Source organism: Halobellus salinus, assembly GCF_014646875.1.
GTDB classification, from domain to species: Archaea; Halobacteriota; Halobacteria; order Halobacteriales; family Haloferacaceae; genus Haloquadratum; species Haloquadratum salinum.
Map to the genome: position 1 here is coordinate 1 of NZ_BMOC01000019.1, position 45,019 is coordinate 45,019.

At 56.7% G+C, this 45,019-nt stretch carries 39 protein-coding genes and 3 pseudogenes; 21 read left to right on the plus strand and 21 right to left on the minus strand.

Going from position 1 to position 45,019, the window contains the following annotated elements; genetic code table 11:
* Positions 1 to 124 precede the first annotated feature (124 nt).
* Complete coding sequence (locus tag IEX72_RS12775) at positions 125 to 559, plus strand: TRAM domain-containing protein (protein WP_188787958.1); 435 nt, start codon at positions 125 to 127, stop codon at positions 557 to 559.
* Between the two features lie 156 nt (positions 560 to 715).
* On the plus strand, positions 716 to 988 hold the full coding sequence (locus IEX72_RS12780; RefSeq protein WP_188787960.1) for a hypothetical protein: 273 nt from the start codon (positions 716 to 718) through the stop codon (positions 986 to 988).
* Between the two features lie 84 nt (positions 989 to 1,072).
* Here IEX72_RS12780 and IEX72_RS12785 read toward each other — a convergent pair whose 3' ends face one another.
* Both IEX72_RS12785 and IEX72_RS12790 read right to left on the minus strand, forming a co-directional pair.
* Positions 1,073 to 1,768, minus strand: coding sequence for a nucleotidyltransferase family protein (locus tag IEX72_RS12785; RefSeq protein ID WP_188787962.1), 696 nt, complete (start codon positions 1,766 to 1,768; stop codon positions 1,073 to 1,075).
* Positions 1,765 to 2,439 carry a helix-turn-helix domain-containing protein gene (locus tag IEX72_RS12790; RefSeq protein WP_188787964.1) on the minus strand — a complete coding sequence of 225 codons (675 nt, stop codon included), beginning with the start codon at positions 2,437 to 2,439 and terminating at the stop codon, positions 1,765 to 1,767. Before IEX72_RS12790 ends, IEX72_RS12785 begins: the two co-directional genes overlap by 4 nt.
* Before the next feature lie 404 nt (positions 2,440 to 2,843).
* Between IEX72_RS12790 and IEX72_RS12795 the strand changes: the two genes are divergently transcribed.
* The 3 genes from IEX72_RS12795 (at position 2,844) to IEX72_RS12805 (ending at position 5,572) form a co-directional block, all read left to right on the plus strand.
* Positions 2,844 to 3,662: a ParA family protein gene (locus IEX72_RS12795; RefSeq protein ID WP_188787966.1), complete on the plus strand. Its 819-nt coding sequence runs from the start codon at positions 2,844 to 2,846 to the stop codon at positions 3,660 to 3,662.
* The gene (locus IEX72_RS12800; RefSeq protein WP_188787969.1) at positions 3,659 to 4,066 is read left to right on the plus strand and encodes a hypothetical protein; all 408 of its coding nucleotides are present in this window, start codon (positions 3,659 to 3,661) and stop codon (positions 4,064 to 4,066) included. The genes IEX72_RS12795 and IEX72_RS12800 overlap by 4 nt, the downstream gene beginning before the upstream one ends.
* Positions 4,067 to 4,339: 273 nt before the next feature.
* Complete coding sequence (locus tag IEX72_RS12805) at positions 4,340 to 5,572, plus strand: tyrosine-type recombinase/integrase (RefSeq protein WP_188787971.1); 1,233 nt, start codon at positions 4,340 to 4,342, stop codon at positions 5,570 to 5,572.
* A gap of 62 nt (positions 5,573 to 5,634) precedes the next feature.
* Here IEX72_RS12805 and IEX72_RS12810 read toward each other — a convergent pair whose 3' ends face one another.
* The 3 genes from IEX72_RS12810 to IEX72_RS12820 all read right to left on the minus strand — a co-directional run bounded on the left by IEX72_RS12810 (position 5,635) and on the right by IEX72_RS12820 (position 9,423).
* Positions 5,635 to 6,870: a hypothetical protein gene (locus IEX72_RS12810; protein WP_188787973.1), complete on the minus strand. Its 1,236-nt coding sequence runs from the start codon at positions 6,868 to 6,870 to the stop codon at positions 5,635 to 5,637.
* 178 nt (positions 6,871 to 7,048) lie between these two features.
* Entirely contained in the window at positions 7,049 to 8,272 is a 1,224-nt protein-coding gene (locus IEX72_RS12815) for a competence protein CoiA family protein (RefSeq protein ID WP_188787975.1), read from the minus strand.
* A 65-nt stretch (positions 8,273 to 8,337) separates the two neighbouring features.
* On the minus strand, positions 8,338 to 9,423 hold the full coding sequence (locus IEX72_RS12820) for a competence protein CoiA family protein (protein ID WP_188787976.1): 1,086 nt from the start codon (positions 9,421 to 9,423) through the stop codon (positions 8,338 to 8,340).
* A gap of 149 nt (positions 9,424 to 9,572) precedes the next feature.
* Between IEX72_RS12820 and IEX72_RS12825 the strand changes: the two genes are divergently transcribed.
* A complete protein-coding gene (locus IEX72_RS12825) occupies positions 9,573 to 10,085 on the plus strand; it encodes a zinc ribbon domain-containing protein (protein ID WP_229663835.1) in 513 nt (170 codons plus the stop codon).
* 393 nt (positions 10,086 to 10,478) lie between these two features.
* Here IEX72_RS12825 and IEX72_RS12830 read toward each other — a convergent pair whose 3' ends face one another.
* From IEX72_RS12830 to IEX72_RS12850, 5 genes are all read right to left on the minus strand, one after another.
* A complete protein-coding gene (locus tag IEX72_RS12830) occupies positions 10,479 to 10,934 on the minus strand; it encodes a MarR family transcriptional regulator (protein WP_188787978.1) in 456 nt (151 codons plus the stop codon).
* Positions 10,935 to 11,077: 143 nt separating this feature from the next.
* Positions 11,078 to 12,124, minus strand: coding sequence for a hypothetical protein (locus IEX72_RS12835; RefSeq protein WP_188787980.1), 1,047 nt, complete (start codon positions 12,122 to 12,124; stop codon positions 11,078 to 11,080).
* Positions 12,111 to 12,812, minus strand: coding sequence for a hypothetical protein (locus IEX72_RS12840; RefSeq protein WP_188787983.1), 702 nt, complete (start codon positions 12,810 to 12,812; stop codon positions 12,111 to 12,113). Before IEX72_RS12840 ends, IEX72_RS12835 begins: the two co-directional genes overlap by 14 nt.
* On the minus strand, positions 12,809 to 13,153 hold the full coding sequence (locus IEX72_RS12845) for a DUF7344 domain-containing protein (protein WP_188788026.1): 345 nt from the start codon (positions 13,151 to 13,153) through the stop codon (positions 12,809 to 12,811). The genes IEX72_RS12840 and IEX72_RS12845 overlap by 4 nt, the downstream gene beginning before the upstream one ends.
* Before the next feature lie 943 nt (positions 13,154 to 14,096).
* Positions 14,097 to 14,414 (minus strand): hypothetical protein, encoded by a 318-nt coding sequence (locus tag IEX72_RS12850; RefSeq protein WP_188787985.1) that lies wholly within the window; start codon positions 14,412 to 14,414, stop codon positions 14,097 to 14,099.
* Between the two features lie 383 nt (positions 14,415 to 14,797).
* Here IEX72_RS12850 and IEX72_RS12855 point away from each other — a divergent pair, with 383 nt between their 5' ends.
* Positions 14,798 to 15,160 (plus strand): hypothetical protein, encoded by a 363-nt coding sequence (locus IEX72_RS12855; protein ID WP_229663836.1) that lies wholly within the window; start codon positions 14,798 to 14,800, stop codon positions 15,158 to 15,160.
* Between the two features lie 28 nt (positions 15,161 to 15,188).
* Positions 15,189 to 16,271, plus strand: a complete 1,083-nt coding sequence (locus IEX72_RS12860) for a hypothetical protein (protein ID WP_188787989.1) — start codon at positions 15,189 to 15,191, stop codon at positions 16,269 to 16,271.
* Positions 16,272 to 16,929: 658 nt separating this feature from the next.
* Here IEX72_RS12860 and IEX72_RS12865 read toward each other — a convergent pair.
* Together IEX72_RS12865 and IEX72_RS12870 are read right to left on the minus strand one after the other, a co-directional pair.
* On the minus strand, positions 16,930 to 18,294 hold the full coding sequence (locus IEX72_RS12865; RefSeq protein WP_188787991.1) for a restriction endonuclease: 1,365 nt from the start codon (positions 18,292 to 18,294) through the stop codon (positions 16,930 to 16,932).
* 568 nt (positions 18,295 to 18,862) lie between these two features.
* Positions 18,863 to 19,681, minus strand: a complete 819-nt coding sequence (locus tag IEX72_RS12870) for a hypothetical protein (protein ID WP_188787993.1) — start codon at positions 19,679 to 19,681, stop codon at positions 18,863 to 18,865.
* Positions 19,682 to 19,845: 164 nt separating this feature from the next.
* Here IEX72_RS12870 and IEX72_RS12875 point away from each other — a divergent pair, with 164 nt between their 5' ends.
* The 3 genes and pseudogenes from IEX72_RS12875 to IEX72_RS12885 all read left to right on the plus strand — a co-directional run bounded on the left by IEX72_RS12875 (position 19,846) and on the right by IEX72_RS12885 (position 25,789).
* Positions 19,846 to 20,208, plus strand: a complete 363-nt coding sequence (locus IEX72_RS12875) for a hypothetical protein (RefSeq protein ID WP_188787995.1) — start codon at positions 19,846 to 19,848, stop codon at positions 20,206 to 20,208.
* Between the two features lie 123 nt (positions 20,209 to 20,331).
* Positions 20,332 to 20,640 (plus strand): annotated as a pseudogene (locus IEX72_RS12880) (DUF955 domain-containing protein); the annotation flags it as partial.
* A gap of 142 nt (positions 20,641 to 20,782) precedes the next feature.
* Positions 20,783 to 25,789, plus strand: a complete 5,007-nt coding sequence (locus IEX72_RS12885; RefSeq protein WP_188787997.1) for a sacsin N-terminal ATP-binding-like domain-containing protein — start codon at positions 20,783 to 20,785, stop codon at positions 25,787 to 25,789.
* Positions 25,790 to 26,070: 281 nt separating this feature from the next.
* On the opposite strand, the gene IEX72_RS12890 is transcribed toward IEX72_RS12885, so the two are convergent.
* Positions 26,071 to 26,874, minus strand: a complete 804-nt coding sequence (locus IEX72_RS12890; RefSeq protein ID WP_188787998.1) for a DUF6036 family nucleotidyltransferase — start codon at positions 26,872 to 26,874, stop codon at positions 26,071 to 26,073.
* On the minus strand, positions 26,871 to 27,797 hold the full coding sequence (locus tag IEX72_RS12895; protein WP_188788000.1) for a helix-turn-helix transcriptional regulator: 927 nt from the start codon (positions 27,795 to 27,797) through the stop codon (positions 26,871 to 26,873). Before IEX72_RS12895 ends, IEX72_RS12890 begins: the two co-directional genes overlap by 4 nt.
* Positions 27,798 to 27,935: 138 nt before the next feature.
* Here IEX72_RS12895 and IEX72_RS12900 point away from each other — a divergent pair, with 138 nt between their 5' ends.
* Positions 27,936 to 28,259: a hypothetical protein gene (locus IEX72_RS12900; RefSeq protein WP_092893735.1), complete on the plus strand. Its 324-nt coding sequence runs from the start codon at positions 27,936 to 27,938 to the stop codon at positions 28,257 to 28,259.
* A gap of 91 nt (positions 28,260 to 28,350) precedes the next feature.
* Here IEX72_RS12900 and IEX72_RS12905 read toward each other — a convergent pair whose 3' ends face one another.
* Complete coding sequence (locus IEX72_RS12905) at positions 28,351 to 29,628, minus strand: Cdc6/Cdc18 family protein (protein ID WP_008446347.1); 1,278 nt, start codon at positions 29,626 to 29,628, stop codon at positions 28,351 to 28,353.
* 469 nt (positions 29,629 to 30,097) lie between these two features.
* Between IEX72_RS12905 and IEX72_RS12910 the strand changes: the two genes are divergently transcribed.
* Positions 30,098 to 30,271: a hypothetical protein gene (locus IEX72_RS12910; protein WP_188788001.1), complete on the plus strand. Its 174-nt coding sequence runs from the start codon at positions 30,098 to 30,100 to the stop codon at positions 30,269 to 30,271.
* A 568-nt stretch (positions 30,272 to 30,839) separates the two neighbouring features.
* On the opposite strand, the gene IEX72_RS12915 is transcribed toward IEX72_RS12910, so the two are convergent.
* Complete coding sequence (locus tag IEX72_RS12915; protein WP_188788003.1) at positions 30,840 to 33,005, minus strand: type B DNA-directed DNA polymerase; 2,166 nt, start codon at positions 33,003 to 33,005, stop codon at positions 30,840 to 30,842.
* Positions 33,006 to 33,342: 337 nt separating this feature from the next.
* Between IEX72_RS12915 and IEX72_RS12920 the strand changes: the two genes are divergently transcribed.
* From IEX72_RS12920 to IEX72_RS15580, 4 genes and pseudogenes are all read left to right on the plus strand, one after another.
* A complete protein-coding gene (locus IEX72_RS12920) occupies positions 33,343 to 35,571 on the plus strand; it encodes a hypothetical protein (RefSeq protein ID WP_188788005.1) in 2,229 nt (742 codons plus the stop codon).
* Positions 35,572 to 35,914: 343 nt separating this feature from the next.
* Positions 35,915 to 36,504, plus strand: a pseudogene (locus tag IEX72_RS12925) (DUF7342 family protein).
* A 103-nt stretch (positions 36,505 to 36,607) separates the two neighbouring features.
* A complete protein-coding gene (locus IEX72_RS12930) occupies positions 36,608 to 37,126 on the plus strand; it encodes a DUF7342 family protein (RefSeq protein WP_188788007.1) in 519 nt (172 codons plus the stop codon).
* A gap of 89 nt (positions 37,127 to 37,215) precedes the next feature.
* Positions 37,216 to 37,560, plus strand: coding sequence for a hypothetical protein (locus IEX72_RS15580; protein WP_345782310.1), 345 nt, complete (start codon positions 37,216 to 37,218; stop codon positions 37,558 to 37,560).
* Between the two features lie 50 nt (positions 37,561 to 37,610).
* On the opposite strand, the gene IEX72_RS12940 is transcribed toward IEX72_RS15580, so the two are convergent.
* The 3 genes from IEX72_RS12940 to IEX72_RS12950 are packed head-to-tail and all read right to left on the minus strand — an operon-like array spanning position 37,611 to position 39,414.
* Complete coding sequence (locus IEX72_RS12940) at positions 37,611 to 38,255, minus strand: ribonuclease H-like domain-containing protein (protein WP_188788009.1); 645 nt, start codon at positions 38,253 to 38,255, stop codon at positions 37,611 to 37,613.
* Positions 38,252 to 38,572 (minus strand): hypothetical protein, encoded by a 321-nt coding sequence (locus IEX72_RS12945; protein WP_188788011.1) that lies wholly within the window; start codon positions 38,570 to 38,572, stop codon positions 38,252 to 38,254. Before IEX72_RS12945 ends, IEX72_RS12940 begins: the two co-directional genes overlap by 4 nt.
* Positions 38,573 to 38,574: 2 nt before the next feature.
* Positions 38,575 to 39,414 (minus strand): hypothetical protein, encoded by an 840-nt coding sequence (locus IEX72_RS12950; RefSeq protein ID WP_229663838.1) that lies wholly within the window; start codon positions 39,412 to 39,414, stop codon positions 38,575 to 38,577.
* Between the two features lie 377 nt (positions 39,415 to 39,791).
* Here IEX72_RS12950 and IEX72_RS12955 point away from each other — a divergent pair, with 377 nt between their 5' ends.
* The 3 genes from IEX72_RS12955 (at position 39,792) to IEX72_RS12965 (ending at position 42,324) form a co-directional block, all read left to right on the plus strand.
* Positions 39,792 to 40,382 carry a hypothetical protein gene (locus IEX72_RS12955; protein ID WP_188788015.1) on the plus strand — a complete coding sequence of 197 codons (591 nt, stop codon included), beginning with the start codon at positions 39,792 to 39,794 and terminating at the stop codon, positions 40,380 to 40,382.
* A 176-nt stretch (positions 40,383 to 40,558) separates the two neighbouring features.
* The gene (locus tag IEX72_RS12960) at positions 40,559 to 41,491 is read left to right on the plus strand and encodes a S1 family peptidase (RefSeq protein ID WP_188788017.1); all 933 of its coding nucleotides are present in this window, start codon (positions 40,559 to 40,561) and stop codon (positions 41,489 to 41,491) included.
* 146 nt (positions 41,492 to 41,637) lie between these two features.
* On the plus strand, positions 41,638 to 42,324 hold the full coding sequence (locus IEX72_RS12965) for an SOS response-associated peptidase (protein WP_188788019.1): 687 nt from the start codon (positions 41,638 to 41,640) through the stop codon (positions 42,322 to 42,324).
* A gap of 18 nt (positions 42,325 to 42,342) precedes the next feature.
* On the opposite strand, the gene IEX72_RS12970 is transcribed toward IEX72_RS12965, so the two are convergent.
* Positions 42,343 to 43,371 (minus strand): Cdc6/Cdc18 family protein, encoded by a 1,029-nt coding sequence (locus IEX72_RS12970; protein WP_188788021.1) that lies wholly within the window; start codon positions 43,369 to 43,371, stop codon positions 42,343 to 42,345.
* Positions 43,372 to 43,715: 344 nt separating this feature from the next.
* Here IEX72_RS12970 and IEX72_RS12975 point away from each other — a divergent pair, with 344 nt between their 5' ends.
* Positions 43,716 to 43,949 carry a hypothetical protein gene (locus IEX72_RS12975; protein ID WP_188788022.1) on the plus strand — a complete coding sequence of 78 codons (234 nt, stop codon included), beginning with the start codon at positions 43,716 to 43,718 and terminating at the stop codon, positions 43,947 to 43,949.
* Positions 43,950 to 43,996: 47 nt separating this feature from the next.
* Here IEX72_RS12975 and IEX72_RS12980 read toward each other — a convergent pair.
* Positions 43,997 to 45,019 (minus strand): annotated as a pseudogene (locus IEX72_RS12980) (helicase-related protein); the annotation flags it as partial.

Sequence of the window (45,019 nt, forward strand, 5' to 3'; positions counted from 1 at the left end):
GATCGACACGGCTCTTGATCAAATATCTATCCCAAGTGTGAGCAATTACTTCTAACGTCTACTATAGTGGTAACACATAGTGTTTAAATTACTTGTCTCGTGGGTACTGAGCACTAGAAACTCAATGGTCGAAATTCCCAACTCCCTTCGCTCTCTGTTCAGTGCTCCAATTAAAGAGCAGGATGGGAGGTACATAGTGGAGGTCCCATCGAGTGAAATCGACTTTGAAGCGTTGTCAGCTGACGAAACGTATCGCGTAGCGATTCTGGAATCTCCTGTCTCGACGGAGTCGTCAGTACAACAGGAGTCACAGAGAGCACCTTCTCGTGAGACTGCGAGCCATTCTTTCTCAGGACCTCCCGTGGAGGAAGGCGAAGTACGTGATGTGACCATCGAGACAGTCGGCGATCAGGGCGATGGTATCGCAAAGGTCGAACGTGGCTACGTCGTGATCGTTGCCGGCGCTCAACCCGGCGACGAGCCAACCGTCGAAATTGAACAAGTTCAGGAGAATGTCGCGTTTGCGAGCATTGTCGATAGCGATCCACGAGCATTCTAACTGCTGTTCTTTCTGTGGATCAATCTGCTTCTCGGTAAACCATCGGTGTGAGAAGGCTCCGTTCGAGTTTGTCTGATGGAGGTGGTTCTGAAAGTCACGTTACGCCCTCTCCGTTCGTTCACGATGGCACAACCTTCCAAAGCCGAAATTCAATCTATGACAAAGGAACCGATTGAGGTACTCGACGACTTGGCCGACCAGGTCGCCGATGAGTTCGAGGCGTATAGACAGCCGGACGAATTCAAGGATGTCTCGCTCGTGATCGAGAACAGCGACGAGGAACATCCGACGTTGATCGTCCACGTCGATAGGGAGGATGCGGAGTCCCTTGCCGACCGTATTGATGAGTTCCTCCGCGAACACGGTGCCCGTACTGAACGGGAACGACACTCAGCCACGGATGTCCGTGTGTTAGCGACGGTCAACTGACATCACTCCTCCAATTTTTTGACCGACTGTAAGCACCGTTGAAGGGCCCTATCTTCACTTCCGATTAAGGGGGTCCCGACCGCTTTAGCTCAGGTGGTCAATCTGTGCAGACAGATACCCTTGGAGAGCGGTGACCGTTTCTTCTGAGACAGCTGAGGCCCCGAAGTCACTCCGATACCCGTGCTTGAGTTCATCGCTCTCTATGATCTCCAGTCCACGCTCAAGCTGCTCCCGTAGCGCATCGTCGTCCCCTCGCCGAAGGTGAGGCGTGACAGCGTCGAGGTCGATCTCTTCTGCGACTGCCAGGACGTCCCGAAGGTCCGTTTCTCTGCCGCTGTGGAGCTTTGCCGCGACGAGGACTGCTCCATCGATGACTCTAGCCATCGTCGTCACTGTGCCCCCGCTCACCTCCTGTTGGTGGCTATGGTCGTACAGGTAGTCGAACGACCACTGTGCCTCAGTCTGACGACACCCAAGTCCGTTTACCAGGAGATCGAAGCCGATCGGCTGCTGCGGCGTGAGCCGCTTCTCGTACTCGATCACTTCGGTGTCGTAGAACCACTCCTTGGCGTGGCTGTCCGTTTCCTCGAAGCCCTGCCGTTCGAGGAATTCGACGAAGTCAGCCTTGGAGTCCGGCGCGACAACGATATCGAGGTCCGTTGAGAAGCGAGCATTGAACGCTGAGACAGCGTAACCGCCGACAAGGACGTACTCATGGCCCTCTTGGGTGAGCTCCTCGAGCAGTTCGATGAGCGCGTCACTTCGGTTGTTGAAACTCATGGCTGCGCCCGTTCGGTCTCTCGATACGTGACGCCGATGTCGAGGTCCTCGTACATCCGGTCGAGCATTGCCAGCGCCGACTGGAACTGGGCGTAGTTCTCGCGCATATACTCGATTGTCTCTGCTCTCGGGATTACCGGGTACCCTTCGACGTGCTCGATATCGAGTGACGCGCGTGGCTCGAGGACAATCTGCAGCGGTCCGTCCAACTCGTCTCGGGGCTGTCGTTCGAATGCGGTCGGGAGGTCGAACGATTCGAAAAACGCCTCCCAGGCGTCGACGTCCTGCTCACGAACAGCGAGGAATAGTGGATAGTCGTCGGGCTCGCGACCGACCTGGTAGCCGCCCTGAGTCCACACGTAGACGGCGTCGATCCGCGTGAACGCGAACGGCCAGTCACTGAACTGTGGGATGGCGTACGTTTCCTCGATGGAGGGTGGACTGACGCCGGCGCTGGCAGCGACGAGCTCGAGTGCTGCGTCGCGTACGCGCTCGTCGACGACAGTGAGGCCGTCGTCATAGGAAACGTAGCCTGCGTCTTCCAGCCGATTGACGGCCTGTCTCACCGTTTCGTACGGTGTGTGGAGGTGTTGGGCGACACGGCGGATGGAGTCACCACTCTCGATAGCGAGGATGACCTGCGCCGCAGTGTCGTCGAGCACCTCGTACATCTGGTAGTTACCAATAATTCGGTAACAGTTAAAAGTCTTACTCGACTGTCTGTGAAGCACGATCTCTCCATACTTTCGAAGGTAGTCCTGATTCCCGCTGAAAACACGTGGAACGACTATAACGAATTCAACGAACAAAACGAACTGAACGAGAAAAACGAATGTATTGAACACATACTGAGGAACGAACTGGCACCCTCTACTCAATGAACAAAACGAGGGGAACGAACGTAACGAACAGAACGAATGCGTTGATGGCAACGAGTGCGTTTGCATCAACGAGTGAACGAACAGTTGGTTTTAACATCGTAGTAATCCTTTCACCGAGTGAAACACTCTCACCGAACGCACCGAACTAAACGACCAAAACGAATGAAACGAACACAACGAGAGAAACGAAGATAATGACCGATACCAATACCGCACGAATCACGGTGGCGAATCAGAAGGGAGGGGCGGGGAAGACAACCGACGTCATTCATACTGGCGGCGCACTCGCCGCCCGAGGCCACGACGTCCTCCTGGTCGATATCGACTACCACGGGGGGCTCACCTGCTCGCTTGGCTACAACGATCTGTACTACGATACCGACCGTACAACACTGTTCGACGTCCTCGACTTCGATCAGATGGAGTCGGTGAAAGACATCATCGTTGAGCACGAGGAATTCGACATCCTTCCCGCCAGCGAGAAGCTCGCGAACAACAAGAACATCCAGACGCTGCTTGAGGCGCCGAAGAGTCGCGAGCGGTTGGAGATGACTCTCGACGAACTCGAGAAGGACTACGACTACATCATCGTCGACACGCCGCCATCCCTGAACGTCCTCACCGACAACGCCCTGGTCGCGACCGGCAACGTCGTCATCCCCGTGATTCCCGAGAAGCTCAACGCCAACAGTCTCCAGATTTTCGCAAAGCAGCTGAGCTCTCTCGAACAGGCGTACGGAGACATCAATCGGCTCGCGATTGTCTGTAACCGCGTCGAGCAGAACGCCGAACACCGCGACACCATCGAGGAAATCAATTCGGCGTACTCTCTCCCCGTGTTCGAGATCCCGAAGCGGACCGACCTCTCTCAGTCGATTGGCAAGGGGGTGTCCGTCTTCGGCTTCGGCAAGGAGAACCAGAGGGTCGAGGATGCACGCGACCTGTTCAACGAGATCGCCGATCTGTTCGACGAGACGTTTGAGAAGACCGCACCTGAGGAGGTGAAAGCATGAGCGACGGCTGGGGTGATGCTTCCGGTATCGAGGGCAACTACGAAGAGGAGGACGATGAGACAGATTCCGGCGAAACGACTGAGGTGAGTGAAACGGTGGAAACCAGTTCATCGACCGAAACGACCGAATCGACTTCAACGAGTGAAACGAACGAAACGAGCAAAACGAAGACGAACATCAAGGACGAGTGGAACGGGCGAACGATCTACATTCCCGACGATGTCCTCGACGAGATGGAGGATACCTACCTCGAGTCCCAGCTGAAGCTCCGCAAGGCGGGGCAGGACGAGTTCAAGAAGAACCGCCACTTCTACCCGCTACTCGTTCAGTTCGGTGTAGAAGCGCTCTCTGATGCGGATGCTGAGGAAATTCAGGCTCGGCTATCGGAACTCGGAGACGAATGACCTCGCGCAGAGCGAGGTCCGGTATTTTGTATAGCGATATACGATATACATTTTCCTTTTGTGCGGAATTTCGGCGCTAAGAGACTCTAAATGCCCGATTTCTCCCGATGGGCCGAATACAATAAGTGGTCCTGATTATTCTGGTAATCACGACCACTTTGAAGTACCCCGCCGCCGTCGGTGAAGCACGAATGCTGCAACCGCCTCACGACGGCGCTTCCCCCGGGGTAGAGCCACCGAGACTGTGCCCGCAGGACGGTGGAGGGCCGGTGGATGCCTGATCGAGCGCTTTCGACGCCGCTCGACGACAGCTTCGAGCGCTACCTTCAGGACAAGGGGAAAGGCCGCGGTGGGGACGGTGGAAACTATCGACGAAACGCTGCACGCGAGCTGGAGCGGTTCGCCGAGTGGGCCGCCGGCGACCGCGGCGCCGACGACTGGACCGGGGTCGTCCCCGACGGCGTCGATCGGGAGCCGACCTTCGATGAACTCGATGAACGAGTGTTCCGGGAGTACGCCCGGCATCTCGGTGGAGATCGGGGACTCAAGCAGAACACGGTACAAACCTACTACCGCTATATCTCTGCGTGGTGTGGCTGGTGTGTCAACGAGGGCTATTTCGAGGCCCACTACGCGCAGCGGGCGAGTGCGATGGCACCGTTGCCGGAAGACGACGGCCGCAAGCCCGGCGACCAGCAGGCCTGGACGTCCGAACAGCGTCACGCCCTCACTCGCTACGTCGACGAACAGGCCCGCGACGCCGTCGAGACGTACACGACACTCCCAGAGGATACTGACCTCATCGACAAGCAGCGAGGACGCTACGCGGCGCTGAAGGCTGCTCGTGACCGGGCTCTAGTTTTTATCCTCGCGTACACCGCCGTTCGGGTCGGGGAGCTACTACGGGATCCAAACGACCCGCGCCGGCGCGGCGTCCGCTGGGAGGACCTCTCCATTGACGACGGGAGTATGGACGTCTACCGGAAGAAACAGCAGTGGGACGCCGCGAGTCTTCCCGACCCCGTGATCTCGCCGCTGCGAAGCTACCGCCAGCTGATGGACCCGCCAACGGACCGCTGGCCGGTGTTTCCGACGTTCGACCAACGGACGCTCGCAGGGCTCGTCCAGGATGAGTTAGCCGAGCGAGGGGAACGCCCAGAAGCAATCGGTGAACGCCGTGAGGAGTACGCTCGCGACCTGCTGCTGGCGCTCGATGAGGACCTCCGGCCGCCATCGATTACGACGGACGGCGCACGATCGATTCTCCAACGGCTCTCGGATGACGGCGAGATCGACATTGACCATCCGAAACACGATTATCTTGCTCCGCACGGTGGTCGACGTGGGATGGGTGAAGTTCTTGTTCGAGCGTTCGGGTATACGGTCGCGGCTCGGTACTTAGACAACTCTGAGGAGATGGTGAGAGAGCGGTACTCCCATATTGAAGCTGGTGAACTCGGGGACGTCGCAACTGAAGCACTAGAAGAGATTGATAGTCTCTCATAATCGTGGTCCCGTTCTCAATACATTACGTTTTCAGGAAGACAGGGTAGATAGCCAAATGAGAGCTATTCGTTTTTGAGCATCTGCCGGATCAACGGAGTCAGAACCGCAGCCGCGTAACCTGCGGCACCCCACTTCGATGTCATCGAGTAAGCAATATACCCAGCTATCCCTCCAATAACTGCCCGCTGGTAATTTGCAGGTTGCTCATTGAACCACTCTCTGGTCTCAGAACCTGTTAAAATGAAATACGTAATCTGGGCCGGGACCTCCAACGCCAGTTCAATAGAGAAACTACCTGCATCCGGCAAAGTAGCATCCACAGTAGCCTCAACAGGGCCCGCCTCCGGAACAACTTCGTCAGTAGCCTCCGCCGGCTCAGCGTCTACACTTGTCGTCGATGTCGGATTAACAACCGACCTCTCAAACTGGGAAGACGGGTAGCTACTGGCCGCAGCAGCCGCACTTACGGACGGCTGAATCGCCGCCAAATCAGCCAATACTGACTGAGGGACCCGGATATCTGCAATCACATCAGATAGCATCAAAGCAGTTGATCGAGCAATCATATTTTGCTGTTCTTCAATGACAGCAGACAACTGAGCCAAACTCCGTGTGAGCGCCATCTCCTGCTGAGCAATAATCGGTTGGAGGGCACTGGCCACCATCTTTTCCGTTCGAAACAGCTCTGAACCCACGACGCCAGCTAAAAGAGAAGTCTGATTCTGAAGAACCGTATCGTAGAGGTCCTGAAAATTAGCCACCGCAGCAATCGTAGAAGTCGGGATTTCAATACTCGGAACTAGCGCACTCATATCCAGATTCAACCCTTCCCAATCAAAGGGTAGCGGCGGTGTCTCCTCCTCTGGTGGCTCACCTACCGATAAATCCTCAATATCGTGGTCTAAGTACAGTGCGCCGACATACTCTCGAAGCAGATCTTCAACTGGCTCATCATCATCATCATCATTGTCCTCACCGAACTTCTCCCCCAACTCTTGTTCCAAAGAAAAGTACGCTCGTGATGGCCTCGACGCTTTCGTCGCCACATCCGAGGGGTCCTCGAAGATCAAACGGTAAACAGTGAGTGCCTCCTTCGTAGATTCCACAGACAAGTCAGTCTCCTCAACAACTGTTTCTACATCTCCTACATCACGCCATAATTCGCCGACCTCACGAACCGTCTCTACCCACTCAAACGACACCTGCTCCTGCCGCTTCTGGCGCTCCTCCTGAATCGCCTCCATCAACTCCTCAAAATCAGCTTCACTACTCGGTTCCTCGTCTTCTTCCCCACTCATTACCAGTAGGGTGAGTAGTACGGCGTAAAAAGACACTTCCTCCAGTAGGCTACACAGGCGCTTCAGCTCTAGTTTTATGATTGAATATTTTTCTGAAGCCCATCCAATGAGGGCTCTTCTAGATACGTAATGTATTCTTATTCCGTTGACCCTTGCTGATCGAGTGGATCGCTTCTTTTTACGGCGGAATCCAGCTCGTGTGGTCGCGGAGAGTTGTATTGGGGGATTCCATCGTCACACCGCACTTGGGGCAGTAGTCTTCGATCGCATCCTCTTCGTAGAGATAGTGATCGCACTCGGGAGGGCTGGCTTGGAAATACACGTCGTCCCAGTCGAGATCAGGCTCTCGACCGTAGAGACAGAATGTACTGTGTCCTGACCGCCCTCGATGGTTCGTCACTAACCGAACGGGGCAGTACATACACTCGCGGAGTTCGATTAACGGCTGGTCGGCATGGTTTGTCCAGAGCGTTTCTCGCCGCCCCCATTCGTGAAATCCCTTTGGCCCCCGGCAGCGCTCTATCTCGGGTCGTGTCGCAAGCAGTTTCTCCACCTGTGCGGAATGGTACTGGCTTCCTGCCCACTTCCAGAACGGGTCTCGGTCGTACTCACGGACAATCGCGTTCTTGAGAGCTTTCAGGGGAAAATCGGGGCCGTGCTCATCGCTCGCGGTGTAGGTGTGACTGTCGTCGGGTTCGTGAAGCCGGCGTAGCTCGCAACCCTGGGCAGTACAGATATCGTACGTAATCAGGTCTTCCTGTCCGCGGGGATGGGCATAGGGCGGCACGCGCTCCCACGCGTGTTCGCCGTCGTAGAGGAGCGCTTGGCAATTCGTAAATCGGCTAGCTTTGCTCGTTCGTTGGGCGTATCCAGAACCGTCGTCTTGCTCAAATTCGGCACTGATCGTATCGTAGTTGAACGTATCGAGAAGGACTGTTGCCGCGCGTATCCAGACGACTGAGTACCCAGCGGCCAAGTAGTCATGCGTCACCTGATGGACGTCCTTGTCTTCGTGATTGTGCTGTACTTCAACGGCGAGCCCTTCCCCGAAGTAAGGGTTCCAATCGTCAAAGGTCGCGAGTGCATCCGCCCGGCGTTCGGTCACAGGTGTCGGTACCTCGGCCACGTCGACGTCCACCTCCGTCTCGATGCGGGCGTTTTCTCCGAATTGCTGGTGTAGAGCGACTTCGACACGGGCGACTGCGCGTTCGTGGGTCTCTGACTCGCCGCCATTCGAGCAGCGCTGGCCGGCGTCGTCTGATACGTGGTAGAAGTGTCGAGACTTGCCCGGCGCCGATCGCGGGTACATCGTCCCGCCGCATACCGGACAGGTGACGGCTTCTCCATCGTCGACTATAGCGGGGACGACCGGGCGACCGTCACGACGACCGCGGAAGGGCATATCAGCAACGAATATCTCGGTAAGCAAATAATCACTCCCAGCCGTAGAGTGCAAGACGGAACTGGTTAGAGCGGGTCCTCGAGTCCGCAGGAGATACATCGCATGTAGCCGTCCTCACGTTCCCAAATGTGGTCACAGTACTGTGGGTCTGTGGTCGCCATCTCAGAGAAGTCCTCAAACGGATCATTTGAGATGATCTCCTCTCCGTTGTGCTCTTTGAGACGGGCCCCACACCGGCACCGATAGCGGTTCTCTCCTCGAGGTTCCCAGACGTGTTGATGATCTTCTTTCTTCTCCTCCTTTTCTCGTTGTTCAAACGCTGCTTGAGCAGCTCTGTCAGCAAGATCGGAGCCCGTCTTGATGGTCGACTCATCATAGATGTAGGCATCAACAGCTCTCTCTTTCCAGCGCTCAAGCCGACAGTGTTTACAGAAATCCCGGTCGTGGAGGTCACTCCCTCCGTATTTCCAGGTATGGTTACAGTCCGGATTCGGGTCGGAGAAAGTTAGAGAGTCACCGTTCACGAACCGCTCTAGATACTCCTCAGGTGGATCTAGCTCTGGAGGGTCTGCCCACGAAGCTGCGAAGGCGGTGTCAGCCCGTTTGTCGAATGCGACGACCATCTCCTCAATACGGAATCGGTCGTTCGTAAAATCGTCAGGGCTGGCCCAGTAGACGCTATATCCGGCCGAGAGATAGTCGTGCGTGACCGCGTCGAGGTCTTTGTCTTCGTTTGCGTATTGTACCTCAACGATTAATCCACGACCAAGGTATTCGTTTGTGTCATCAGCTGGAAATTCGACGAGGGCATCTGCCCGGCGGGAATCAGTAAGCGTCGGCGTATTGGGGACATCGACGGTGAGCTCGGGTCCGCAACGAGCATGTTGGTCAAATCGCTGCCGCAGGGCCGAAACTGCGAGAGATTTCATCTTTCGATGCGGATCCGACTCTCCTCCGGAGCAATTGGTCGTTGAGGCCCCTGAACCCGCAGTAGCATGGTAGAAATGGCGGGCGCGACCATCATCAAATGGGCCTCGTGGACGCATCGTTCCGCCACAGGCTGGACACACGACGTCAGTACCGTCCTCTACTTCCTCTGGAAGAACCGTGGTGTCCCCATCTTCGGAAGAGGGCTGGGCGATGAAGGGCATCTATTCCGATATCGCGACTTCGTTCGTGATTTAGATATAATCTTCTCTTACAGTCATCCGGTTTTAATCTCAACCCGCCTATGCGGATGGCCAACTACTGCGCTATCTCACCAGCAAAGCCTCAGTATCTATGACCCGTAGCTTACAGTATGCCCTACTGCCCGAATTGCGGAAACCAAATTAAAGAGATGCACCACTATTGCGGATCCTGTGGACAGGCGTTGTCCGATATTGCAGGATCGGAAATCGATCCACCGATGGCGATAGAGAGGGAGGGATTCCTGTCGATGCGCTCACTCTCATACGTCAACGAACTTTTGGAGGGTGAGCAAGATCTCAATCACGACTCAGTCTCCTACAAACAGTTATCTCGGGAATTAAGCGCTGCATTTGCTGATTTCGCTCGTCTGGCGATGGTGGATGATCTTGATCTTCTTCACCTCTGGGCCGCCGGTTCGAATACGAATGCACTGAGTATGTCCGTCGACGATATGAACAGCAATCAGTTCCGAGAATGGCTCGCTGCCATCGGTCTGGGACGAACGCTTCGGATGTACGATGATGCGCTCCACACCGAATTCGAGGAGGAGTTCAACGACAGATTGCAGAAGCTGATTGAGTTCGCAAATGAAGAGCTCAATGACGAAGAATCCACAGAGTAGCTGTTTACAGTGAGTGCTGTATCGATCTCTTGACCAATAATTCTCCGATGAGGTTTTATTCTACAGATCTGGTTTTCCCACTCGAACGTAGCTTCTTGAGATTCTGTTCACAGGTTAGTAGACGAATATGGCGGAGGCACCGGATACCGAACGGTGGGCGGTCGACCCCGATGCGAGAGAAATCCTCAGCGTGTCACAGCTGAACGACCAGATTACATCGGTCGTCTAAGACGCGCCTGCCCTCAGCGGCGTCTGCTGGATTAGCGAAATCACTGACTTCCATTAGGAGAGTACGGCACTCTGTTCCACGCTCACCGGCGACGACGATTCCCGGTTTAGTCTTGGTAAACCGCTGCTGAGACATGGACGCGGAATTTAAACACGGAAGCGAGGTCATTCCGTTCTACGACAGTCTTCGATATCTGCGATGAGGGCTTCAGCTTGTGCTTCTGCCGTTTCGGAGTTCCCCTCCGGGGCATCCGCTTTTCCATCTGGATCGAAGGTCGGGAGTTCCTGTTCCCAGCCCTTCTCGGCGTAGTTGTCGTCAGGTGCTGACTCGAAGAATTGAACGAGTGAATCGAGCGATTCGAGCCGTCGCTTTAGCTCACTGGCTCGGCTTGGGTCGACGTAATAGACGTTGTCTGCTCGTTCGATAAGCCCGTACTCGAAGAGACGAGCCATCGTGTTCGACACGGCGGTCTTGCTGAGGGCTGTTCGAGCTGCGATTTCGCGTGGGGTGAAGCCGTATTCGCGGTGTGCGACAAGGAAGCTGAGAGCGTGGTACTCGTTCGTGTCCGGCTTGATCGGGAATCGATCGTCACTCGTGAGTTCGTCAACCGGAACGGGCATCTGTACCAATATCTGTCGGCGGACGATAATACGGTTTTCGCAGATGGATATGCCTCGGCAGATCTCCGAAGGAATCTTCAGAGAATTTCGCTGTTGGCGAGTGGAAGTATAATTCGACACTCGCTGTCCAATTCTGTAGAGACTTAATGACCAGCAGCGGGATGCACATCGTCATCCCGATTATTCTCAATCGGTTCGTAGTCCACGTCGTTTCCGACTGGCTTGAACCCAGGGACGTAGCTGAAGCGTTTCCCAGGCTCGCTACGGAACATCAACGGGAACCTGCCACGATGCTCGCGAGCGCGGTACTGTGGCTCCCACTCTCGGAATTCCATCGTCGGTTTGGCAACCTGTGGGGCAGGCAGCTCTGCACGCTCCAGGTCTGATAGCTCAAGCACGCGCACTTCGAGCTCGCGCGCCAGTTTCTCGGTTCGAGGGGTTAGCTCGGTCGTGTGACAGAGCACCGGCATCGCACGACAGGCAAACGCCACGGTACACAACCGGAAGAGCGCCGCCGGGGTGATTGGGTCGGCTTTCCAGTCTTTACACTGGGCGACAATCCAGTCGCTGGGCTGCTGCTGTTTCTCTTTGCGTTTGGCGACGACATCTACCTCCAGACTGTAGAGGTGCTGGCGTGTCGCTGCACGGTATCCCCAGCGTCCGAGTGCACGCTCGAGTTGATACTCCAGCCACCGCCCATCACCATTGCCGCGCCCTCCGACATGAGGGTCGACCTCGTCGAGACTGATGTCCTCAACGTCGGCGAGAATTGGGCTGTCTTCCGGGACCGATGGCAGAATGTCTCGAAGGGCTGTAGCGTACTCAAGGGCTGTTGTGAACTTCTCAGCGGGTGATTCGTCGTAGTGGTGGGCTGCCGGGTGTGCAGCACGAAGTGAGCGAATCAGCCAGCACAACTGCCGCTCGATTTGGGAGACTGCATCCGCGTACTCAACTGTCGAATCCGCGGGCCGGCCATCCGCCGAGTCATCATATCCTTCTGGCTCGGGGAGTAGGCGTTTTACCTCCGTGATCGGCTCGTTCGCTAAGTACAGCAGCCGGTGGGCGAACATTCGGTGATCGGTCGGCAGTGTATGGTCGGTCTTGAGCGTTCCACGGAGCGATTCGATTGTCGCCGTGAGCGAGCACAGGCGGTCGGCGTACCCATCTGGGAGCGGCTCATCCTTCGTCATCGGTGAGTGGACTCGGCGTGAAGTGCTGGCGCGTCAGAGAGGTCTCTGAGAGCGACTGGACGACCGGCTGACCCTTTTGCTGCAGATGATGAGAGAGCTCCGCTTCGTTGGTGACGGTGTACCACTGGGGGCTACCAGCGTCTCGATACCGGAGTTCGCCGTCGACAGCCACTAGGACTCCCTGTTCAGTCATCCCTAGCGTATCGAAGACAAGGACGTCCGGGTCCGGATTCGTCCAAGTGCCGCGAATCAAGGCGAGGAGCGTGTCGAGTATTGGCGGATCGACGGGGTCTGGGTAGCGTGGTTCAGCGGGGGCGCTGATCGCAACATCACGGATGGTGTCGCGACGACAGGTGCGCCAGCCGGCGCCTGTCCACTCGAGTTCACGCCGCGTCCATTTGTCGCCGTCGCCATCGGGCTCAAGAACGAGCCGTCGTGGTGGCGTATCACTTGGAGTCCACTGGAGGACACACGAGCCACCATCTGGAAGTGGTTTATCGTCTGTTCGACGGTGCTGGTCTAAGAGCGCAGCATCGATCTGAGAGCGTACACGTCGTAGTATGGTGATCGGGTCTGCGACTGGAGTGGCTGCTGTCTCATCCGCGTTATCGACCGCCTCAAAGAGCCGATGGAAACAGGCATCGATGTCTCGAAGCACTGCGAGAGCGTGCTCTTGGGCGTCTGTCATGTGGATTCCTCCGACTCGGGCTTGTAGCAGGCCGTCTGGAGTCGACGAATGTATTCAGCGAGCGGTTCCGTAGCGTCCGTCGAAGTCACAGTCTTCGAACGGTCATCATAGTCGACCGCGCCGACCTCATCGAGCGTATCGAGGTGGCGTTGGGTCAGCGAAATGTAGGCCGATGCCCGCTCGTTACTTCTGACCTTGCTGGGATCGAGTTCGTTTTCGATGGCCGCGATTTCGACCGCAAGGTCGTTGACGGGAACGTCCCCCGTAGAGCGTGACAAGGACAACACGACGCGCCGCCGGCGACTGTTCGCGATCGCGTCAAACGCCCCAGCTGGAGCCATCGGAATGGCGAGAGACGCCCTCTCGTCGGTCGGCGCCGCCACTCAACTCGCCCCCGTTGATGGTGGTGTCTGTCCACGTCGCGGTCGCAGTCTCGAGGATGTACCCTCGTCAAGTCGGGACTCGCCAATGCTGTCCCGCCGCCACCCATGTGAACCCGTAACCTGTTCACTGAGTTGGTTGGCTGTGCTGTCGGCATCGGCGCTGCTGTTCGCTATATTGCGCTGGTATGGGGGTTGTACAACTCGGTGTGTCCGTGGGTCGGTTTCCGGAGTGGGGCTCTGAGAGACAGAGTTATTACTCCTGACCCAAGTAGTCTGGCTTGCTGTCATTGCTCTGGCAGCACGAGTCCGCCGGCGCCCTAGCGCCGGGGGATTCTACTGGAATCGTGCTATAGTGGTGGACGAGCGCTTGTGTCTTGTATATTAGTATCACAAGTCTCGAACACCGAATTCGCGTCTCAGAACGGCGATGCCACTCGAAGTAGTCTTTAGTCTTAACTACCTGTTAAATCACACTCTACCCCCACCGGTGGTCAAAAACCCACTCACAGCAACCACACTGGAGTATTCTCTACCTTGTCTTATCGCAACTGAGAGGATCCTCAGACGCTCCCACGAGAAGATTCCGCCAATAAACACGACGCTCATGTGTAGCATATTGTTGATGGGTCGCAGCCTTGCGGTTTCACGGTGACAGATAAACGATAGGAATGTGCGTGACAGGCGCTCAGATCAGCGGTTCCCTGGTCGGCTCTTGCGATCATCACTGTATCAACAATCTCCTAATGAAGAGCGTATTCCTACGTCAGACGTGACAGGTCGAGTAGTCAGGCAGATACGTTCCTGTAGCCCTCAGCTATCTGGATGAGGTCATCTATCCGCTCGAGGGTTTTCTCCGGCTCCGACCGAAGGAGAGGCTCGAGTTGTACATACAGGTAAGTGACTACTCAGAGCCATCACCTCCAGAGAGTTTCTTACCTACTGATATATTTTTGAGCCTGATATACGTTTTTTCTCCCTTGATACCAAGGAGAGTACGAACTTCGACGGGGATAACGACTACCCCCTCCTCGCTCATCTTCACAATTCCAGCACTTTCAACTCGGTCAGATGATCCACCATCTGATCGTTCAGCGACCTCAACGTGTGGCAATCTCAAAAGTGCCTCTTGATCTTTGACAGAGAGAACCTCGCGAACCTCTGCCGGGATCGTCACGCTGCCGTTTTTAGATATCGTGACTACACCCGCATCCTCGCTCATACCAACAACATTTGTAAGCTTCCTTGAATACTTTACGCAGCCTTATTCAGTCAGATTTGTAATCTTTCACTATAGACTGCCACCCGGTAATATATTTGTTTTATCGCCGATGAACCAGTCGGCAATAGAAATAATATGTCCTACACCACCTCCTTCTTGCGGTTTATATTATTGACATTTTGTACCCCAACAAACGATTATAAAATGACGCCAGTATAATCACTTAATCGCATATTTCCTCCAGAAGTCAATCAAACCGTTATATTTTAGTTTCTATAAGTCTGAGTAAGGATGAGAACAGACGTGAATGGTCTCGGTTGAACGAACGACACTAAATCAGCTTGAAAACTATGAGTGAGCTAAACGAAAGGATCACGGTTGCTGTGACAGAGGAAATGTACGAACGAGCTGAGGAAGACGACGAATATAGTACCAGAAGCAAAGCAGAGTACATTCGTCAGATGTGGTTAGCCGGTGAGTCAGCTGTCGCTGAACTTGATCCACGAGTAGGAGATTCCGGCAAAGCAAACAGAGAGATCGATTCAGCGGAGGCCGCTGCACAGGCACTTGACGATAGTGTTCTAATTAAAATTCTATCTGATGAGAAACAAGAAATCGGAGAGGTTGTCCAGCCCATCACTCAAGAGTTTGAAAACGTTGTGGCCGACAGACTGTTTGAGTTAGCAAAAGATGAGCAATCCGTTATTGAAACCGACGGGCGCGGGAACTACTACTTAGAGAGATAGTATGTCGGTATCCAGAGACAAAGTGGATGTGGATGGTAGCGTCTTATGGTACTGGTATGAAAATACTCAGGATTATTCTGCGGAACGTACAAGAGAGACATACAAAAAAAGGATTACAACATATGAGAAGTGGCTGGCAGCCAGAGGTGATTATACTCATGACTGTCATTGGACGGATATTAATGTGGATAATGTCCCCCGTGAGCAGATGAAACTTCCGCGTGATATCGATGAGACCGACTCTGAAGCCTTCCTGAATGATATCTCAGATGCGTTCGCGGGGAATACACAGCAAGGGCTCGCTTCCATGCTCAGCCAAGCGTATGAGTGGTTGGCATCCCAAACAACAAACGTCTCAGACGACCCAATTGGCTATGTCCTCGACGTTGAAGCGAAAGATATTCTCGACAGTGTAGACAGTCGAAATCCACATATCATCCCGATAGAGGATGTAAGATACTATATCCGGTCTTGGAATGATCCTGGGTGGTCCTGTATAAATCAGATAGCTGCCAAGTACACGAGGCGGGCAGGCGGTATAAGTAATCTTGACATCGAGGACCTGAATATCGACCATCCTGCTTGTGACTGGACTGTTCATCCTGAGATTCGGCACTGGGACGATCATATTCTCTTTCGCCCTGACAAAGCTGCGAGTGATCCGGGGCGCAAGTCCGGTAACAAAACCAGCGCTATCGCAAAATACCCTCTCGATGATGAACTGAAGCAATCACTTCTCTGGTATCTCGCTTGTCGATTTGAGCCCGAAAGTCCAACTGATCCGCTGTTTTTGGACAGAAGTTATACGCGAATGTCTAGGCATCTGATAGGTACTCGGTTCAGGGAAAAATCAAAAGAGATCACACAGAAGGACAACGGGCCGAAATGTTGGTACGAACCAGGTGACGATGATAATCTTAATGTCCACTACTGGAGACACTGGGCAACGACTTGGTACCAGGATCAGACTGGAGAAGACGCACTAGTTGATTATCTCCGTGGCGACACCGGACAAGGGAGCAAAGCAACCTACGACCAGTACAGTAAGGTGAAAAAACAAAAGATCCTCAAAGCGATGCCGAAGTTCTTCGAGCCGTTTATCCATGACTGACGGCTCCCACGACTGTCGCGACGACCACTCTAACTGGCCGACGCCCGGCCCGAACGAGTCGGTTCCGGCATGAGCCGAATACGAGCAGCTGCGCGAAGCCGTCCACGACTAACTCGATCACTAGCCGAACAACCCGGCTTAGAACGACATCTGGCGAGCATTCGGCGCAATCATAGGCGAGTATCAGCATGATGCGTTCGTCGAAGCGTTTGGCTTCGATGAGCCAACCGAGCCGGCCTGTATTCGACGGCCCATCACTGGCGACAACGAATGCCCCACCACCCGCTCGAAGCCGATAATGTTGTGACACCCACGACAGAGATAGATTCCTTGGTCTGGATAGTGCGACCAGTAGTGGAAATCCAGATTCCCACCCGCTATTGCAGACGCCCGGTCGAGTCCCGTGAGTGAGGGTCGACAGTCCGGATAGGCGACTTCCCAGTCCCAGCCGAACGCTGTTTCCTTCGCAGCGATCCGGCTCGTGTATTCGTCGTTCCGCGGTTCGTCCCTTGCCATTGGTGATGCCGCTCCCGAGCCAATTATCCCAGAACGAGGGTGTCATAGATCTCTTCTCACACCGTGATGATCGTGCTTCCCGGATTGTCTCCGCATTCGTAGTTGGTAACTTGTCGCCGAATCGGCGTGAGAACGCGACGGGTTAGATGACGCCACCGATGACGAGAAGGACGATGAGGGTCAGCAGCGTCGCGATGACGCCTCCGCCAGCGAGAATCTTGTTCTCCATCGCCTTCTCGTGGATGGGCATGGCAGCGTACTCTTCGCGGAACGCCTCGAGGTTCTCCTCCTCGTAGAAGTACTTCGTATTCAGCGCGAACCGCTCGGTGACCGCACAGCCCGTACAGACCGGCTCCTGCTCGAGCCGTTCGGTCTTGGTGTGGCTGTCGCAGGCGATCGCCCCGCAGTTGGGACAGTAGGTGTACGTCTCGTCGACGCCACTCGTCCCACAGTGGACGCATCGATGAATGCCGTCCTCCAGAGTGACCCGTGAGGGGCCAGCAGCATAGTATTCGTACGGATACGAGTACTTCTGTACCTCTGTTGTCTGCCGTACCTCGGGAAGATACACCGGCTCGATCGATTGCACTGAGATGTCCGAGATATTCGGCTCACACGTCTTGTTGTAGGTGACGTTGTTGTCGCCGGTGTAGGTCACCGTCGTCGTGTGGTAGTCCTGAAGACGGTCAACAGCCCACTCCTTGTACTCCGTTTGGGTCTGCCCGAATCGGCGTTCCTCGACGTCGTCGAATACCTCGGTAAACTGCCCGGTATCGAGGGGAATCGTCGCGTGGAAGTTCTCGGTAACCAGCGTCGCGACATCGTCGTCAGCCACCTTCGGATGGCCGCGCTCAGCGTGGACAACAAACTGTGTGCGGTCGTTGATCCGATGGATAACGCCGACGGAGGTCTCGAAGATAGCGTTCGTGTCGGCGGTGATCGCAACGACCGGCCGAAACGTTACCTGCGAGTGCGGCACTGGCAGATCCGCAGCCTCAATGTTCTCGATGTCGTGGAACGCCTCCTGGACGGGTGCGTCGACGTCCGCAGCCGGGTCGTACGGTCGGAGCGTCTCCTCACACAAGATCTCGATGCGGCCGTTGTAGAGATCGAGACCTATCTCGTCGGCAATCTCTCGGAGAGCCTCACCGTCGATCAGCTCGATGGGATGAGGATCATCGTTCTGCTGGAGCCGATCTGCGTACTCCTCAGCAGGGTTCGTAAATCGACCAGTGGTGGCGACCATCCCTCGCTTTGGGCCGTCGAAGTCGAACGTCGCGATGGCCGAGTGCAACTTCTGGACGACCGGCCGACCAACAGTCCCTGTGTGCTTGCACTCGACGATGATCGCCCGTCGCGTCCCATCGACGACTTCCTCCATGATGACGTCGCGACCTTCATCGGCCGTCCGCTCGGCCTGGCGGACGTTCTCGTAGCCGAGGTTTCGAAAGACATCCTCCATCAAGTCCTCGAACTCGAATCCAGAGAGGTCGTCCAGTACAGCCATACGGGTATAGTTGGACAGTATCTTGCTATAACTAAATACGTTTCCGGCGGTAGCGACGACGTGAGAGCTGTTATTGCTATGCGTCTCGCAAGGGGTGCGGGACGACACATCCGTCCGGGTTACCGATGCTTTCTGAGAGCAACAGCGAAATTGATCCCGACAACTAGTGGTTACATCAATAAACAGACGATGACCATTTCGTGTTCGCCTACGAGTTCTCGAAATTCGTCCTCTGCCACGTCCAGCAATCCTCGGACTGGCTGGTCCGGATCGAGCGAGCCGGTTGGACGATCCTCATCAGCCAGCACGACCTCCGCTCTCGAGCGGCGACTTTGGGCCTCGTTAAGAGTAGTATGGGAATTTGTACGATTCTCCATCAAGAGTTCGTCACGGAGCGGCGCCAAGCGCGGAAAACGATAGACATCGAATCTTCGACCAACCGGGGTCCGAGAGTGGGGCAAACAGCCAACCGAGATCGGTTCAGATACCGCCCGTCGCCCATCAGGTTTCTGTCCGCGACAACTTCCCGTCGCTCCACTTCGTACGGATTAGTAGGTCGGCAGTATGCTCAGGATTGTTCTTCATTTAGGAAATCTTCGTTTATACCAGGGAACAGCTCTTCCTGTTTTTTGGCCATTTTGATGACTAGTTCATCACGTTCCTCAATCTCGTCGGTGTGAAGTTCGGACAGGTACTCTGAGAGCCAGTGGTAGAATTCAGTAAGTGTTGCGTGATAGTTCTCGATCACGCTCCGGATTTGGAACTCATCATCAAGCTCATCTAGTACCTCGTGAGAAGCAGTATCCCAGCCGTCCCATTCGAGCAGTTCTGTTTTATCGAAGAGAATCTTCGCAGTTCGTTCGGTGGGTCCACCACTGACAGCGTGAGTACTTGTACGGCCGGTGACCACAGGAATCCGCCGGTGTTGCATATAATTCCGCAGCTTGATGATAAACGATGCTGGTGGAACCAAATCTAGCTCATCCATTGTCGCCGAATATTGCTCATCAAGATCATCCCGATCCAGCTTATCCTTTACACGGTAGGTATGATCACGCAGCGAGAGACACATCGCGAGATAATTGTGGAGTTTCCGTGTGAAGTCCATTAACGCATTCTGAGCCTGCTCTTCATCATCTGCCATCCACGTACCAGGATTATTCTCAAAATGGTCGAACGCGTTTATCAAATCAGCATAATTGTCATCGAGCATTTGTTTCGACCGGCTCAAATCATTGAACAGGCTATGGTACTGCTGTCCCGGCGACTGTTCCAGTCGCTCATGCATCGTTTTCAATTCATCAACCGTGTCCGGCATATCCTCGGGATCAACATTTCCTAACAGTCGATCAAGTTGAGGCGGATCCAATAAGGTCACTTCGTTCATCATCAGAGTGTCGGAGAGACAGGTACTTGGATTCTGATAGACAATTTAGTTTAGATATTCCCCTCGCTAGTTTCGAAGACGGGTTAGCTTCATCTAGGCGTCTCTCGGTGCTAGAACCGGCCTTATTCCAACCCGTTATTTCGAACGACCTCCAAGCTGAGTGTATGCCGTTGAACGATATTATCCCAGCACATCCGCCTTTGACATCCTTCGAACAGCTACTTGATCAGCATCTCCCTCTTGGGTGGCGACAGGCGGACGAGCGCCGTCGACAAGTCCGGTTAGTGGTCGGTGTCTTTCTCCTCCTCCCAGCAACTCTAAGAACCAAGGAGCGACGGAAGAATGCACAGAAGATCGTGACTGCCATGCTACCCGAGGTTGAGGATCTTCAGACGGTACAGCAGAAGTGTCATAAGGATACCTTCGATGGCGAGGTCGTGGATCGCAACCGGTACCACCGAGAATTTGATTCCAGGCTCGATGATATCGAGGAGGACTATGGCGGCGAACTAAGCCATTCGCTGTGAAAAGACCCTATTGTCCGGGTATCGCCAGCTCTATTGCAACACTAGTGGTTTAGCAAACGCTGAGTCTGGGAAACGAACGTTCATCTCCAGAGTGCAATTGCTGGGTATCGAAACTCCCCGCCAAAACCGCTCGTCGAGGTGCGCGATCGGGAGAATGAGGCTGACCGTGCGCGGACGCTGATCCACGAGTACGCCCACGCCCTGCTCCACTTCGACGTCGGCGACGACACCGAACGGTCGAAACGCTAAGTCGACGCCGAAGCCGTCGCGTACGTCGTTGGACGTTGCTGCGGGCTCAACACCTGCGGCTCGGCGTTCTATCTCGCAGCCTGGGAGTCAGACGATCCCGAGGTCCTCCGCGAGCGGCTCGGACGAATCAGTCGGACGGTAGAGGGCCTCATCGAAGTGCTCGAAGAGCCGCCTCCGCGCTAAATCTATTAACCAACAGATTGTTAGAATTCCCTCTTTTGTTGGTTAAGTTTTCTTCGCCGCTTGAGGGTGGCGCCTGAGTGCGATGTCGTAGCCGTACCGTAGTAGTCAGACCATATTTACGCCCGGGAAGAGATGTCAGACCATGAATGACGACGTCCCGGAGTCGATAGCCGACATCCAGTCGCTTCACGTCGGGACCTATGAGAGCAACCCGGACCGAATTGAGTCCGACGCCGGGACGGAGCGGCAGGACCGCGCGGACTACCAGGGGCGGTTCATCTTCGAACTCCTGCAGAACGCCGTCGACGAGATGGACGAGACGGCGACGCCGGCGGTCAAGATCCGCCTCACCGACGACCGGCTGCTGGTCGCCAACAACGGTGCTCCATTCTCGATGGGAGACCTCTACGCGCTGACGCTGACGACTCGGACGACGAAAGCCGGGGACACTACGATCGGCCACAAGGGCCGGGGGTTCACCTCCGTGCTGGGTGTCACCGACAACCCTCGTGTCTTCTCAGAGTCGGTACAGGCTCAGTTCCACCGGGGGCATTCCGCCGAAACCTTGACCCAGAATCAGGTGATCGCCGACGCGTTCGACGGAGAGGTCGAAGCAGATCAGGTTCCGCTGCTCTCGCTCCCCCACTCGGCAGACCCGTCCACAGACGTCGAGTCACTCCTTGAAGAGGGATTCACGACCGTGTTCGAACTCCCGCTCCGAGACTCGGCACAGCACCACGGCGCCATCCAGCGGAAGCTCCAGTCACTGGGCGCCAATACGGTCGCACTCCTGCCGGAGTTGGCACGTATCGACATCGAGTGTCCGACCTGGGAGCGGAGCTGGCGTCTCTCTCGGCAGGAGTTTCGAGATGCGGAGAACGCGACGCTCATTGAGGTGGGACAGGAGACCGTCGACGGTGGGTCGACATCGGCGACGACCGACTGGTACTGTCTCTTCGAGCGCACGGAGATCGACAGCGACCGCATCGCCGAGCGAGCGGAGCTCACTGACCCGGAGATCGACGCGATGGGGCAGTTACGCGTCGGGGTGGCGTTTCGCGCGACGCCCGCGACCAACACGCCAGCGGTCGAGATGAGCGACTGGGCGCTCGATCCCGTCTACGGGGAGTCCCAGGACCGCCCGCCGATGGTTCACGTCTTCCTCCCCACGAAAGAGCGTAGTCCGATCCCGGCGCTAGTCACAGGGACGTTCCAGTCCGACACGTCACGGCGGAACCTGACGCTTGATCACGACGATGAACGGGGCTACGAAGGGCAGTTCAACGGCTACCTCTTCGAGGAGATCGGGACGTTATTTGCCCAGCGAGTACTGTCGTTTGTCAGCGCATCGGCGACCACACCCGCGGCGTTTGTCGACGCGCTCGACCCCTCGCTCGGTCAGCAGCGGGAGTGGTCGTTCACCCCCGGCGATGTCGACCACTGCCTCTTCGAGCAGGTGAATGCCGCTATCAGCCCGGTCCCGTTCCTACCGAGCGCGTTCGGCGACGATAACGTGAGTATCGACGACGTCCGTCTCCCGCCGACGTCGACCGAGCTCCCGGCGCTGGGTAAGCAGTTCGTCCAACTCCTTCAGACCGGAACCACCGTCCCGAAGGAGCTGGAGGGGCTCCCCGATGCGACACTGCTGGCTCACCGGAAGACACGAGCGCTCGAAGCGTTCGGCGCGAGCCGACTCGACACCGCGTCGATCCCCGAACTTCTCACAGACGCGTCCGTTAATCCCCCGCTCCGGCTGACAAGCGAGGAGGAGTGGGAAATTTCGGTGCCCGATGATGCCGAGCCGTGTCGGCTCCTGATAGACCCCGTGCTCGAGTATCTTGTCGCCGTGCGGAAACCGCTCGAGAGTGACGACGATCGCGCCGCGTTCGACGACGCTTGCCGTCGTGCACCGGTGTTGCCGACAGCCGTCGAGTGTGACGACGAAACGACACACGCGCTTCGGCGCGCCAACCGTGACGGGACCGTGTTTATGCCGCCCGAGAACGACATCGCAGGCGGTGCGCTCCCGGATATCCAATTTCTTGCAAGCGAGCTCTACCACGGCAGCGACCCGAACCGGGCCAAGCCGCTCAGGGAGGCGGCACTCCCGGCGGGGTTCGGGTCGGACCTCCGGACCATCTGGAACGTCAAAGAGTACCAGTTCACCCAAGTGTTCGACGCAGCCATCAGTCCACAGGTACCCGGTCCGAACTCCCCCGAAGCGGACCCATCGACACTCCACCAGCTGGAGACCCTCGGAACGATCCGTCGGATGGCGGCGGTCCAGTCGCCCGAGAACGACCGGTCACCCGACGCCCCGCTGCTCTATCAGTCCTCGCGGAAGCCGTTCTCCGCGCTCGCCGGCCTCCCGGTCCCGACGGTTGGCCCAGACGACTCCGTCGAGTGGGAGCCCGCCCACCGGGTCTACTTCAGTTCAGCGTGGCAGACCGCACTCGGCCGGCCGGAGGACGCACACGTCGAGGAGCTGCTCCGGACGGTCGACGACGTCACCGACTCAGGCCGGTTCGAACCACGCTTCCTCGCGCCGCCCGAGTGGTTCGGGCTCGACCCGGCTGAGAGTGAACCTCCAGAACAAGAGCATCTCGCCTGGGCAGCATTCCTGCAGTGGCTCGGTGTCGCCGAGCACATCCGGCCCCTCCCGCTGTTCGCTCCGGACGCCGGGACCCGGCACCGTTACCGCGAGACACAGGAACTCAGCCGCCCGCCACGGTCGACAATCAGCTCGCACTCGGCGCTCGAAAACGAGTCACCGCCGGTCGACCACCGCTACCGCGGGTTGACCGAGTCCGAGTGGACAGCCTACCGCGAACAGCTCGCGTCCCAGGTCGACCCGGAGATCCCCGACAGTAGTCAACAGTATCTTTCCCAGGTCAACGCCTTAGAGTACGCCGACGAGCTGACGAGTGCGGCACGCGAGGAGTCAGCAGTCGGCGTTCAGCTCCTGCGCCATCTGGTGTGCTGGTGGGACAGCGGACTTTCAGCCCACCGCCACGCCGAGGTGGCGGCGTTCACCAACAAACAGTGGCGTGGGAGCAACCTCAGCTACTTCTTCACCACGGACGAGCGCGAGCGCCTGGGACAGAACCTCTGGGTTTGGCAGCTCCGGCAGGCAGCGTGGGTTCCGACGACGTTCGGTGCGGTCCGGCCGCCCGACGCCTGGCGGCTCCCCGACGCCGACGAGGAGCGGTTCAGCCTCGATGTCTCGGGGGAGCGCCCGTTGCTCCCGTTCGTCACGGCGGGGTTCCCGGCCAGGGAGACGGACGAACCCGAGGCAGTCTCGACGCTCGCCGAGGCGCTGGGAATCGGCCGGCGCCTCAATCAGGAGTCGTTCTCGCCACGGGATGCCTACCATGCAGTCAACCGTATCGGGGAGCTGATCGAAATCTCCGAAGACCCCGCCCAGTTTGCCAGCAGCGTCGAGCTGCTGTACACGCGTATTGCGGAGCTGCTCCCCGGGCTGGAACAGGGTGAGCCACTTCTGGAGGAGTGGCGCCCAGAAAACACGGGGCTTGGGGATGTCGACCTGCTCTGTCGGGTCGGCCAAGAGTACGAACTCGTCCCCGCGAGTGAGGCGTACTATGTCCGGTCCCGAAGCAGCCGTGACCGGCACGCGAACCTCGGTGTCCCCATTCTGGCGCTGTTCAAGCCAGAGGCGGCGAGCTTCGGCAGCTACTGTGGGGCAAGGGACCTGCGAACAGCCGTCCGAAGGGAGCCGGCGTACGAGGACTGTCCACCGCTCCCCCTCTCGCTGGGTGGCACCGACATCGACCAAGAATGGCTGGAGACGTTGCTCGCTGCGCTCCTGCTCCGGCTCCGGACGAACCGGCAGTCGGCGTTCCTTGTTGACCAAGACCGCAGCGCCACCCGGACGTTCTATGAGCAACTGACTTTCGTTGAGAACCTCGATCTCCGGATCTCGCTGGCCGACGGAAGCTGGGATGAAACCCGGCCGCCGGAACCACAGCCGTACCACCTCGAGCGGGATGGAGACCGAATCGTCCGGGTACTGGTCGACCGGACGCTGGACCGCGGGGCGCTCGTCGACGCTCTGACCGGTGCGTACACGGAACGGCTCGATGTTCCCCAGTACTACGAGGCAGTAAACACGCTGGTCGACCACGCACTAGGTGAGCCAGATCCCGGAACGACCCTCGAAAATCGCTTGAGAACCGTGGGAAGCGATGTCCCGCCGGGACAAGTCGAAGCGACCCGAAGAGAGCTGTTTGCGGAAGAACGGGACGAGCCAGATATTGAGGAGGAGGAGCCGGAACCTGTCGCCCCTGAGCCGTACATGGCCGACGATACCGAGATTAACCGTCAATCGGAACACGAACCAACGGAGCGGGCCGTGAGCACGGAAACTAACGGCACTGCCCACTCCGCGCAGGTGCCGGATATCGACTCGGTGACGAGCATCGGTGACCGGCAGATAGCGGAGTCGTTGCTTGAAGCCGCTCCCGCGAACCGTTCGTCTACCGACTCCTCAGGGGAACAGGCACGGACGAACGGGGGAGGTGGTGGCGGAGGGGCCGGCCACGGGACATCACAGGAGTACCGGACCGAAATCGATGCGTTTGGGATGGAGCTGACAATAAAAGCCGAACGAGAGCGGCTCCGTGAGGCGGGCGAAGCCACTCCCGATGAGCAGGTGTTTGACGTTCACACGCCCGAAATCTACAATCAGATGCGGGAGGAACACCCGTCGCTTGACGATGCCATCGAACGGTTCGGGGACGAACGAAGACTTTCCAGTACGGAGAACCCACTGAACAGAGGATTCCCTGGGTTCGACGTCCTCACGATCCGCAAGGATGCCGACGGACGAGCGATTATTGACCGCTGTATCGAGCTCAAGACATCTGGCGTGAACACACGCAAACCCTCCCTCTCGTGGAACGAGTGGAAGGCCGCCGGAGGTCCACTAAGTGAGTTCTACTACCTCTACGTCGCCCGGAACATCAGAACCGGCAACAGCGGCGACGCGGAGCTCCTCGAGATTCCCCGCCCCTTCGAACGGCTCCGGAACCGGACCCAGGAGAAGCGAGAGCGGAACGTCCAGGTCGACCTGCGGAGCTTCGACTTCGACGCGGACACGATCATCCGGCAGCCCATCGAGTGGGAAGAGTGAACGGCGACCCGTAGCTCTCAACAACAGCCCTGCCAGGAAGAAGATGGTACCACTCTGCCACACCAACCCACTGATATCCCAGAACTCGATCCGACCAGCCTCTATCCGATAAAAAGAGCTCGACAGATCGACTTCATCGACGAATCGTGTACCTGTCCCGACTGGCAGCAGCGCTCACCCGAAGGCGGCTGCAAGCACCTGCGTCGCGTCAACCACGAGATCAAACGAGGCCTCGTTCCCCGACCAGACGGCCGCCTTCCTTCCCCGTAGTCGTGACCAGACTATTCCACAGGACGGACCGTGTCGCCATCCCGACGGACCCGGTCGAACGTTGAGAGATACGCGATCCGGTCGTGAACCTCGTCGACATCCAGCTCTAGTTCGACGGCCAGTTCGTCGACGGTCATCGGCTCGCCGAGTGCTTGGAGGACTTCGAGCCCCCAGTAGTACCTATTCGTGAGCTCCTGAACGCGGGCCTCGATCGGCGTGGTCACCCCGTACCGCTCCTCGAGTTCGACTAGGGCTTCGTTCGCGAACGTGGCAAACTGATCGTCCCCCAGGCGTTCGATCTGGGCTTCGAGTTCATCCCGGACGACATCGTAATCGAGACCGGCCTGCACGAGCATATTCATATCCTCGATGTCGTCGTCTCGGCCTGCGATCGCCTTGAACAGGAAGATATCCTCGTTGCTGACCAGCCGAACCGTCAGTCGATCCGTGTCGAGGAACGACTCGCTGCGCTCTTGCATCCCGTCGGTGAGGACGAGCTTGTTCGCGACCTGCTGGTTGAAGATATCGAGGCGACACCCATCGTCGTTCTCGACGCAGCTCGTCGCCCCCAGCGCCCGGTAATCTGGATCCAGCGATTGAACCTCCGCATACCCGAGGTCCATCAGAACGGCCCACAGCTGGCCGTACGCGTCGCCATCCGGGACGACCAGGTCGATATCTTTCGTCGCCCCCTTGAGGTCGCGTAACGACATCGCACCACCACCAATCAGGTAGACCGTGAGCGATTCAGATAGCCCATCCCCAATGCGCTGGAATTCATTCTCGATGTACTCACGCCCGAATGTTGGTCTCATGATGGTAGTGGCACCTCGTAGTCAGCAGCCAGCTCCTGGAACTCGTCCCACTCCGGGAGCCGGGCATCGTCGACCTCACCGTGCGTCTCGAGGTAGCGGAGCAAGGCGTCGATGTCGTCTTCGAGGCCATACTTCGCTGCCTGCTCTCGGAGGTCTTCCTCGTCGACGTCGACGTGGCTGAGCAGGAGGAGGCAGTACGAGCGGTGGCGGCTTCCGTCGTCGATTAACAGCGTGTGACAGCACAACTCCGCTGGCGAGACGGCGTCGATCTCCTCGGAGTAGAGGTAGTAGCGGTGGCCGGTGAGCAGGAACTGGAGGTCGAAGGCCGCGAATCGAGCGAGTCCGGTTTCGTGGAACCCCGCCGCGTCAATCTCCGTTTCGGCTTGGGCCAGAAATTCGTCGTAGTCCTCCCAGAGAATCGTCCCCTTCGGGGCAACGGCTTCGAGATGTTGACGATGGAGATGGTGTGCGAGTTCCCGGGCGAACTTATGGAGGCGGTCGAAGTCAGCGTTGAACTCATAGCAGCCGTCGACCGTCCCGACGAGACCCCGGTCGCGAAATTGCTTGAGGACTCGGTTTACCGTGTTGCGGTAGTTGTCGCTCCGGTCGGCGATCTCGGAGACGGTTCGCGGCTGGTCGAGGTAGTACAGCACCTCGAGTGCCTTGCCGGTCAGCAGCTCGGGGAATTCGATGTGGGAGTGCTGGCGGACGAGGTCCCGATAGAGTTCGACGGCGCGAGCATCCGACGGGACGACTCGTTTTCGACGGCCATCGCGTTCCGTGTAGACGAGACCCTTCTCAACGAGGTCACCGACGGCACGGGAGAGGTAACTCTCGCTGTGGTCGAGCTTCGTCGCGAGTTCGGAAATCGTGTCGCCGCGGTCGACCGTGGCGAGGACCTCGAGTTCGATGCGCCGGAGCACGGTGTAACATATTACGAAACTTGTTTATAAAGAAGTTTCGAGTAGTGTTACAGTCAGCAGACACGAGAACCGACTCCACCGACTTAACCAACAAAACTATGGAGGCGTGAGTAGTGTTGGTTAACACGAGAGGAGCCGATGTCCTACGAACCCCCGACCCCACCGGCGAATCTCCCGACGGAGATCGTCAACACGCTCAACGAGTCGGACCCAGAACAGCTCCGAGACGTTGCTACGTACGCTGAAGCGCTCGCCGAACACAAGGAACGAGAGGCCCGTCTCGAGGAGTCGGCAGATCAAGAAGAGGTCGAAGAGCGACCAGACGATCTTCCGGACGACGTCCCTGCCAAAGCGACGATCACGATCAAGGAAATCAACGACAATCGCTACTACTACTGGCAGTGGCGAGAGGGAGAGAAGATTCGCTCACAGTACAAAGGCCCGGTCAACCCGGACGAGTAAAACTCGAAGCAGAAAGACACCCACCCCACGTTTCCGACGTGTCGAGAGATACACTCGTGATCAGGGGTGTGGTGAACGACCGAACTGATAGCTAAGCCAAGTCTTCCAGCCGGCTGTCCCGGAGGACAGATTTCAACACGATACCGGTGTCCTGAACCAGCCGATGCTCGAGGTAGCTGCCTTCACCCCGGCCACCACCGGTCCGAGTTGATTCGACGACACCGAGGAACGCCTGCTCTTTCAACAGCTCATAGACGCGGTGCTCGCTGAGAGTCTTCGCATCAGCTTTCTCGGTCGTCGCTTCATATCGTTCGTAAATTCGGTTGGTCGAAAACCCGTCCTCATTCGGATTCTCCTCGGTGAGCAGCGCGAGAGAATACAGGATGAATTTGACCTGGGTCGTCGAGCCACGGAGTAGCTCCTCGAAGCGATCAATTTCAGCCCACTCCTGGGCATCGCGAACGTGTTCCTCGACGACTGTATCGACATTTTCTCGCTCGGCTAGCTCGCCGGCGTGACGAAGAATCTCGATTGCCTTTCTGGCATCACCGTGTTCTTGCGCCGCTAGTGCCGCCGTCAGCGGGATCACATCATCCGAGAGAACACCATCGTGGAACGCGTCCCGTCGGTGCTTCATAATCTCGCGCAGCTGATTTGCGTCGTAGGGTTGGAAAACGAACTCTTCCTCGCGAAGACTGGACTTGACGCGTTCGTTCAGCTGGTCGCGATACTCGATCTTGTTGCTGACTGCGATGACGCCCAGGTGGCAATCTGCTTTCCCCGATTCGCGTGCCCGCGACAGCTGCATCAATATATCATCATCATCGAGTCGGTCCACCTCGTCGAGAATGATGATGACTGACTCGTAGGCAGTATCCAGAATCTCCCAGAGATAGTCGTAGTATTCACCGCTCCCGATCCCGGCGCGTGGAATATCGAAGTCAGTCTCGTCCGTCTCGTTGAGAGACCGAGTTACCGTCCTGGCAACACGCGTCTGTGTATTGTGCTGCGCGCAGTCGACGTAGACCGTGCCCACGGACACACCGTTCGACTCCGCGGCTCGTCGGGCTCGTTCGGTGACGTGACGGGCGACTAGTGACTTTCCCGTACCCGTTTTGCCGTAAATAATCACGTTATTCGGTGGATCACCACGAACGATCGGCCTGAGCTCAGCGGCAACGGCCTTGATCTCGCCATCTCGGCCGACGATACGCCCGCTTTCAGGAACGTGACCCACCTTCAGCAGTTCCTTTCGAGCGAAAATGTTGGCTCGGTCGGGGTCGTCTTCATCAAAGTCGAAGAGGGGATCGTCAGCGGGGTCCTCGTAGCGGCCGTCGAAGTCAGAAAGTTGGGACGGTTCCTCAGCCATCAATATCAGACATCGCGGATGGGACCTACTTAATGATTTGGCTACCTCGACCAGAGTGTAAATCGGGCTATGGTCGTCTTCTGATGTTTTGTCGCTGCCGTATCATCCTCACAAAGGGTCGAGTCGGTCCCGAGTGAAATCGGATTCGGAGCGAAAGTTCCAAACTCGGACCGGCACCCCTAATCCAGAGTGAAAACGCCGGACTGAAGCGGGTTTGTCACACCCCTGGTCAAGAGTGAATAGCTCTCCACCCGGGACCGGAGCACTTGGTTGAGACCACACCCCCCATCCAGAGTGTATCTCCCGAATGGAGGAATCAGTCAGTTCCATGAGAAAACACAACGGCACTTGGCGTCTGACGCACGGCAGACACCCCTCATCCAGAGTGTAAACGCCGGCGTGACGAACTGGCTTCGAATGGGAACATCGAGGGATGATGACGAGCATTCGTCGGCACCCCCGGTCAAGAGTGAATAACGAGACAGTAGAAGACACACAGATACAGGCCGCATCTCCAGCTGAAGCAAAGCAGGGTGAAATCGGATCAGTCGGAATCGGGTATCTTGATGCCGTACTGACGGAGGAGATCAGGAGAAACCGTCCCGACACCGGCTTAAAGGACGGATTGCTGGCCGAAGAATAGTCAAAACAACGATTGTTCCTTCAACGTTTCACAATACACGGACGACGAGATTGGACCCACACACCCCTCGTCCAGAGTGAAACGGTGAAAGAGTCCCTCGGTGGGACCAACAGAAACCACACGACGAGTCGGCAGGAAAGCACCGAAATCACAAGACGTGGGACGAGTACACCTATTACAGCAGTCGTCTCAGAGTCGATGATCTACCAAACATACCAATATTCAAAGTATTACCTAAAAGTTTTATTACTACCTACCCCCTACCACCCGCCAAGTGCATTCAGCACAGGAAAGAGGACAAAGGCGGCATTCGTCCGGGTGGTTCTGAACCGCTGCTCGTGTTCGCTGTTCCCTTTCTTTCGTGTTTCTCCGTGTCAGGCTGTCTTCCCGTGATTCTCGTTGATCTCTCCCTACGAGAACCCCCGTTTCCCGTGGACCTTCCCCCACACCCCTGATTGGTTTTCACTCTGGACGAGGGGTGTGTGGGCGACGTATCCTCTCCGACTTCCAGTCCGTCTATCCGTTCGTCATTAACCAATACATCTCCTGAAAACCCTGATGTTGTTGGTTAAGTTCTTTCAACCTCGATGAAGGCGGCCAAGTTCGTTTCACGGGCCTCCGCAATTTCGCTTTGAATTTCCGTCCGATCCCAGCCGAGTGGTGACAGCACGCTCTCGACAGCTCTGACGAGTTGTGTCTCGTAGTACGACGCATCGTACGACTCAATCTCCTCGTGAGCCAATGCAACCCGCTCTCGTGAGTTTTTCTCGTCGTCGACGACGACGTACTCGAGGTCCTGTCCTGGGTGGACAGCGAGATCCTGCTCGCGAGCCCGCTTTAGCGCCGCCACGTTCTGGGTGTTCTGAGAGTAGCCTTCCAGCGGCTTCGAGACGCGATTCCGTTCGACGAGCTGCTCGACCGGCACCGTTCCAGTGTGGAGGCGCTTGATCGCGTCTTGGAGACAGTCGAGGACAGCGTCCGGAGATCGAGTCACGTCGAGCCGTTCGAGACAGTCCCGCTGGATGTCCTCGATGAACTGCGGGGTCGAACGCTGCCGGGCTTCGATCCCTCTGATCTTGAAGTCGTCGTCGCCGGCGACCTTCCCGAAGTACTTCGTCAACGCCCCGGCGTCGCTCTCGCGCTGCGGCACGAACGCGACCCAGTCGTAGTGGGCTTCGTGTTCAAGCCGAATCTCGACGCGCTCCGTGATCTCCGTCGCGAGCGTGTCGAGGTTTTCGCGTTCATCATCGTCGACGTCGGGGTCCGGGGTCACCCAGATGGAGTCGACGATACCGTGAACGACCCGCCAGCCGCCAGCTTCCAGCCGCTGTTTCGCCGTCAGCAGAATCTCGCGAGCGAACGCGTTGATTGCCTCGTGGCACTCGATGCGACCGAACTTCGCGTTGCTGAACCCTTGATAGCCGAAGCAGGCGACGAGGATCCACTTCAGCGCTCCCGACCGCCCCTCGAGCTCAGCCAGTCGTTCCTCGTCGGGATCGTCCCGTTCCTTCTCGCGACGGATGGCCGCCTTGATCTCGTCGCGGGCGTCGATGATCGGCTGGAGGACATCGACGAGGTAGCCCGGGTCGTCGCAGATCGAGTACCCGAGGCCGGGGACGTCGTCGCGGTCGCTGTGGCAGCTACACCGGATGACGTCCGGTGAGACGTTCCGAGTGCAGATGATATTCGGATACAACGAGGAGAAGTCGAGTTCGTGGACGTTCTCGTGGAGCCCGACTTCGGGTGCGAAGATGAAGCCGCCGCGGTCGGCGTCGTGGAGCGTCCCCATCGGCTTGTAGAACTCGTGGCGCCAGGAGTTCCATGGGACGAGGACGCCGCGGTCGTGGGCCTCACAAATCTGGATCGCCGTGAGTACGTTCCCGATCGACGCCCACGCGAGTTCCTGGACGGGCTTTTTCGAGCGCGACATGAGGTCGAGGACGCCGTCAAGGTTCGTCTCCCCGTAGAAGAACGTGTTCGACTCGTCGATGATCGCCCGGCCGGGCACGTTGTACCGCGCCGGCGAGTGACCGACGCGGCCGTAGCTCGAGTACGTCGACCGGCTCGCCAGCTGCTGGTAGTTGACGTCCGGCCACCGACTCAACGAGAAGTCGTCGACGCTGGCGTCCGTCGCCATCTCGTGGAGGGTCGGGACGATCTCGCTCGTCGAGCAGACCAGGACATCCGGATCGTGTGCTTCGAGCGCCCCTTGGACGGCGGTCAGGATATCCGTCGACGAGCCAGTGACGGTGTCGCCGGCGACGGACAGCTCCCCATAGACGTCGTTGCTCGTTTCGGTCACCGGGACGCTGAGCCGGAGCGTCGACAGCTCGCTCGCCGGTGTCGGATCGATGCCGGTCTCCAGACAGTACCGGAACTCTCGCGAGAAGTCGACATTGAAACAGGCGAGATCTCCGACTGGATAGGACGACAGCTGGCGCGCTTGCTGGGCGAGTGGAGTTACGCGGTCGATGTGGGCAACGTCGACGGCAAGGACTGTCTCCTCGTCCCGTCGAAAGCCTGGTCGTCGCGCAACCATTTCGGTCGCGACGACGTTCGGGTGCTGGTCGTACACCGACTGGAGCGTCGTGAGGTCGAGGTCGGACGCTGGGTCGCGAGCGGCGACGTAGAAGCGTGGGGTGTAGTCATCGCGCTCGGTCGCGACGGCGCCGTCGGCAGTTGCCTCCCACTCCAAGACACGGCCGTCGTCTAGGAAGTCAATACTGAATGGCATTTTGGCTCTTTCTCTACCAAAATTCATGAGTCGCCGGTCAATAGGCGGTGGCGTGTCATTTCCAGAATTCAGAAATTTTGCTCATGAACGCGCAACAGACCCTATGCCGTCTGTTTCTCCCTTTTGTACCTTTCCGGAATGCGTTCCGGAATCCGTGTCTGCTTTCTGTAATATGAGCTACCGCTAACCCAGTCTGCTAATATATTCAAAAATGACAAAGGATGTTGAATACAGAGGAGGACTATCTGTGTCCACCATCTTCCGATGAATCAGACGTTAGAGTAGGTTTCAGTACTGACCGAAAACTTACTGGGCACTCATCAGAAAACCATATTTAATGCAGAAACGTCGATGGATCGTTCTCAAACTGACAGGCCTGCTCAAACCTGTCTATCGCCGGCTAGGATTCTTCCCATATCGAGGTTCCATATTACTGCAGAGAAACACCGAGACGAAACCGTGGGCCAGCAGAGAGAAACTAAAACAGACTATCTACGGTCTCTATGAGCGACGATATACATCGGCCACAGCGCTTCTACTGCTGATTAGTACATTTCTTCTCACTGCCGCAGTGAATATCTCCCCGTTCGCCACCCCCAGCTGGTTTGCTGTCAGCACTGTGTGGCAAACCCATGCAACGATAATCGGGCTAAGCTTCGTCGTTCTAGTTTTTCTCCTTGAAATAGTTTCGCGAAGCCGCCTTGTTGAGGGTGCGTTAGAACAGTTCCTGCGGAAATCGATGGTGCTACCCATCCTCGTCTACTCACTTCTTGGGAGCCTGATTATCGGTATTTTGGTCCTGTATCCGGGTCTCCGAACAGATTGGATTAATCCGAATCTACCTGCTATATTTTTCACCGTCACTATTCTTGGCGTAATGTTTGTCTATTGGAAAGTTGTTACACTGGTGCTGACCGACGAGACCGACCAGGAAGCATACAGCATATTGAAAACCAATATCACCCAGAAAATCCATCAAGATGTCACGATATATGAATACGACCAGATCCTAGAAACTGAACTACCAGAGGGCGTTGAAACACAGAAAACGCTGTATCCATACTATGGTGGTGGAAAGGATTCTCTGACAGCTGAGGACCTTGATCTGGATGGAGTGGTCGCAGACATACACACTCCGACTTTGGCCTATGGCGTCTCTGAACTCATACGCATCGGTGAAATCCATCAAGAAGACAGTGACGAACCAGATGAAGAGAAGGATCACCCCGTCGAGATCCGCGTCAAAATCGGGGATCAGCTACAGGAGTTCTCATCAATCCTTCACATTGATTCAGATTTCTTCCACAAGGAGATGGAATCAGTCTATCCTATCATCGCATCTAGCATACTCACCCGACCGGGAACAGGACGAAACGATACTATCCGGACCATCCACAAGTATACCGATTTTATGGATCAAGAAGGCAAGCGAATCGTCCGAAATGCAGAGACACGATCATTCCTCTACTTCTTAGAACAATACGAAGACGTGGTGCTTCACTCGTTGAATGAGTTGGAGGAAGCTCGATTCCTAATCGAGGAACACCGCTACACAAACGCCGATCTCCCATTCTATAACCTTGATCAGATCCTGTTCCGCGTCTTCGAGGAGTCGCTTGATGAGATGAACCGTGAATTTGCCAACCACATCTTAGACTTAGTTGACGCCATCGTCAAAACGACGGCAGAAAGGGAACTGTTTGGAGCCTACCAACGATATATGAACCTCTATTCCCGGTTCTATTTCGCTGTGGCACTACGGAAGGATACCCTCCCTGAGAATTTCTCGATCGAAATCACCGATCATCTCATCGAAAACTTCCAATTCTCCGTAATAAACGGAGAAAATAAAGACTATGACGTGCTTGATGATCTTGACGGGTTTGACCACTCCGTTACCAGCTACAGCGAGGTCGCGCTGGACCAAGCTCACCGGATGTTCAAATATGCATTTGAAAACCAGGATGCTCGAGCATTCACGAAGTTATGGAATGCAGTTAGCCCGCTCCGAGACACCGATAATAACGCTGTATTAGAAACCGTCCGGCGAGAATCAGAGAATCTGCGGTTTAATGCTGCTGCGATGACTTATGATATCTCGAAGGACAGCGAAAAATACCAAGACACGTTTGACACGATCTACAACCGCTGCATATTGAAGACGTATCACGAGCTCCCTAGGCTGTTTGACATCTATTTCAGGATCCAGGAAAAAGACGGTCACCGCACCCGATGGGGACGGTGGGGCCACCAAGAACATGATATTATTCAAGAGATGCATGGGAAGCCATACTCAATTGAGCCAGAGTACAGCTTGGGCGAGTTCTACTGCTTTACCGGAATTATGTCCGGTTTTCTTTCCGATGACCGTGAACTCAACCCGTTGAATGGGAAGTCACTGAGCGATGAGGATTTTCGCCGCATCAGGATGTCCTCCCATGATGTGAGACGGAAGAAGCCATTTCTTGGGGTGCGACAATACGTTGATGAAGACGATTATGAGGAGAGGGCTGACCGGTTCATAGAGTACCACGAAGAAATCGTTGAGGAGGACCAGTCAGAATAGGAGGTGTTCGCTTAGAAACGCCCTCAAGTTTAGGTAACTGAGAAGCGCCGGCGGCAGCGGGTTCCGGTGGTTCAACAGCCCGCTCGCGTCAGCGTGCTCGCGGGCGTACTCGAACAGCCGGTCGAACCATGGCTGGTCGCGACGCCGCTGTCGGCGATTGCCTCCCACCCCTGGACGCGACCATCATCCAGAAGTCGATAGTATACTGCTCCATCCTACTCGTTCACCCCTCCGTCGTTCGCTTTCCGGAATTCACCTGGCTGAATTCAGCCAGTGCATCTCCTGTGAGGAGAATATAGCATTTCACCTATGAACTATGTTACTCTGAACTGTGCGTTTCCATATGAACGACCGAATTCCACCAGAGGAGTTTGCAGACGTCAACGAAGCGGTCGGCGAGGAATGGGAAGCAGAAACACACCCTATGAGCGCATTCGACACGTCGTTGCGCATACGTACAACCCCGTTTCAGCTGATGCCGTAGCTGACGATGCACGGACGGCTCCAAAGACCGCTCGAAAGCACCTGAATACACTCGCGGATGAGGGGTTTGCCGAGACGACACCCGGCGAATATGGCGGCACGCTCTATCGGCGCTCTCCTGAATCACTCGTCGTCGAACAGGCTGTTGACATCCTCGAGCACGTTTCGACCGACGAACTTGTAACGCGAATCCAGGAGATACGTGAGCAACTCACCGAGTATAGGTTGGAATTCGGCGTCGAATCTCCCAAGGAGTTGGTTGTTGACCAGACGAATCAGACGCTCTCCGAATCCGGGTCTCCAGAGGACGAGATTGACCTAGAGACGATTCGTGAGTGGAAGACGCTCCGCCGAGACCTCGCGTTCGCGAACGCTGCGATCTCGATCGGCAATGCCGAGCAATTCGTCGGCACTGGCCATCGCTCAATCGGCGATAGCGGTCCTGCCTGAGTGAGCGAACTGGGTGGGGTTGTCGACCTGACAGCATGGCAAGACAAAAGAATATATTTTGGTCGGAGAAAGAAATATGTGGTCTTAACCCGTTGGTCGAAGTATGTCAGATGACGTCCGTCGCGACGGCCCGCCGTCATTCGACCGGCCATTCGAAGGCGAGGACACGAAACAACGCGTGTACGGCGCGGTCCTCCATGCACGAGAGCCGATGACGGCCGCCGAGATTGCCGAGCGTGCAGACTGCTCCGAAGAGTCCGCACGGACGCATCTGTCCTTCTACGCTGACCTTGGCATCGTTATCCACCACGATGGCCGTCCAGCTCGGTACGAGCGCAACGACGACTACTTCGAGTGGCGCCGAGTGAATGAGTTGGCGAACGTACACACCGTCGAAGAACTACAGGCTCGGGTCTCGGATCTCACCGACCAAATAGAAGCATACCGCGAGGAGTACGACGCTGACTCGCCCGGTGATGTCGATGTTCTCGAATTCGACGCCGAGCGCGTTGACGCCGTGTATGCGGACCTCGGGGACTGGGCGACCACAATCGAGGAGCGCCGACTCCACGAGCGTGCCCGCCAGAAGGCGACTAGCTCCACAGCGTCCTCCCACGGCTGACAATGGTACCGGCCGACGACGGCGCGAGTCCCGCGCCACTGGACCGTGCGGTGTTAGAGCGGATACAGTCCCGATTCGCTGGCCGTCGGATGTTCGAAGCAGTGGACCTCGTCAAAGGGGGGAAGCTCTATCTCCGTGTCGAACTCGCCGGTGATTACTACCCGGGTGATGTGTCTGCTCGGTTCGAGATTCGATGGTATCGCAACGACGACTTCACCGTTCACTATCAAGAAGAGCGCCAAGAGAGCGTATGGAAGTGTCGCTGGGACCGCCACCCCAGCAGTCACAACGAACGAGACCACTTCCATCCGCCGCCGGACGCAAGTCGCGCCGACGCAGAAGACGCACAGTGGCCTCAAGACCATCGTGACGTCTGCCGCCTTGCCCTCGATTACGTCGAAGAACGGATCGAAACTCTGTGGGAACAGCAGTAGGACGCAAAACAGCCTCGCTGCCTTCAATCCTGCTTGAAACGCGTGATCTTCTATGCGATAGGCTCCAGCGACTTCATAGAGAAATCTGACTTTGAGCAATAGCGTTCTGCAAGGTTCATCAACGCTCGAGTCCGTCGGATATCGGCCACGTTGTGGATGATGAGTGGCTCGTAGGCGCCCTCCTTCCATGCGGTGACCGCTTCACTACTGTCGGTGAATGGATCAAGGTCGTTCAATCCGGCGCCAATCAGTTCCTCGTAGACGCCACTCAGCGTATCTTCACTCGTATTGAAGCGCGTCTCGAAGACGTCCATCACGTCGACGTATGGCAACGTGCCAAAGGGCCACTCAAGCCCGTGCGTACAGAGCCGTGTGCGAAGGAACGGGAGGTCGAATCCTCCGTTCCACCGCTCACCGTTGTACGCAACCAGCTTAGCATCACGTTGGGTGAGTGTCGACGTGACAAACGTCGCCAGTTCGTTCAGGAGTCCCTGTTCGCTGTCGTGGAGTGAGAGCTGTACCGGTGTCTGGAGGGCGTCATTGAGCCGATCTGCTAGGCCTGCTTCTGGTGTCGTTCCGGTATGGAGAAACACTCGCGACGAGACCGCCGAATCGAACCCAACTACTGTGAGTTCATCACCGGCCTGAAATCCCGTTGTTTCGATGTCGAAGGCGATTGTCGTCAACTGAGTCATTCCGACCCTCCAGTGGTGCCTTCGCTAGACGATTGCTGCTGTTCGCCCCCAGTTTCCGAAAGCCGTCGTTCAAGCTCTGTTAGGCGTTCCTCGTGGTCGTCGAGGCGGGCCTCCTGTTCGAGATCAATGCTGAGCAGCGCCGGCAGCAGCGGGTTCTGGTGGTTCAACAGCCCGCTCGCGTCAGCGTGCTCGCGGGCGTACTCGAACAGCCGGTCGAAGCGCGGCTGGTCGCGACGCCGTAGTGCCCGCCGGAACTCCGCCCACCGTTCTTCGATGGCCCGGAGCGCATCCCGGTACGTCGGGTTCGTGCGCCCCATCGCTATCGGCCTCCTGTCCCGGTCGCGGTCCACGCATCGAGCAAGGGATCCGCGGTAGCCGACACTGTCTCCCCGTCAGCGGTGACGCCCGTCCCGACGCCTTCGGGAGTTGGCGTCGACGGCGCCGCCGTCGTCGGTTCAACGCCGAGCTGCGTGGCGCGTGCCGCGAGCAGCTGCTGCCAGTACGCGAACGTCGTCTGGTAGTACGCGCCGTCGTCGACGGGATAGACGAGCGTCTCGAAGTCCTCGCCGACGACCCGTGGGCCCATCCGCGTCTGCTCGCACTCCAGGTGGTGGTCGGCGACCGTCGCGACTGTTTCGGTGAATTCGTTTCGTTCGTTTCGCGTAACGAGCACCGGGATGTCGTACCCCTCGGCGAACGTCGCTAACCGGGCGAGCGTTCGAGCCTGGAGGGTTTTCGCGTGGGTTTCACCGAGAGTATCGTCAGCACGGTACTGGGCGTCGACGGCCGGTGCGACGATGAGGGCAGGTGTGTGGGGCGACGTGTCCTCGTCACGACTCGGTTCCCCTCGACTGGCCGTCCCGGTGTCGGTGGTAGACATCTGGATCGACTTGTTCACTGCCGTTGGGAGATCACAGACGGCGCCGTAGTGCTGGTAGGCGGTAAATCCGCGTGCCACGTGGATTCGGTTGAGCAACCGTTGACTGGGCGCGATCTGGGCGAGTGTCGTCGTCGTCGCGTGACCGTTTGCGTCGACCCAAAAGGCGGGCCCGTCGTTAAGGAGGAGGTGGTCGAGCACGAGCGACTGCAGGATCGGGACGCCGCGGCCTCCCTCGACGTCGAGCAGCGTGATGCCGTCGCTGAGTGACGGCAACAACATCTCGTCCGTAGCCGGATCGGCCTGGTCAGCGAGGGACCGATTGCGGTCAGCGCCCCGTGTCGGCTGGTCCACCGCCAATCGGTTCGACGTTGAGTGTTCTCCCATACTCGATTAGTTGTCTACGTTCCCGATAAGCCGCGGCGTGTCGCTTCCGCGTTTCAGGAAACTCGATGTGATCCCCTCCAATCCCGGTACAGTCCCGGGTAGTCTCCGTTTGGATTCTGTTTCCGAGAATAGTTCCTGAATCGACCGTACTTCGTGTTAACCAACGCCCGGCCGTATTGACGGCGGTGTGTTGGTTAAACCTACCCAGCTGCAGTCTCGAGCCTGACTGCTCGGAATGTTAATGCTCAACGCCACGTTGGAAGAGGTGCTCTATGAGCTATCCACGAACCCACGTCGACCACCGAAACCCCGACCACCACGAGTCAATGCACCCAACTCGAAATATCGTGAACGCCCACGTTGTTGCCGGGGAATTCCTCACTTCGCGGTACCACGAGGCGCTTCAAACTGTTCTCCATCCCCTCGGCGAGTCTCTGGACACCAAAGACCAACATGCGCTCAACGACCTTGGCATCGTCCATGCTAATGGTTCCTTGAACGAGCTTTCCCCTATCGTTCGCACATACGTCAAACTCGATGAGTATTGGACACGCACCCATCGTACTGCGCTCAACGAACTATTCGCTGTTCGACGTGCTCACGTCCTGAGTTGCTGTACGCGGTTCCTTTCTGAGTTCCCTCGCCACACTCTTGAAGCCGAATCTGGCCGTTCCGGAACTGCGCTGGATACTACCCTTGCTCCGCTTCTCGAGTGCGGATTTCTCTCGCACACAGATGATGAGAAAACCCCATACTCTGTTGATGAACACCACGCGCTATATCGACCGATTGAACGGCTCTTCGACGCACTTCTTGACCAAGCAGCTGTTCTCTGTGATCTTCTGCCCCCGACCGAGCTCTAATCGGCGATTCAGAGACTTTCGGCTCTATAGAAATCATCTTGGTCACATACTATCGGCGGTGAAGCACCCGGTAGGTGGGCTTGCATATGCTCCCCTCGTTGATTGTAGCCTGAGAGGGTTTGGGGGGTGTAGCACAGCAAAACTACCTTGTAGCTAGTTAGCAAATACAAGATGGAATGAGACATCCCCGGAATGAAACTCCATCAATTTTCTGGAAAACTACTCCAATCGGATATGGGTATAGTGACCGTAAGTCAGAGCCATTCATTGCATCCGGGTTTTATTATAACCATCAGTGGGGAGTTTCAGAACAACATAAGAGTGCAGATCTACCCAACACTGGTCCGTATCTTGTCACAAATAAACATGTTATCCAACCCTCAGACTATCCTCAACCGGATTCTGTGATCGCATATACCCGAAATCCTGGTGAGGTTCAGGAAACGACCAGACATCACATTGATCTCTATAAGTCAGATGGAGAACCAAAGTGGCGCGAACACCCTGAGAACAATAATATTGATATTGTACTGATACCGCTTGATTTTGAACTGCGAGAAACTGCAATGTTTCATAGAGCCAATATCGTTTCAGACCCTACTTCTATATCTGGGGGCGATCTTGCGGAGGTAGTTGGTTATCCTGCTGAGATGCGTAATTTCCATAGACTACCAATTCTCCGACAAGCACTGATATCTAGTTCATATCAGGTATCATTTTATGATTCCCCATATTTCGTGATTGATGCACGGCTTCACGATGGAATGAGTGGCAGCCCTGTGGTCTATGCGCCATCTGTTGTGGATATTGAAGTTGACGAGCAAGAAATTGATTCAGATTGGGGGACAGTTGAACCGTTTACAGTAGAGGGCACTACTGAAAGAAAACATACACGCCTACTTGGAGTCCATTCAGGGGAACGTCTAGAATTTGATGACGAAATCTCTATGGAAGATATTGAATCAGATCTCCCTAACCGTGATTCTGACCCTGACTTGAGAGATTTCTTGAGAGAATTAGAAGGTCGTTTAGAGAATATCGAGCGTGAAACAGGTATTAACCGAGTCTGGCACGCAAAATACATTGATGACATAATTAGGAATTATTGATTGAATGATTATTTTCAGGTAGCAATATGGTGTCTGATCTGTACTTACCGGCCATCCCCCAAATCTACCATCAAACGAAGGAGCATCAGAACCAGCCCTTCACATTTTCAAATACGTTGAAGACTCTCACGGTCGGACTGGGAGGTATGTGTGGCCGAAACTCGCTTTTCATCGACCAGGCCGACCTCGAGGCCCGCTTCGATGCCGAGGTCGTCGCAGACGGCGGGTACACACCCCGATACAACATCGCGCCTGGCGACGACCTCCACATCATCACGAACGAGGCTCCAGACGAGATCGACGCCTACCACTGGGGGCTGATTCCGTTCTGGGCGGACGAGCCCGAGGAGGGAATCATCAACGCTCGCTCCGAGACAGCCGACGAGAAACGTGTCTTCGAGCGGGCGTGGGAATCACGTCCCTGCCTCGTCCCCTCGTCGGGGTTCTACGAGTGGAAATCGCCGAACGGCGGGTCGAAACAGGCCTATCGGATTCACCGCGAAGACGACCCCGCGTTCGCGATGGCTGGCCTCTGGGACGTCTGGGAGGGCGACGACGAGACGATCTCGTGCGTCACGATTCTCACAACGGAGCCGAACGACGTGATGAACTCAATCCACGACCGGATGCCGGTTGTCCTTCCGCAGGACGCGGAGTCCGACTGGCTCACCGCAGATCCTGACACGCGCAAAGAACTGTGCCAGCCGTATCCGAAGGACGATCTAGACGCCTACGAGATTTCGGCGCGGGTCAACAACCCCGGCAACGACGATCCCCAGGTCATCGAGCCGCTGGACCACGAGCAATCGGGCCTCGGCGAGTTCAGTTCCTGATAGCTGACGGGGTCACGGTTACTGCATCGGCGACGCCGCTGCCGAATCGACGAGCGAGTACTCCCGATCCCGACTCGTACCCTCCGCTTCGAGGAGGTTGTACTGCTCCATCTTCGAGAGGTACGTGCGGATCGTCCGTTTCGTCCGTGGGTCGTCGACGTCCTCGGAGTAACGCTCGTGAATCTCGCTCGGCCCGATCGGGCCGTGTTCGCGAACGATGTCGTAGACGACTCGCTGGTGCGGCGTGAGTGAATCGAGGCTCTTCTGCTTGATCTGAGCCCGGGCATCCTCGGCGGCGTCCAGGAGGATATCGTCGGTGATGCGCTCGTGGTTCTCGCGATCTGCCTTGCCGGCGGCCGTTCGGAGGATGCCGATTGCGAGGCGGGCGTCGCCGGCGGCGGCGTCGGCGATCCGATAGAGCTGGTTGTCGGTGATGACGTCCTCGTCGAGCCCCCACTTCGTCCGAGCACTCAAAATGTCGTACAGCTGCTCGTCGTGGTACTTGTCCATCCGGACGTGCTCGCTGGAGCGCAGCCGACTCACAAGGCGGTCGTCGACGCGGCTGAACAGCTCTTCTTCCTTGTTCGCGATGCAGATGATCGCGAACTGCGGGAGGCTGTGGAGGTCGTAGATGACGCTGGGGTCTTCGAGCTGGTCGACCTCGTCGAGGATGACTACCGTCCGCGGACCGTCGTGCTGCTGGAGGCGATCGACGAGTTCGTCGTGGGGCGTCGACTGCCGGTGGATGTCGATTGTTGCGCCTAGGTCGTCGAGGATCTGGTAGAGCGTCCGGAATCGGGTGTAGTTGCGCCAGCAGTTGACGTAGGTGGTTTCGACGTCGAGCACTTCCTCACGCAGGCGTTCGGTGACAAATTGCGAGATGCACGTCTTGCCGGCGCCGCTGGGTCCGGTGACGATAGCTGTGTCGGCGGGTTCACCGTTCGTGATGGGCTCGAGGACGCTAGAGAGGTGGTTGACTTCGGCGTCGCGATGCTCAACTTCCCGAGGGACGAACCCGGCGCGGAGAACGCGAGCATCGCGGATCATCTTTGCTTGATAAACTGATTTTCTGGCTAGTACTAAAAACGTGATTGGGTTGTTTCCGGAAACCATCTATTCAGTTCCATATTACTTGTCTTATCCCTCTGCTGTCGTGCGATTTCTAATTGTGGAAAACCAAGATTTCTGGGAATTTCCGGAATTGGCTCACTAACGGGAGAACCACTTTCTCGTATGCGCATTCTGTCGCCGACAGCTAGGTACTCGATGGCGTCCTGATTTCGAGACCGTCCGTGCGAGATCCCCTGTTGGGGAGGGGATTGGCCGTCCAAAAGACGAACCAGCCACGTTACTACAGAACGCTAATCAGACACGTCTTCGATACGTCGAATATGGCAGACGAGAGAACCGAGGGTGTGATCGTCCACCTCGTGGACAAGCACGGGGAGGGCGAGATCGAGCGCGAATACGACGACTGGGAGATTGTGGACGAGGGATGGATTAGGTGCATCGGCCCGTCGCATGGTGGCGAACTCGACAGTGGCCACGTACCCGTCTCGTACTACCCACCCGAGCGTGTGGTCTCCGTCGATGTTTACGAGAAGCCTTCGCGAAAGTCGGTCTGACGCGCCGATAGGGAAGCGATCTCGCCCCTGTCCAGATCAGGATTTGATTAGACCGGGAGAGCAAAGCAAAGGTTCTCTACCTCGGGCGCAAGTGAAATGACCCGAGCTTTCCGCTGCAATTCTTGGCGACGGTCTTCGATACGCTGCTCAAGTTTGTTGAGCCGTTCCCGTTGCCCACGAATGGCGATGTCCATATTCGACCCGGCCTCTGCTTTCCGCTCATAGTTCTCGATGAACTCCTCGATCCGCTGGCGTTCAGCTTCGGCATACTCCTCGAGGTCATCCAGTTCTTGCTGGGTTTCCTCTCGGCGGCGCTCCTGTAGTTCTTCCCGCAAGGACGTGACCTGCTGGCTGATGTACCGGTCCGCAGCTTCTCGCAGCTGATCCTGACTCTGTATCAGCGATCGCACACGGTCCGCGTCGGGCGACCCTTTGATACTGTCACCCTGAACAACACGCTGACCCATCCGTTGCCGGGGGTCATGATGGCGGGCATCGACATACACAGGGATCATATCTTCCCGAATGACCTCGCCCGTCCCGTCCTCGAACGTCACACGGTAGTTGTACGCAATTCCCGGTTCGTCGACGAACGGGAGGAGCTTTAGCCCAACATCTCCGTGCTCACTATCCAGGATTTGCTGCATTAGCCGCTGGACCAGATCATCATCGGGTGAGACGTAGTCGATACCATCGTGGTCCATCGCGAAGTCTCGGCTAAACGTGAACGGCCCGTATTCCTCGTTTGTTCCTTGCCGTAGGGAGCGTGGCAGCTGTGCCCTGTAGAGATTGCTTCCGGCTTTCTCGACGTCGCCACCGAGCGCCTCGACGCCGCGTTCCACGAACTCGTGGATGTCGGCCTCCGTCCCGTAGACATCCTCGGACTCGTCCATCACCTCCTGAATCTTCTCTCGGCTCTCTTGATCAAACGTGCTCGTGTCGATGAGGCTGCGTTCGTACCACTCCTGGAGCGTGCGTTGACGCTCGTCGATGAGCTCCTCAAGTTCCTCCTTGGTTGCACTCGCCGGTTCGTCGTTCTGGATGGACTCCATGATGAGCGAGTCGACGTT

Excerpts from the sequence above, each read along its gene's own strand:
- IEX72_RS12970 (WP_188788021.1), bottom strand. The coding sequence starts at position 43,371 with ATGATCCGCGATGCTCGCGTTCTCCGCGCCGGGTTCGTCCCTCGGGAA.
- IEX72_RS12830 (WP_188787978.1), bottom strand. The coding sequence starts at position 10,934 with ATGCCCGTTCCGGTTGACGAACTCACGAGTGACGATCGATTCCCGATC.
- IEX72_RS12870 (WP_188787993.1), bottom strand. The coding sequence starts at position 19,681 with ATGAACGAAGTGACCTTATTGGATCCGCCTCAACTTGATCGACTGTTA.
- IEX72_RS12890 (WP_188787998.1), bottom strand. The coding sequence starts at position 26,874 with ATGAGACCAACATTCGGGCGTGAGTACATCGAGAATGAATTCCAGCGC.
- IEX72_RS12835 (WP_188787980.1), bottom strand. The coding sequence starts at position 12,124 with ATGACGAAGGATGAGCCGCTCCCAGATGGGTACGCCGACCGCCTGTGC.
- IEX72_RS12940 (WP_188788009.1), bottom strand. The coding sequence starts at position 38,255 with ATGACTCAGTTGACGACAATCGCCTTCGACATCGAAACAACGGGATTT.
- IEX72_RS12815 (WP_188787975.1), bottom strand. The coding sequence starts at position 8,272 with ATGCCCTTCCGCGGTCGTCGTGACGGTCGCCCGGTCGTCCCCGCTATA.
- IEX72_RS12780 (WP_188787960.1), top strand. The coding sequence starts at position 716 with ATGACAAAGGAACCGATTGAGGTACTCGACGACTTGGCCGACCAGGTC.
- IEX72_RS12905 (WP_008446347.1), bottom strand. The coding sequence starts at position 29,628 with ATGGCTGAGGAACCGTCCCAACTTTCTGACTTCGACGGCCGCTACGAG.
- IEX72_RS12920 (WP_188788005.1), top strand. The coding sequence starts at position 33,343 with ATGCAGAAACGTCGATGGATCGTTCTCAAACTGACAGGCCTGCTCAAA.
- IEX72_RS12820 (WP_188787976.1), bottom strand. The coding sequence starts at position 9,423 with ATGCCCTTCATCGCCCAGCCCTCTTCCGAAGATGGGGACACCACGGTT.
- IEX72_RS12965 (WP_188788019.1), top strand. The coding sequence starts at position 41,638 with ATGTGTGGCCGAAACTCGCTTTTCATCGACCAGGCCGACCTCGAGGCC.
- IEX72_RS12850 (WP_188787985.1), bottom strand. The coding sequence starts at position 14,414 with ATGAGCGAGGATGCGGGTGTAGTCACGATATCTAAAAACGGCAGCGTG.
- IEX72_RS12945 (WP_188788011.1), bottom strand. The coding sequence starts at position 38,572 with ATGGGGCGCACGAACCCGACGTACCGGGATGCGCTCCGGGCCATCGAA.
- IEX72_RS12800 (WP_188787969.1), top strand. The coding sequence starts at position 3,659 with ATGAGCGACGGCTGGGGTGATGCTTCCGGTATCGAGGGCAACTACGAA.
- IEX72_RS12875 (WP_188787995.1), top strand. The coding sequence starts at position 19,846 with ATGCCGTTGAACGATATTATCCCAGCACATCCGCCTTTGACATCCTTC.
- IEX72_RS12950 (WP_229663838.1), bottom strand. The coding sequence starts at position 39,414 with ATGTTGTTGCCGTCACTCAGCGACGGCATCACGCTGCTCGACGTCGAG.
- IEX72_RS12785 (WP_188787962.1), bottom strand. The coding sequence starts at position 1,768 with ATGAGTTTCAACAACCGAAGTGACGCGCTCATCGAACTGCTCGAGGAG.
- IEX72_RS15580 (WP_345782310.1), top strand. The coding sequence starts at position 37,216 with ATGTTCGAAGCAGTGGACCTCGTCAAAGGGGGGAAGCTCTATCTCCGT.
- IEX72_RS12975 (WP_188788022.1), top strand. The coding sequence starts at position 43,716 with ATGGCAGACGAGAGAACCGAGGGTGTGATCGTCCACCTCGTGGACAAG.
- IEX72_RS12840 (WP_188787983.1), bottom strand. The coding sequence starts at position 12,812 with ATGACAGACGCCCAAGAGCACGCTCTCGCAGTGCTTCGAGACATCGAT.
- IEX72_RS12805 (WP_188787971.1), top strand. The coding sequence starts at position 4,340 with ATGCCTGATCGAGCGCTTTCGACGCCGCTCGACGACAGCTTCGAGCGC.
- IEX72_RS12930 (WP_188788007.1), top strand. The coding sequence starts at position 36,608 with ATGTCAGATGACGTCCGTCGCGACGGCCCGCCGTCATTCGACCGGCCA.
- IEX72_RS12825 (WP_229663835.1), top strand. The coding sequence starts at position 9,573 with ATGCCCTACTGCCCGAATTGCGGAAACCAAATTAAAGAGATGCACCAC.
- IEX72_RS12775 (WP_188787958.1), top strand. The coding sequence starts at position 125 with ATGGTCGAAATTCCCAACTCCCTTCGCTCTCTGTTCAGTGCTCCAATT.
- IEX72_RS12810 (WP_188787973.1), bottom strand. The coding sequence starts at position 6,870 with ATGAGTGGGGAAGAAGACGAGGAACCGAGTAGTGAAGCTGATTTTGAG.
- IEX72_RS12915 (WP_188788003.1), bottom strand. The coding sequence starts at position 33,005 with ATGCCATTCAGTATTGACTTCCTAGACGACGGCCGTGTCTTGGAGTGG.
- IEX72_RS12955 (WP_188788015.1), top strand. The coding sequence starts at position 39,792 with ATGAGCTATCCACGAACCCACGTCGACCACCGAAACCCCGACCACCAC.
- IEX72_RS12795 (WP_188787966.1), top strand. The coding sequence starts at position 2,844 with ATGACCGATACCAATACCGCACGAATCACGGTGGCGAATCAGAAGGGA.
- IEX72_RS12845 (WP_188788026.1), bottom strand. The coding sequence starts at position 13,153 with ATGGCTCCAGCTGGGGCGTTTGACGCGATCGCGAACAGTCGCCGGCGG.
- IEX72_RS12900 (WP_092893735.1), top strand. The coding sequence starts at position 27,936 with ATGTCCTACGAACCCCCGACCCCACCGGCGAATCTCCCGACGGAGATC.
- IEX72_RS12960 (WP_188788017.1), top strand. The coding sequence starts at position 40,559 with ATGAGACATCCCCGGAATGAAACTCCATCAATTTTCTGGAAAACTACT.
- IEX72_RS12790 (WP_188787964.1), bottom strand. The coding sequence starts at position 2,439 with ATGTACGAGGTGCTCGACGACACTGCGGCGCAGGTCATCCTCGCTATC.
- IEX72_RS12885 (WP_188787997.1), top strand. The coding sequence starts at position 20,783 with ATGAATGACGACGTCCCGGAGTCGATAGCCGACATCCAGTCGCTTCAC.
- IEX72_RS12865 (WP_188787991.1), bottom strand. The coding sequence starts at position 18,294 with ATGGCTGTACTGGACGACCTCTCTGGATTCGAGTTCGAGGACTTGATG.